Source organism: Kitasatospora sp. NPDC059146 (genome assembly GCF_042786665.1).
Classification (GTDB): Bacteria; Actinomycetota; Actinomycetes; order Streptomycetales; family Streptomycetaceae; genus Kitasatospora.
Genome location: NZ_JBHZCY010000016.1, coordinates 63,863 through 106,943, shown reverse-complemented (window position 1 = coordinate 106,943; position 43,081 = coordinate 63,863). Strand labels below are relative to the sequence as shown.

Here is a 43,081-nt window from a genome sequence, read left to right as displayed (position 1 = left end):
CGCGGCGTCCACCGCTCCGTCCAGGCCCTCGAACGCGACATCCGCGCCTGGGTCGCCGACTGGAACACCGACCCCCGGCCCTACGTCTGGACCAAGACCGCTGACCAGATCCTCGAATCCCTCGCTGGATACATCCGACGGATCAAGGACTCAGGACACTAGCCGGTGACAGGTCCCGCACTCAGCAGGCGGACGCTCACACAACGGGCACCCGGACGACCGTCGACCTGCTCTCCCTCGCTGCCCGACATCGGTCCGTCCCACAGGACATCCCGGAGCCCGACTCGAAGGACGATCGCCCTTACAACCACACCAAGGAGACGTAAGGTACTGCCCGCGTAGCCCCTGGTGGGATCGGCACCGTCTCGAAAGGCGCGTGGTGCCGTCCTGGCTGCGTTCACCCCTTTCCAGCGTTGTCCAGCGCCCAGCCGACGAAGCGCTCCGCCGCAGCCCAGGAGGTCTACGTCCACTCTCTGCGCCCCCAGTTGTTCAGCCCACCGCCAGGCTCAGCCGCCGCAGGGCGAGGCGTCACGTCAGGAGTGTCAGCTGTTCACCCCAATCCAGGCCACGCGGGCGGGAGCCCGATAGGCCTCGAAGGCGCTCGTCCCGGTCGGTGAGGGCCGCCGCTATCCTGGCGGCCAGCCGGTTCCGTAGGCGCACCCAGTCCGCATCCCTGCGCCGAGGGACGGCCGGAACCTCGGCGAGCAGCAGTTGCTCGGCATTCGGCCCACGCGGGGTCCACCACTGGCCGTCCGACCGGCTCTCGATCCGGGAGGACTGCCGCAGCGCGTTGCGGAGCGATGCCACGTTGTACCGGTAACCGAATCCTTTGAGGCAGTAGTCGAGCGCGGCGACGGTCAACGGTCGATCGGCCGCCGCCAGTACGAGCCGGCCGGCATCTTCGAGGGACCGCGGGCCGGGCATCGGTCCGTGCCGGTAGAGGCCGTACACCCCCGCTCCGGCCCAGCAGAACCGCCGGTCACCAGCGACCGCCACCTTCGCGGACGCCTCCGCGATTCGGCGATCGTGGTCGAGCTGGGCCAGGCGCGCCAAGTCCCTCACATGCACGGGTGCGGCAACGGAGCAGGCCACCGCGTACAGGATGTCCGCCTGGCTACGTCCGATCGGGCCGCGGCAACCACAGCGGTTGAGCTCCCACACTCCCAGCGCCGATCCGCAGTCATCGCAGGGGTCCTCGTCATCCGTTCCGAGGCCAGCCACATTCAACGCACTTCTCCTGGGCGGTCACGCCGGTACGTCGGCACCCGCATCATCCGCGGCTCCAGTCGAGCGCCACCGGACCAGCGGGGAATCCCACCCCGGGGTCATCGGAGACAGCGGAGTTGAGAGTGTCGAGAAAGCGGCGCACGTCAGCCACGTCGATGCCGTCGAGGTTCTCGGCGGCCGCCGCGTCGAGCACAACGTGAGCCTTGCGGAGCACATCACGCGGCTTCCGGTTCGACCTGCCGAACAGCTCGGAGACCGCCGCCTTGGTCAACGGATAGAGGTCACCGGGCGTCCTCGCCGAGCCGGGCTTCACAGCTGCATCGAGGTACCTGGTCAGCAGCTTGCCCGCCTCCGCCACATTCCGCAGGCCCGGCAAGATCACTGTGCTGCGCTGATTCGCCGCCGTGGTGTCGAAGCTCGGGAGGTCGGCCAGCTCCCAGGCGGTCCCGATGGTCAGCGCGGCCCTGGGGTGCATGGTGACGACCACACTGAGCATGTCCGCCATCGGCAGGGTCTCCACAATGACGTCGCGGAAGCGTTCTGTCTCCAGATCTCGCTTAGCCCTGGCCATCGTGGTGCTTGCCAGGTCCTCCAACTGGTCGCAGCACAGCAGGACGTGCTTCATCCCCGCGGCTGACGCGAACAGGAGGAAGGTCGCGAGGTAGACCGCACCGTTGCGTGTGCGCGAGGCCGGCTTGATCCGGTCGAGGTACTCGGCCGCGATGTTCGGATCCTCGTCACAGAGCGCCACGATCAGCTTGTCGTCGGGCGGTCCCAGCGTTCGTCCCCGCAGGGACCGGTGGACGTCGGCCACCACCTTGAGCAGCGCCCGGGGATCGTCACTCTCGGCCCGCGCTATCAGCTCCAGCCGTAGCCGCTGGGCGAGGGTCGGCTCGTCACCTACCCGGAAGTCCGTGGCGTACTCGACCGCTGTGAAGAGCGCCGCGCTGAGCGAACGGATCTGCGCAGTGTCGAAGCTGGTCAGCAGGCCGCAGATCGGAATTTCGGCGGCATCCTCCTCGTCCAGCCCGGTCGAGAGGTAGGCCGTCCTGCCGAAGTCCTTGTTGAGCAGCCCGGTCAGGTGCTGCATCAGCACGGACTTGCCGAAACCGCGGGCGTCCGAGTCTCCCGGGGCAGTGCCTGTCGACCACAGGTAGCCGAACTTGAGCCCGGAGTACGCAGCACCGAGGACGAACTTGTTGATCGATTCCTGGAGTTGTTCGGCGTTGACGTCCGGTTCGTACAACAGCCCGTTCTCCCTGAGGTCCGAGCCGCCCAGCCGGGCGATCCCCGTGATCGGGAACGGGTTGTTGCGCAGGCTCCAGCGCTTCTTCATCCAAACGGGACCGGGCAGCGTTGCAGGTGTGGTCATCAGACACGGACCTCCTCGTACTAGTGCGTCGGATCGACGCGGATGATGTTGAACACGCGGGGCATGCCACCCTGGGCAGACATCACCAGCGGCCTGGTGGAGGGCGGTGTCGCGCCGTGGGTCGCCTGGTCCAGGTGAACCCGGAAACCGAGGTCGGGATAGTCCCCCCGAAGGGCGCCGAGGATGGCAGCATCGAACTCGTCGTCGCTGATCCGCTGGTGCCAGCAGACCGCCGCCCGGAGTCTCCAGACCGGGAGGTACATGTCGCCCGCGGCGTCGCCGCGCTGGCGGAGCCATATCTTCGGCAGCGCCTCCAGCGCGGCCTGACGGGCCTCCCTGCCGACCGACCGACGGATGGCCACGTCCCTGCCATGACCCGATACCTCGGACGTCGCCCAGAAGCGAAGGGCGGGCGGCCCGGGCGCGTAGTAGCTGAAGTTGGTCAGCCCGAGGAACCTGGTCCAGCGGCGCAGCAATTCATGGCTGATGTAGTCGAGGCTGCAGCCGGCAGCGCTGAACGCCAGCCGCACCATCGCCTCCTCGCAGGTCGTGATGAAGGTCTTGCGGCTCATGACCCGCTCCCGGGCGCTCAGGCGTTGTTCGGCTCGACCGACGTACCCGCGCACTCCGTGGTCGATCACCTCACGGGTGGCTCCCCAGCCGAGACTTCCCTGAGCGGCCGCATCCACCGCGTAGTCGACGAAGTCGCCGAGGAAGTCCTGGTGGGAGTGGTGCGTACGGCTGTCGAACTTGAGCAATGGGATCGTGAAGTGGGTGGCGAGGCGGTCCGGCCGTGCCCCGACCAGCCGCAGAAAACCTTCGAACTGCGGATGCGCGTTCAGCAGCACGCCAATCAGAGCGTTGTAGGCGGCCAGACGGTCACGACCGACCAGGTCGGTCCACTCGACGCCGTTCTCGGTCAGCCTGAACGTCACATCCGAGTGGGCGTAGGCGGAGTTGGGCGTCGAGGGAAGGATGTGTCGTTCAACCCACCCGAGCCGCATCAGCTCCTTGAGCACGTCGACCGTGTTGTGCACATGGCGCTTCCCATCGGCCCGCACTCGGTCCCACTTGCGCTCGTCGAACGAACCGTCAGTGTCACTCTCTCGAGCAACCTTTGCTGCCTGACCGACCAGTGCGCAACGGATCTCTTCGAAGGTGCACCCCTCGGCGACCGCCTGGGCCGCCACCTCGATGTAGGCCAGATCCTGGAGTCGGGGAATGCCGGCGCCGCCAGCGCTCACTTGCCGACCCCGATCCGGCGGCACGCAGCACACCTATCTTGCAGCCGAGCAGAACACCCGAACGTGCACACATAAGCCTCCCTGAGCGAGATCCACGAGGTGTCGCCACCAACTGACCACAGCACCATGAAGGTTGGCAACGGCTAAAAGAATGTTGCGGCTCTCATGGGGCATGAGAGCCGCAACACTCATATAAAAGGCCAAGATCCGAGATTCTTGCCGCCCAAACACAAGTGGCCGACCTAGAGTTCGGGTCAGCGCACAGGACCTCCGGACTCCGGCATCGATCTGGTGCGCACGCCCAGCATCCGAGCCGATCCGAGAGGCACCCGATGACCGACCCGCGCGAGCCCGAGTACGTCGACCAGGTAGACCTCACCCGCGGGCGGCCCGTACGGCTCCAACAGGTCTCCGAACAGCGTTACTTGGCCATCATGCCGTGGGGTCAGCTGCACAGCATCGTGCCCGATCCGCGCCAGGCCGAGATGCCCAGGATGAGGCAGTACCTCTCCGCCGCACAGCGGGAGCAGGCCGAGCTGCGCAACGAGATCCAGCGGACGATCCAGGGGACGAAGAAGAAGGCGAACGCCAAGGACTACGCCCGGTACATCGCCGAGGGCCTGCGCGGCTCCCGCGGCGAGCGCTGGGCCACGCCCCCGTTCGCACTCTGGCTACCGGGCGACATGGACATCGTCCGCTTCAGGACTCCGTTCGGTGACGACCTGCTGGCGTACATGCCGTTCGATGCCACCGGAGTCCTGGTGGATGCCGAGACCCAGCACCTTGCACACATCCTGCTCCAGGAGGAGCCGGCGACCTACGGGCTGACCAAGGGCCAGGTGTCACAACGGCTGGTCAGTGTGGAGATCTACCACCAGATCAGCCTGCGCGGGGCACGCCAGATCTTCCACGACCGCAACCTGCTCGGAGTCATCCCCAACAAGAACGTGGCGCTCGCCTCGGACTCCAGCAACCTCGCCACCGACATCACCTTCGCGCTGCTGGAGAGTGTCATCCTTCCGGCTTCGGCCGGAGGCCAGGACACCTCACTCGGCCTGGTGGTCTCGGCACGTCCCCGTCAGCTGAAGTCCACGGACCCCGAGTGGATGACGCTGTCCTCGTTCCGCGCATTCGTGGTGACGGCGCTCTTCGGCCGGTCGGGATTCGAGAAGACCAGCGGCCCCATTTCCGATCTGCCCGCGGGGTGCACCCCCGAGCTCGCCAAGCAGTACATCGGAGCCGTCACCGAGTTGATCTTCAGCTCCTTCGCCAAGCACTTCGAGCGCCGGACGGACACGGTCATCGCTGCCCCCGCCATGCTCGCTGCACTCGGTGCCGTCGCCTACCGGTCGATGCTGTGGAGCCCGGAGCCCCGACGCAGCCCCGAGGCTCTGATCGAGCTGCTGTCGGAGGTCGAGTGGGCCCGCGACCCCAAGATCTGGGACGGCACCGTAGGCAAGGCAACGACTGACGCACGGACCGGCCGACCGACGCTCTCGCTTGCCGGTGGTGTCAAGGACAGCGGTTCGAGGACTGCCGCCGCGCTCGAGGATCCGGCTTCGCCTCGGTACGGGCAGATTCGCGGCTACGTCCAACCGACGCTCGTCACCCCGGCCACAACCTAGCCGGACCCGCTCCTCCGAAAAGCCTGCCACCAGCATCACGGTCAACTCCGGACCAGTACCGATCGACAACCGGGCCGAGGGCACAAATCAGCTCTCAGGTCCGTTCTCGTTCGCTCCCGGGCAGCGGGGTGCGACTGGCCTCCGACATCCCGGTCCACCACGGGTCTAGACGGGTGTGATCCCCGGCGGACGGCGTTCGGGGGAACTAGACCCTCCGGCTTGCGAAGGCCCGGACCGTTTCGACGGTCCGGGGCTTCGTTGTTTTGGCGGGGTCATGGGGCAGGGGTGTGATGAGGAGGGTGGTGGCAGATTCGGGGGTGCGGAGGAAGAGGCCAGCGAGGCCGTGGCCGCGGAGGCCCGGCAGTGATACAGAGGCGGGCCAGGTGCCCGTCAGTGCCGGTTGCGCAGGGCTCGGACCGTGCCGAGCAGGCGGGTCCCGGAAGCCGGTGGCGTGCCAGGTGGTGAGCCAGTCGCGGACGGTCTCCGGGCTGAACCGGCCGGGGCTCGTGGGGTGGCGGGTGGCGGATGATGGGGAGGGCAGGGGGTCCAGACGTGAGGGGCGACGCAGTGGCTGACAGCGGATCCGGCGGGTCGGGAGCAGGGGTCGGGGCGGAGGGCGGGGCGGTCGCGGCTGCCGCACGGCCTGCGGGTGGGGCGGAGGCGGCGGGGCCGGGGCGGCGGCGGTCGGTGGTTCGGCGGGTGGCCGTTCTGGTGTTCGTCCTGCTGGTGCTGTGCCTGCCGCCCTGGTGGACGCTCCTCGGGTCCGGGGCCGGCTGGCCGCTGCCGGTGGTCGTGGCGGGCACGGCGGTGTTCGCCGTCTGGCTGGTGTCGTTCCCGTTCCTGATGGTCGCGGGCCACGGATCGCGGCGGAACGACCGGGCGGCGCGCCTCGGGGACACCAGCCTCGGGGTGATGTGGGTCCTGTTCACCTGGTCGGTGCTGGGCGGCCTGGTGAACCTCGTGCTGGGCGGGCTCGACGTCGGCGGCGCCGACCGGGCCAGGGCGGTGGCCGTGGCGGTGGCCGCGGTCTCGGCCGGGCTGCTGGCCTGGGGGCACCACGAGGCGATGCGGGTGCCCCGGGTGAAGCGGCTGGACGTCCACCTGCCGCGGCTCGGCGGCGGGCTGGACGGGACCAGGGTCGTGGTGCTGGCCGACACCCACTACGGGCCGATCGACCGGGCGGACTGGTCGGCGCGGGTGACCGAGGCGGTCAACGCGCTCGACCCGGACGTGGTCGTCCACGCCGGGGACATCGCCGACGGCACCCCCGCCCAGCGCCGCGAGCAGTCCGCGCCGCTCGGCACCGTCCGGGCCCGGCTGGCCAAGGTCTACGTCACGGGCAACCACGAGTACGGCGGGGAGGCCCAGGGCTGGCTGGACCGCATGGCGGACCTCGGCTGGGAACCCCTGCACAACCGCCACGTGCTGGTGGAGCGCGGCGGGGACACCCTGGTGCTGGCTGGCGTGGACGACGTCACCGCGGAGTCCTCCGGCCTGGCCGGGCACCGTACCGACCTGGCCGGCGCCCTCGCGGGGGCGGACCCGGACCTGCCCGTCCTGCTCGTCGCCCACCAGCCCAAGTACGTCCCGCAGGCCGCGGCCGCCGGCATCGACCTGCAGGTCTCCGGACACACCCACGGCGGCCAGATCTGGCCGTTCAACTTCCTCGTCCGGATCGACCAGCCCGTGGTGCACGGCCTGAGCCTGCACGGGCAGCGGACCAGGCTCTACACCAGCCGCGGCACCGGTTTCTGGGGCCCGCCCTTCCGGATCTTCGCCCCGAGCGAGATCACCGTCCTCACCCTCCGCACGGGCGACGCCCCCGCCGACCGGTAGCGCGCGTCGGACGACGGTAGACCGGTACGGGATCGCACGTGTGCGCGGGCCCGGAGTCGGTCGTCCCCGCCCGGGCCCGGGGCCGTCACATGACCATCACAAGTCGACAACGGTCCGTCACGACGCGGATCCGCTCTGGAAGGCTGGCGCCCTCGACGAACCATCGAAGGGCGCCATCCGCATGGGTTTCTCCTCCCGCAAGAGCTTCAAGGCGGGCCCGTTCCGCGTCACGGCCTCCAAGTCGGGCCTGAGCTACTCCGCCGGGACGAAGGGCGCCCGGGTGACCAGGCGGACCGACGGCCGGGTCCAGACCACGCTCTCCGTCCCCGGGACCGGTTTCCGCCACACCGCCACCAGCAGCAGCACCCCGCAGCCGACCGGGGAGGCGCCCGCCCCGACGGGCTGGCAACGGCGGCCCGGCTTCTGGTACTTCCTCGTCGTCCTGCTGTCGGCCGGGATGTTCAGCGCCGTCCCGTTCGCCCACGCGGCGGCCCGGCTGCAGCGCAAGGACCTGCTGGTCCGCGCCGGGTGCTACGCCGGCGCCGCGGTCGTCTTCGGGGTGCTCTCCTCACTGACGCCGAAGGACCCGAAGGGGAACGCGGTCGGCGCGGTCGGCAACGTGCTGAGCGGCATCACCGTGCTCTTCGCGATCGCCGTGATCGTGACCGCCTGCTACCAGTTGGTCCCGCTCCGCCGGGAGGTCTTCGGCCCGGCCGCCGGAGCGGACCGGCCGCCCCACCCCGCAGCGGCCGATCCCGTGGTCGCCGCCCGGCTCGCCGCCCGCGCCCGCCGCGACGAGGCGCGGGCCCTCGCCCAGAACGACCCGGTGCTGGCCCGCGACCTGCACATCGGACGCCCCGACCTGTCGCGCGAGTACGACGACGGCGGCCTCATCGACCTCAACCACGCACCGGCCGGTGCGATCGCCGCGGCCTGCTCGATCGAACCCGCCCTGGCCGAGAGCATCGTGGCGGCACGCCGGGAGCTCGGGTCGTTCAGCTCGCTCGACGAGGTGTTCGTCTTCGCCCGGATCGAGGACGGCACCGCCGCACTGATCCGCGAGTACGCGATCCTGCTGGCGAAGTAGCGTCCGACCGCGACCGCCCCCGGTCCGGATCGCTGCTGCGGCGGGCCGGGCCGGGGGCGGGGCGGGGTCAGACGGGGGTGGGGCCAGGCGGGCCGGGTCAGGCCGGCCGGGTGGGGGCGGTGGGGCGGTCGAGGAGGAGTTGGACGCCGTCGAGGATGCGGGCGAGGCCGAACTCCAGGGGGTCGACGGGGTCGGGGGCGAAGGCGCCGGCGGCGATGGCCCGGGTGAGGGTGGGGAAGCGGTCGGCGTGGCGCTCCAGGAGTTCGTTGGTGAGGCGGCTCCACTCCCGGCTGTGCTGCTCGTCGAAGTCGAGGTCCTGCTGGACGAGGGTGCGGACCAGGCCGGCGACCAGGACGAAGACCCGGTGCTGCTCGGCGGCGCTCAGGCCGGAGGGCTCCAGGGCGGCGAGGGCCGCGTCGAGCCAGCCGAGCTGGTGGGGGCCCATCAGCTGGCGGCGCATGGCGGTGGCGGCCAGCAGCCACGGGTGGGCGCGGTGGATCGCGGCGGAGCGGCGGGCCCACTCGGTGATGCGCTCCCGCCAGCCGTCGCCGGCGGCTGACAGGTCGGGGGCCCCGGCGAGCACGGACTCGACCATCAGCTCGACCAGTTCGGCCTTGCCGGGCACGTAGCGGTAGAGCGCCATGGCCGAGACGCCGAACTCGGCACCGACCTTGCTCATCGAGACCGCGTCCAGCCCCTCGGCGTCGGCGATCACCACGGCGGCGGCGGCGATGCGCTGGGGGGTCAGGCTGGGCTTGGGCCCGCGGGTGGGCTGCTCCTGCTCGCCCCACAGCAGTGCGACGCCCGCACGCAGATCGCGTGCCTTCTCCTTGGCCATCCCGGTCTCCTCCTCGAATCCAGTGCGATGTCCGTGCCATGTCGGTGCGGCGCCCGTGCGACGTCCGTGCCATGTCCGTGCGCGGCGCCCGTGCGGCGCCCGTTGACAGCACCCAGAACTGTATATACCTTAAACACATCTGCTGACGCAGTAAACAGTTTGGGGGATACACCATGCTTGCCACCATCGCCACCGTCACCACCGCCGCCCTCGCCACTCCCGTCGCCGGACTGCTGGGCTACCGGCAGCTCAAGCGCGCGGCGTTCGCGAAGGAGCTGCGGATCACCGCGCCGAACGGCATCGAGGAGTCCGGCTTCGTCCGGATCGGCGGCATCGACCAGTGGGTCTCCGTCCGCGGCGAGGACCGCCGCAACCCGGTGATCCTGGAGATCCTCGGCGGCCCCGGCGCCTCCAACCTGGTCTTCCTCCCCCGCACCCACGGCTGGGAGAAGCACTTCACGATCGTCCGCTGGGACATGCGCGGCGCCGGCTTCACCTTCGCCGCCGGCGGCCCGGAGGGGCAGGGCGAGCTCAGCTACCCGCAGCTGTACCGCGACGCCCTGGAGGTCACCGAGCACCTGCGCACCCGGCTCGGGGTCGACCGGCTGCTGCTGGTCGCCAACTCCTTCGGCACCGTCCTCGGCCTGCGGCTGGCCCGCAACCACCCGGAGCTGTACTCCGGTTACGTCGGCACCGACCAGAACATCATCGACGGCGGCCGGGAGCGCACCGCCTACGACGCCCTCGTCGCCCGGCTGCGCGCGGCGGGCCGGAAGAAGGAGAAGGAGCTGGCCACCGCCCTGGCCATGGGAGCGGACCGCACCCGGTGGACCACCAAGGACGTCGCCGAGTACAACAAGCTGGTCCTCACCAGCGACCCGCTCTCCTACGACACCATGAAGACCGTGGTGATGCGCTCGCTCTGGTTCTCACCGCTGCACACCCTGCGCGGGCTGCGGTCCTACCTGAAGGCCATGGAGTTCTCCGAGCAGCTCCAGCTGGAGGCCGCGACCTTCGACGAGCGGGCCGAGGGCACCGACTTCCGCATCCCGTTCTTCGTCTTCCAGGGCGCCGACGACGTCCTCACCCCGCCCGCGCCGGCCCGCCGCTTCTTCGACGACGTGACCGCGCCGGTCAAGGACTTCGCGCTGATCGACGACGCCAGCCACTTCGCGAGCTTCCGCCACCCCGACCGGTTCCTCCAGCTGATGCTGACCAAGGTCCGCCCGGCGATCACCGCCGGCCCCGTCAGCCGCTGAATCCGGCCGACGGGTGTCACAGCGGAGCGACCGACGGGTGTCACAGCGGAGCGACGGACGGGTGTCACCGCAGAGCCGCGGAGAGGCGGGCAGGCGTCACACCGCCACGACGGCTATCTCGTGGACGGCGTTCCGGTCACCGGCGAGCGGCTGCACCCGCCCCGCGGAGTCGGTGGCCCGGCAGCGGATCCGGTGCGCCCCCGGGGCGAGGTCGTGCCGGAGCCGGAACCGCTGCCAACTCGGGTCCGGGCCGCGCCCGTCCAGCTCGGCGGGCTGCCAGTCGGCGTCGTCCACCGCGACCTCGACGGCCGTCACCTCGGTGGAACTCCAGGCGTAGCCCGCCAGTTCACGGACCCCGGCGGGGACGGTGGAGCCGTCCTTGAGGCTGAGCAGCTTGCTGCAGACGTCCTTCTCGCGGACCGGCCGGACCTCGCTCTCCCCCGGCAGGACCCGGGTGTACAGGCGGGTGGTGAAGAGGTGCTCGGCACGTTCGGCGGCCAGCACGATCCTGGTCAGCCACTTGACCGAGTTGGTGCCGAACATCCGCGGCGCCACCGCACGCACCGGGTGCCCGTGGTCGGGGGCCAGCGGTTCGCCGTTCATCCGGTGCGCGAGGACCACCTCGGTGCGGGCCTGCTCCAGCGGGAGGTCCTTGAGGAAGCTCACGTCGCTCTCCCCCGCGAAGTCGCCCCGGTCGGCGCCCTCCAGCCAGACGTGCCGGGCCTGCGGGAGCGGGCCGGCCAGCGCCAGCACCTCGGCGAGCGGGACGCCCTCCCAGTCCAGGTTGGTCACGGCCCTGGTCGGCACGGTCGGGTGCAGCGGATTGCCGAAGCACTCGTGGACGGCGGTGAACCTGGTCTGCGGCAGCCCCCGGAGGGCCCGGAAGTCCAGCCGCAGGGGCCGTTCCACCAGGCCTTCGACGGTGAGCGACCAGCTGTCGGCGTCGAGCTCCGGTCGCCGGCCGAGGTGGTTGCGGATGAAGACCTCCTCGACCGGGGTGCGGTAGGCGTCGGGCGTCTCCGGATCGGTCCTGAACATGCGTCATTCCCCCGTACTGGTGTCACTGTTCCCAAGATCGACAGTGTGATCGACAGTACAAGGAGCGGCCGACGGCGGGCCGATCAGGCCCCCGTCTCCCGTGCCTCGGCCAGGAGTTCCGCCACCGTCGCCGCCTTGTGCGCCGAGTACGCGAGCAGCCGCCCGGTGGCCGCGGCCGCCTCCCGCTTGGCCCGGGCGTAGCGGGCGGCCGCCTCCGGGTGGGCCCGCAGGTGGTCGCGGAGCAGCAGGTTGTCGGTCCACAGCCCGCCGCCCAGCGCCACCACGTGGACGTTGGCCGGCTGCTCCGCCCGCCGCCGCAGGTAGCGCCGACCGGGTACGCCGGACTCGCCGAGGTCCTCGAAGCCGAGGGCGCGGACGTGCGCGACCACCGTGTCGACGTCCCCGGGCGCGCAGCCGACCTGTACGTCGAGCACCGGCTTGGCGGCCAGGCCGGGCACCGAGGTCGAGCCGATGTGCTCGACCCCGACCGCCCCCGGAAGCCCGACCGCCCCCGGAAGCCCGCGCAGCCCGGCCGCGAGCCGCTCAGCCAGGGCCCGGCCGAGACCGGCCCAGGCCGGGTCGTACGGGACGACGTGGATCGGTTCGTCCAGGTCGGAGGTGCTGTTCGACATGACCGGAGGGTAGCGGGCGGGGACGTCCGATTCCTTCAAGACCCCGCTCCCGTGGGCCGCCTACCGTCGGAGCCATGGACAGCACATCCGCACCACGGTTCGCCTTCATCGGCCTGGCCGTCTCCGACATGGCCGCCTCCGTCGCCTTCTACCGGCGGCTGGGACTGGTCTTCCCCGAGGGCTCCGAGCAGGAGCCGCACGTCGAGGCCGAGCTGCCCGGTGGGCTGCTCCTGGTCCTGGACGCCGAATCGACCATCCGCTCCTTCCACCCGGACTGGCAGCCGCCGACCGGCGGCGCCCGGGCCGCCCTGGCCTTCCGCTGCCAGAGCCCGGCGCACGTGGACGCGGTGTACCAGGAGCTGACCGAGGCCGGGTACCAGGGCGAACTCAAGCCCTGGGACGCCTTCTGGGGCCAGCGCTACGCCTCGCTGCGCGACCCGGACGGCAACGGGGTCGACCTGCTCGCGCCGCTCCAGGGCTGACGGCAGGGCCCACTCCGAGGCCCGTCCGGGGTCCGTCCCAGGCCCGCTCCGACGCCCGCTCCGACGCGCCCGTTCGGGGATCCGGGCTACGGCCCGCCCGGCAGCAGGTCCGTCACCCGGACGCCCGCCAACTCCCGTACGTCGCGCGACAGGTGAGCCTGGTCGGCGTAGCCCGTCCGGGCCGCCGTGTCGGCGAGCGGGACGCCGGCGCGGGCCAGCCGCAGGGCGCGCTGCAGCCGCAGGATCCGGGCCAGTGTCTTGGGACCGTAGCCGAAAGCGGCCAGTGAGCGGCGGTGCAGTTGCCGGGCGCCGAGCCCGACCGCCTCGGCGGTCGCCGCGACGCTGCGCCCGGCCGCGAGCGCGCCGGCCACCGCCCGTACCAGCGGGTCCTCGGGCCGGGCCGCGGCGGCCAGGTACAGCGCCAGTTCCTCCAGGGCGGCGGCCGGGTCGGGGGCGGCGGCGATCCGCCCGGTCAGTCGGCGCACCTCGGCGCCGGGCAGCAGGTCCGCCAACCCGACGCGGCGGTCGCGTAGTTCGGAGGCCGGTACGCCGAGCAGCAGGGGCCCGGTGCCGGGCCGGAAGCGGACGCCGGCCCACGGGCCGGGCAGCTCGGGGCCGGGCCGGAACGCCCGGGTGTCCGGTCCGGCGACCAGCAGCCGGCCCTCGGTCCAGAGCAGGTCCATGCAGCCGTCCGGCAGCACCAGGCCACCGCCGTCGGCGCCCACGCTCGGGCCCTTCGTCCACAGCACCGCCCCGGGCAGCCTGGACGCGCGTTCCGCGTAGTCGGTGGGCATGTTCGAAGGCTACGCGCGCCGCACGGGCACCGCGTTCCGGAGCGCCCGAAGGCCCCGACCGGCGAACCGGTCGAGGCCTTCGGGGTGCCTTCGGGGTGCCTGAGGCCCCAGGGCGTACGGTCAGGCCGCCACCTCGGCGGCGGCCACCGCGGCCCCGGCACCTTCCGAAGCCTCAACGCCCTCCGGCCCCTCGGTGCCCTCCGCAGCCGCCGGCCCCGCCCCGCCCGCCGGCCCGCCCCGCATCAGCACCAGGGTGAGCGCCGCCGCGACCAGGGCCGCGATCCCGCCGACCGTGAAGGTGGTGGAGGTGGCGGTGTTGAAGGCCTCCCGGGCGACCCGGGCCAGGGCGCCGTCGCCGCTGCCGGCGGAGAGGGCGAGGGCGTCGGTGATGCCGTGCCGGGCCGCGGCGGGGGCGTCGGCGGGCATGGCGCCGGTGTAGGTGCTGGAGAGCACGGTGCCGAGGACGGCCACGCCCAGGGCGGCTCCGGACTGCTGGATGGTGTCGTTGAGCGCGGAGCCGACGCCGGCGTGCTCACCGGGGATGGCCCCCATCAGCGCGTTGGCGGCGGCCGGCATGCCGAGGCCGGAGCCGACGCCGAGGACCAGCATGGCGAGGGCGACCTTGGGGAAGCCGTCGCCGACCGAGAGGGTGGCCAGCAGGCCGAAGCCGCCCGCGATGACCACCATGCCGATCGAGGTCACCACCCGCGCGGGGACCTTCTTGCCGATCGCGGCGCCGATCACGTTGAAGGCGAGCGAGGCGACGGCCAGCGGGATGAAGGCCAGGCCGGTGTCGGTGGGCGAGAACTCCAGCACGAACTGCAGGTACTGGGTGAGCACCAGCATCAGGCCGCCGGTGGCGAAGGTGAGCAGGACGAGGGAGAAGCTGGCGCCGGTGAAGACCCGGTTGCGGAACAGCTTGAGCGGGACCATCGGCGAATCGGTGCGGACCTGGCGGATGCCGAAGCCGACCAGTGCGGCGATCGCGACGGCCAGCGGGCCGAGGGTGTTGACGTGGGCGAAGCCGTCCTTCGGGAGGACGATGATCGACCAGACCAGCGCGGTCATGCCGACCATCGAGAGCACCATGCCGGGCAGGTCGGTCCTGCGCGAGGGGCCCTTGGACTCGGGCATCAGGACGATCGCCGCGACGACGGCCACCGCCGCCACCGGCACGTTGAGCAGGAACACCGCGCCCCACCAGAAGTGGGCGATCAGCACGCCGCCCAGCACCGGGCCGCCGACCAGGCCGACCATGGCCACCGCGGTCCAGGCGGCGATCGCCTTGGGCCGCTCCGCGTCGTCGAAGACGGTGATCAGGATGGAGAGCGTGCTCGGCATCACGAGGGCCCCGCCGACGCCCATCAGCACCCGGCCGGCGATCAGTTCACCGGGGCTGGAGGCGACGGAGGCGACCAGGGAGGCGGCGCCGAACAGCACCAGTCCGATGATCATCACTTTTCGTCGCCCGAACCGGTCGGACAGGCTGCCCGAGGTCAGCAGCAGGCCGGCGAAGACCAGGATGTACGAATCGATGATCCACTGGATGTCCTGCGCCCCGGCCCCGAGGTCCTCCGCGATCGGCGGGATGGACACCGTGAGCACCATGTTGTCGATCACCAGCACCAGGCTGCTGAGGCAGAGCACGACCAGGATGAGCCAGCGACGCGGGTGACGATCCACCGCGTTCCCCCTTCGGTTCGGCGCGTCGGCCGCAGCCCTGCGCACGTCCTCGCGTCGGCGGCAGCCGCGCGGAAGTCCCCGTGGCGCACACCGTCCGCCGTCCCCGACCGAACGGTGTGCGCTACGCCGAACACTGTACGGAGGCCGAACACTGTGCACAAGGCCGTACGGTGTGCGCCCGCCGCACAGTGTTCGCAGGACCGTACGGTGTTCGGCGCCGGGGCCTATGCTGGACGGACCGCACCCGACCAGGGGGCACGTGGAATGGAGGGCCTGATGACGGCCAAGTCGGAGGACACCGCGCCGGAGCACCGGACCGAAGCGCAGCCCGGCCTCGCCTCGCCGTGGAACCGCCCGCAGAAGCGGCGCACCCAGCCGGCCCTCAGCCGCGAGCAGATCGTCGCCGAGGCCTTCGCCCTGCTGGACTCCGACGGCATCGAGGCGCTGAGCATGCGCAAGCTCGGCGCCCGGCTCAACGCCGGCGCGACCTCCCTCTACACCCACGTCGCCAACAAGGAGGAACTGCTCGCCCTGGTCGTCGACCAGGTCTTCGGCGAACTCCCGCTGCCCCGGGCCACCGGCGCCGAGGACCCGGCGGTCTGGCGCGCCGCCATCGTCGAGTGCACCGAGGGCCTGCGCGCGGCCGTGGTCCGCCACCCGTGGATGGTCTCGATGATCGGCGACGTCGGGATGGTCTACCTCGGCCCCAACTGGATGCGGCTCTCCGAGGCGCTGCTGGGCCTGATGGAGACGGCCGGCTTCGAACTCGGCGAGGCCAACGACGTGATGGGCGTCGTCATGGGCTACACCATCGGCACCGCCACCGTGGAGGCCGCCTGGCTGAGCGCGCTGACCAGGAGCGGACAGGGCGAGCAGGAGTTCATGGACCGGCTGCTGCCCGCCGTCGTCGAGGCCACCCGCTCGCACCCGCGACTGCACCGGCTGTACACCACCCAGGTACCGGACGAGATCGACGCGGGCCGGGACAGCAGCTTCCTGCGCGGCCTCAACATTCTCCTGGACGGCGTCGAGGCGCGGCGGTCCAGGGCCTGAGCCCGGACCGCCGCACCCCGTCGGCAGGTCGTCAACTCCCGCTCAGCGCCTGGACCTCGGCGTAGCCGGGCAGCGGACCGACCGGCCCGCCCGAGGCCACCGCGGCGGCCGTCGCCACCGCCGCCGCCAGCGCCGCGCGGTACAGCAGCCCGCCCGTGCTGACCCGGGCCACCCCGAGCCCGGCCAGCTCGGCGAGGCTCGGACCGGTCGGCGTCCAGAGGACGTTGAGCGGGACGGACAGCCCTCCGACCAGCTCGGCGATCGCCGCCGGCTCGCTCAGCCCGGGCACGAACACGCCGTCCGCGCCCGCCCGTCGGTACGCGTCCAACCGTCGTACGGTCTCCGGCTCCGGCTCGTCGTGCCCGCACCAGTAGGTGTCGGTGCGGGCGTTCACGAACAGCTCCGGCACGGCGGCCTTCACCGCGGCGACCTTGGCCGCGTGGAGCTCGACCGGCGCCAGGGTGCCGTCCGGCCGGCCGTCCTCCAGGTTGATGCCGACCGCCCCGAAGCCCGCCAACTCCACGGCCAGCGCGGCCACTTCGGCCGGGTCGTCACTGAATCCGGACTCCGCGTCGACGCTCAGCAGGTAGTCGTCGCGGCCCAGCCGACGGGCCAGCCGGACGGTCTCCGCGCGGGTGGCGGCCGCGCCGTCGGGCAGTCCGGCGGCGGCCGCCACTCCCAGGCTGGTGGTGCCGATCGCGGGGTGGCCGGCGGCGGCCAGGGCGGCGGCGGAGGCGTGGTCCCAGGCGTTCGGGAGCAGCAGCGGGCGGCCGGGGCGGTGGTGCAGGGCCGCGAAGGCGGTCGGCGGGGCGGGGGTGGTCATCGGGGCAGGGGTGGTCATCGGGTCGGGGGTGGTCATCGGGTCTGCTCCTCGGTCGTGGTGGCGGGTGCGGCCGGAGCGGCTCCGACCGGGACGACGGGGCCGACGGGGCCGACGGGGCCGACGGGGCCCAGCGAGTCCGCGTAGTAGGCGGCGGCCTCGGCGAGGTGACGGACGATCTGCCGGATGCTCCAGCCCGTCCCCGGCGAGTCGTCGAGCTGCCGCTCCGGCAGCGCGGCGACCCGGTGGGCCCAGATCGCGCCGAGCCGGGTGAGCCGGCTGCGGGCCTCGTCCAGGTCGGCGGCGGTGAACGGCGCCAGGTCGGCCGGGGTGGTGACCAGGGAGGCGTGCCAATGGTCGGGCGCGGTCGGTTCGCCGGCCAGCCGGGCCTCCACCTCGGCCAGGTGGTCGAGCAGGTGGTCGGCGACCCGGCGCACCACCTTGTGCGGGGTGTACGTCCGGCCGTCGGCGTTGACCACCGGTCGGCCTTCCCAGGCCGTCCAGGTGTCCGCCAGGGCGAGCACGTGCCGGACCGCCGCCGGGATCAGCTCGGCCGGTTCGGCCGGGCCGGGCTGCTCCCCGGCCGGCGGGCCCGAGCCGTCCGCCGGGTCGGAGGCGCCGAACAGGATGCCCTCGGCGATCACCAGGGCGTGCGCGCGGCCCGGGCAGAGCCGTGGCTCGGCGCCGAAGGCCAGCGGTTCCCGCCCGGGCTCCCGGGCGGCGTCCAGGTCGAGCAGCACCCGCGCGCCGGCCGGCACGGCGACCCCGCCGACCACGGTCGCCCGGGCGGCGAACCGGCGCATCGCCCGGACCGGCGGGTCCTCCCGCAGCACCGCCGCCAGGTCCGGTACCCCGCCGCCGCGCCGGGCGTGCTCGACCAGGACCGCGGTGGCCTCGCAGGCCTGCACCAGCAGGCCGATCCGGTTCGCCGCCGTCTCCGCGTCGGCGTCGCCCATCGCGGGCAGCAGCCGGGCCACCGCCGCGTCCGCCTCCGCCACCGAGCCGGATGGCGCCGAACCGTCCGGCGCCGGGTCGAAGTACGCCCGGGCGACCGCCTTCACGTCCCGCGCGACGGCCTCCGGCCCGGCCAGCCCCAGCGCCGTCGCCAGCACCCGCACCACCCGCAGCCGTACGTCCGGTTCGTAGCCGCCCGCGGCCAGGATCCGCAGCCGGCCCGGGTCCAGCCGGGCCAGGTCGGCGAGGACGAGCGCCCGGCGGCGGGCGTGCGGCTCGCCCGCGCTGAACCGGGCGACGGTGGACCGCAGCCAGGCCACCGTGCCGTACCGGCCGGGCGTCGCGGGCGGCGGGACCAGCGCCGGGTCGGCCAGGGCCGCGGTCACGTCCTCGTAGCGGGCGAAGATCACTTCGTTCATGCCGTCATCGTGGCCCCGAGTCGTTTCGGCCCCGGCCGAACCGTGCCGGGCCGACCATGGAGGCATGCCCGACCACGAACGCACGCCGGTGGACCACCGCGGCTCCCCGCTCGCCGCCCTCGCCGCGCTGCTCGCCGACCCCACCCGCGCCGCCTTCTGCTCCACCCTGCTGGACGGCCGCGCCTGGACGGCGGGCGAGCTGGCCCGGGCGGCCGGGGTCGCGCCGTCCACGGCCAGCGAGCACCTGTCCCGGCTGATCGCGGGCGGCCTGCTGAGCGAGGAACGCCAGGGGCGGCACCGGTACGTCCGGTTGGCCTCGCCCGCCGTCGCGACCCTGATCGAGGACCTCACCGTCTTCGCCGAGACCGGCCCGGAGCCCGCCGGGGGTACGGCCGACGGAAGTCCCGGCGAGCCCGCCCGCCGGGCCGGACCGGCGCCCCGCACCCTGCGCGAGGCCACCCGGCAGAGCGCCGAGGCCCGCGCCCGCACCTGCTACGACCACCTGGCCGGGCGCCTCGGCGTGGCCGTCGCCGAGGCCCTGATCGACCGCGGCCTGGTCAGCGACCGCGCCGGGCTCGCCGTCACCGAGCGCGGCCACGCCTGGCTGGCCGCCCAGCGGATCGACCTGCCGGCCCGGGCCGGCCGCCCGGGCGGGCGCCCGGTGGTGCGCAGCTGCCTGGACTGGACGGAGCGCCGCAGCCACCTGGGCGGCGCGCTCGGCGCGGCGCTCTGCCGCACCGCGCTGGACCGCGCCTGGGTCGAGCGGATCGGCTCCGGCCGGGCCCTGCGGGTCACCCCGGACGGCGGCCGGGCGCTGCGCGAGCTGCTCGGCGTCGAGGTGTGAGCCGAGGTGTGAGCCGAGGTGTGAGCCGAGGTGTGGGGGTCACCCGCTCAGCCCATCGACTTCGCCCCGTCCAGCGCCTCCCGGATGATGTCCGCGTGCCCGGCGTGCTGCGCGGTCTCCGCGATCAGGTGCAGCAGCACCCGTCGGGCCGACCAGCTCGCCCCCGGCTCGAACCAGGGCGCCGACGGCAGCGGGTGGCCGTGGTCGAGGTCGGGCAGGCTCCGGACCAGCTCGTCCGTGCCGCGCGCCACCGCCTCGTACCCGGCGAGCAGCCCGGCCAGGGTCTCGCCCTCGGCCATCCGGAACTGCGCCGCCCACTCGTCGACGCCGCCGGCACCGGAGCCGCCGTGCCCACCGGAGCCGCCGTCCCCGCCGCGCATCGCCTCCGCTCCCCCGGTGATGAACCGCGCCCAGCGCGCCTCCACCGCCGCCACGTGCTTGATCAGGCCGCCCAGGCACAGCTCACTGGCGGTGGTGCGCCGAGCCGCCTCCTCGTCGGTGAGGTCCCGGACGGTGCGTCGCAGCAGGCCGCGGTGCTTGTCCAGGGTCTCGACGAGGTCCTCGCGCTCGCCCATCAGACGTCCACCGTCGGCGGTTGGTCCCCCACCGTGCGGCCCAGGTCGATCAGCCCGAAGGCCGCACCCTGCTGGTCGCCGACCGCCGCGAACCGCCCGAACGGGCTGTCCATCGGGCCGAAGTACACCTTGCCGCCGCGCGCCGTCAGCCGTCCGATCGCAGCGTCGGTGTCGTCCACGGCGAAGTAGACGCTCACGTACGAGGGCGCCTCGGGCGGCAGGAAGTCGCCCTCCGCGCCCATCCGGCCCAGCACCGGCCGGCCGCCGACCAGGAACATCCGGTAGTCGAACTGCTCGGAGTCCATCTTCCGCACGCCGTACGGGAAGACGGCCGGGAAGAAGGCGTCAGCCTTCCCGGGCTCGCGGGTGACGAGCTCGGCCCAGGCGTACGCGCCGGGCGCGTCCTGCATCTCGAAGCCCTCGTGGGTGCCGCCCTGCCAGACCCCGAACACGACCCCGCCCGGGTCCTTGGCGATCACCATGGTGCCGAAGTCGCCGACCTGCATCGGCCCCATCACCACCTCGCCGCCGTTGGTGCGGATCCGCTCGGCGGTGGCGGCGGCGTCCGGCGAGGCGAGGTACAGGCACCAGGCGGACTGCGCCTGTTGGCCGGGCATCGGCGGCACGATCGCGGCCACCGCCTTGCCGTCCGAATAGGCCTGGGTGTAGTTGCCGTACTCCGACGAGCTCTCGCCGAAGGTCCAGCCGAGGACGTCCCCGTAGAAGGCCTTGGCGCCCTCCAGGTCGGTGAACATCGCGTCGGCCCAGCAGGGTGTGCCCTCAGGTAGCACTGCCATCTCTCAGCCCTCGTGTACGACGGTGCGGGCGCGCGCCGGAAGGCGCGCACGGCCCCCGACTCGCCAGCCTAGCCACGACGCGGCGCACCCGCGCGGGCTGGCCGCGCGGGTGCGCCTCCGTCCAGGTGCGCCTCCGTCCAGGAGGGCTCCGTCCGGGAGGGCTCCGTCCGGGAGGGCTCCGTCCGGGAGGGCTCCGTCCAGGAGGGCTCCGTCCGGGAGGGTCAGGTCAGTTCGCCGGGGCCGCCGCGCCGAACGGGGGGCGCAGCGAGGCAGTGCCCAGACCGGTCGGGCCGAGCGGCCCCGCGGCCGCACCCACGCCGGGCCGAGGCGCCGGCGCGGCTGCCGGGGTCGAGGCCGCCGGAGCGCCCGCCGGGTTCGCGCCCGCCGGGGCAGTCCCCGCCCGGTCCCGGACCGCGCCCGCGAGGTCCCGCTCCGCGCCGAAGTGCCGCTCCAGGTCCTCGGTCCGGTACCGGCGGCACTCCCGGTGCCAGTTCAGCACGCCGGCCAGCCAGTTCTCCAGCTCCCGCACGTACCCGTCGAGCAGCCCCCGGGCCTTCGCCGACAGCCCGAAGTCCTCGTACATCACCGGGAGTTCCTTCTGCGCGACGTGCTGGAACTGCTCCAGCCGCGAGTGCATCAGGTCGTCGACGATCCGGACCGCCGAGGGGTAGTCGCAGTCGAAGAAGTTCTGCACCACCAGCACGATGTTGTGCAGCTCGCCCTCGTACTCGATCTCCTTCTGGTACGAGAACAGGTCGTTGACCATGGCGCCGTAGTCCATCGCGGAGTTCTCCAGCGCCCGCATCGAGCCGTGCCGGTAGACCTCCTCCGGCACGGTCCGGCCGTGGCCGAGCCGGGCGAGCAGGGTGGTGAGCTCGGAGCCGAAGGTGGTGCGGCGCATCTCCAGGTAGTCCACCGGGTCCGGGATCCGGTTCTGGATCTGGTTGGCGAGCTCCCAGATCCAGCTCGCCGTCATCACCTCGACGGAATCCCGCAGCCGGCCCCGGGCCTCGACGGTCATCGGGGCGGCGGTGCGCTCCCAGATGTCGGCGAGGGAGCGCTCCAGCACGTTGGCGGGCTCGGGCGCGGGGGTGCCGTCCACCGGCATGAACAGCGGCAGCCGGGCGGTGGCGGCCTTCGCCCCGGCCAGGTCGCGGGTGCGGCCGTAGACCACCGGGTAGTAGTCGTCGGCCCAGGTGCCCCAGGCCAACCAGGCCGAGGCGACGTCGAGTTCGTCGACGGTGGCGTCCGGCTGGAGGCCGGCCGCGCACAGCGCGAGGTCGTAGTCGCGCATCGACGCGGCGTCCCAGATGCCCGAGCCGGGGACGCCGGGGACGGCCGCGTCCAGCAGCCCGACCCGCTCGGCCCACTCGATCACCCGCTCCCGCGCACCGTCCAGGTGCGGGCTCAGGGTGAGGCCGAACGGCAGCTCGAACTCCGGCAGTCGGGACGGCCCGACGGCCCGGTACGGCCGGTGCGCGTGCGACCGCGCCCGCCGCACGGCCGGTGCCGCCGTCGGCCCGGTGCCGGACGGCAACCCACCGCCCGCCGGTGCGCCGCCGACCGCCCCCTTCCGCAGGATGTCCAGGGCCGAGGTCCCGATCCCGCCGATCGCGTACTGGTCCCACCAGTTGCCGGCCCCGGGAAGCCCCGGCAACCCCGGCAGCCCCGGCAGCCCGCCCCCGCTGCCCGGCGGCACCCCGCCGGCCGAACCCACCCCACCGGCCGAAGTCGCCCCGGCACCACCGCCGTTCATGTACCGGCTCGACCGCATGTGCCACTCGTGCCCGCCGGACTGCCAGTCCTGCAGCCCCTTGACGTACGCCAGCACCCGGGCCCGGCCCGCCGGGTCCAGCCCGGCCTCCTCGAACAGCACCGGCAGTTCGGTGAACACGGTGTTCTCGAACTGCTGCAGCCGTGAGGTGAGCAGGTCGTTCACCGCCTCGGCGGCGTCCTGGGTCGAGCACTCCAGGAAGCGCTCCAACACCAGGATCCCGTTGCTCAGTTCACCCTCGTCCTCGACCTCGCGCTGGTAGGAGAAGATGTCGTTGCGCAGGTGCACGGCGTCGGAGAAGGCGTCCATCAGCACCCGCAGCGCCCGCGAGCCCGACACCTCCGCGGGCACCTCGGCCCCGGCCGCGTACTCCACCAGCTGCGCGGACCACGGCGCGCCGCCGACCTTGCGGCGCATCTCGATGTACTCGACGGGATTGGCGATCCGGCCCGCGTCGATGTTGGCGAGCTCCCACAGCGACTCGTTCAGCAGGTTGCGGGTGCTCTCCGCGAACCGGACCCGCCAGTCCTCGCCCATCACCGGCACGGTGCGCCGCCACAGGTCGGCCAGCCCGGCCTCGACCGGGTTCTCCGGCTCGGGCACCGGCGCGGCCGGATCGGCGGGCATGAACAGCGGCAGCCGGTCGAGGTGCGCCTTGCCGGCCCGGCGGTCGTTGGTGCGCTTGTACATGTCGAGGAAGTGGTCGTCGAAGAAGAACACCCACACGTACCAGTCGGTCACCAGCGACAGCGCCTCGGCGGAGGCGTCAGGGTGGGTGTACGCGCAGAGCAACCCGTAGTCGTGGGCGTCCAGGTCCGCCTGGTCCCAGATCCCCGACCCCTCCAGCATCCCCATCTCCCGGGCCCAGACCGAGGAATGGGCCCGTGCCTCTTCCAGATGGGGATTGAGGCGCGCCGGGTGCGGCACGTAGAAGGACGGCAGTTCGAACGGCTGGCTCACGGCGGCGGGCCTTTCTCGACACGTCGTTGGGGATCAAGAATGACCCACCGTCACCTCCCGGCACCGCCACAACCGAAACAGTCATACGAGATGCCCCGCCCCTGGAACAATGCCCCCGTCCCCGGGACCGGCCGCCGGGCGGTGGGCCGGCCCAGGGGGCGGGGGGGTGGGTCAGGCGGCGAGGCCGAGGGCGAGGGAGGCGGCGGCCGGGGCCAGGTAGATCAGCGGGAAGGGGATGTGGGCGTAGGCGCGGGCGCGGGCGACGGTGACCACGGCGCCGAGGAAGTAGAGGACGATGCCGACGGCGGCCGCGTAGCCGACGGCCGGGACGGCGAGGCCGGCCAGCAGGCCGAGGGCGCCGGCGGCCTTGGCCACGCCGAGCCAGGTCCACCAGGCGCGCGGGACGCCGTACTCGGCGAGCGGCCCCACGACGTACTCGGCCCCGGCGAAGACGGAGTACGCCGAGAAGCCGACCATGAGGGCGCCGAGGACGGTGACGACGGTGTGGGCGACGGACATTGGAGTGCTCCCCGTTCGGTGGGTGGTCGATCCGATGTGCTCGGATCCGGTCGGACACAGCACTGACCCGGCCCGCGCGACCGATGTGACAGCCACGGACAAATATTTTTCCGTCGCACCCGCGAGCAGCCCCCGACAACCGCTCCGCCAACGAACAAAGCAGGCCTGACAAGGGTTTGAACACCAAGACTTCCCCAGCTACGGGCGTGTTGACGGTGTCCGCCCACGCCGCGTCATCCAGACTGGGCGCCGACCGACGTCAACTCCGAGGAGGCCCCACCTCATGAACGTCACCGTCCGGCTCGCCCAGCAGCCCGAGGCCGACGAACTGCTCGGACGGAGCGCGCTCGCCGCGCTCGTCGGCATGCTGCTGGACCAACAGGTCCCGATGGAATGGGCGTTCACCGGCCCGCTGACCATCGCCCGACGACTCGGCGGGGACGATCTCGACGCCCACGAGATCGCCACCTACGGCCCCGAGGAGTTCGTCGCCCTGCTGTCGGCCAAACCGGCCGTCCACCGCTACCCGGCCGCGATGGCCAAACGGGTCCAGCAGTTGTGCCAGTTCCTGGTCGCGCAGTACGACGGCGACGCCGCCGCGCTGTGGAAGGACGCCCGCACCGGAAAGGAGCTGCTCAGCCGGCTCAACGCGCTGCCCGGCTTCGGCAAGCAGAAGTCGCAGATCTTCCTGGCCCTGCTCGGCAAGCAGTACGGGGTACGGCCGGAGGGCTGGCGCGAGGCGGCCGGCGCGTACGGCGAGGAGGGCGCGCACCGCTCGGTCGCCGACATCACCGGGCCCGAATCCCTCATCCTGGTGCGGGAGTTCAAGCAGGAGACGAAGCGCGCCGCGAAGGAGGCCAAGGCCGCCGCGAAGCCCCGCACCACCAGCCGGTCCGTCACCGCGGCCGTCACCGGGGCCCGTTGAACCTACCGGCCGGCCGGCACCGCCGCGTAGGCGTAGCGCCCGCGCACCGACCGTACGAAGTACCGCCCGTGGCTCTCCGCCGCGAGCAGCTCCCGGTACACCCGGGGCGGCACGCCCGCGTACCGGTAGACCCGCCCGCCGGTGAACTCCAGCTCCAGCACCCGCGCCCGGGGGTCGTACCCGACCGAGCGCAGCACCGAGGAGTCCACCGCCGTACGGTCCATGACCCTCCCAGTGTGCGGTGAGGGCCCCGGTCGCGCAGTGCGACCGGGGCCCCGGGCCGGAAGGAGCGGGGCTCAGACCAGGACCGGCCGCTCCACCACGGTCTCCTCCGAACCGCCGGCCTCGACCGGCGCCACCGCCCGCTTGCGCGGCAGCGCGAACATCAGCAGGAACACCGCCACCAGCACCCCCGTGACCCACCACATCGCGTGCACGAACGCCCCGCCGAAGGCCGTCCCCAGCGCGTCGGGCGCGACCACGTCGTCCATCGCGCCGAAGAAGGCGACCGACACCAGGCCGAGCCCGAGCGCGTTGCCGACCTGCTGCACGGTGTTGATCAGGCCGGAGGCCGAGCCGGCGTGCCGGCGCGGCACCTCGGACAGCACCGCGTCGGTGATCGGCGCGACGATCAGCCCCATCCCGAGGCCCATCACGACCAGCGGCAGCGCCATCTGCCAGGCCGAGATGGCCGTCCCGTACCGGTCGGCCTCCCAGATGTAGGTGAGCACGCCCGCCGCCATCACCAGCGCGCCCGCCTGCAGCACCTTGCGCCCGAAGCGCGGCACCAGCTTCTGCACCGACAGCCCGGCCGCCGTGGAGACGGCGATCGAGAAGGGGATGCCGGTGGCACCGGCCTTGAGCGGGCTCCAGCCGAGGCCGACCTGCATGTAGAGGGTCCAGACCAGGAAGAAGATGCCCAGCGCGACGCCGAAGGCCAGCTGCACGCAGATCCCGGCCGCGAAGCTCTTCACCCGGAACAGCGACAGCTCGACCAGCGGCGAGCCGTCCCGCCGGGTCTTGACCTTCTCGTACGCCACGAACAGCAGGAACACCGGCAGGCTGCCGGCCATCGACAGGTAGCCCCAGAGCGGCCAGCCGGCCTCCCGGCCGTGGGTCAGCGGGTAGATCAGCATCAGCAGGCCGAGGCTGGCCAGCGCGACGCCGACCAGGTCGAGCTTGAGCGCGTGCTCGGCCTTGGACTCGTCGATGAAGCGGCGGCCGAGGAGCAGCCCGGCGATGCCGACCGGCAGGTTGATCAGGAAGATCGGCCGCCATTCGAGGCCGAGCAGGTTCCACTCGGTGAGCAGCGCACCGATCATGGGACCGGACACCGCGCCCAGGCCGACCACCGCGCCGAACATCCCGAAGACCTTGCCGCGCTCCTCCGCCGGGAAGGTCGCGTGGATGATCGACAGCACCTGCGGCACCATGAGGGCGGCCGTCCCGCCCTGGAGGATCCGCATCGCGACCAGCATCTCCGGGCCGCCGGCCAGACCGCACAGCGCGGAGGCCAGCGTGAAGCCGGTGATCCCGATCAGGAACAGCCGCTTGCGGCCGTGGATGTCGCCGAGCCGTCCGCCGGTGATCAGCCCGATGGCGAAGGCCAGCGCGTAGCCGCCGGTGACCCACTGGATGGCGCTGAACGAGGCACCGGTGTCCTGCTGGATGCTGGGGATGGCGATGTTGACGATGGTCACGTCCACCAGGTCCATGAAGGAGGCGACCATCACGATCGCCAGCGCGATCCACCTCCGCCGGTCGGCTCCCGCCGTACTCATGCCGTTCTCCTCGCTCGTCCGCTTCTCCACATCGAGGACGGTAACGGCCATGTAGGTCAGGAGCTGTCCCACTTCCTCCGGCATGCTGGACGGCATGACCGACACCCCGGCCCGCCTGCTCAACCTGCTCTCCCTGCTGCAGACCCCGCGCGAATGGCCCGGCAGCGAACTCGCCGAGCGGCTCGGCGTCAGCCCCCGCACGATCCGCCGCGACATCGACCGGCTGCGCGAGCTCGGCTACCCGGTGCAGGCCAGCATGGGCGCGGTCGGCGGCTACCGGCTGGTCGCGGGCACCGCGATGCCGCCGCTGCTGCTGGACGACGAGGAGGCGGTGGCCATCGCGGTGGGCCTGCGGGCGGCCGCCGGGCACGCCGTGGTCGGCATCGAGGAGGCCTCGGTACGGGCCCTCGGCAAGCTGCTCCAGGTGCTGCCGGCCCGGCTGCGGCACCGGGTGGGCACCCTCAACTCCGCCACCGTGCCGCTGCTCACCGGGGACGGCCCGACCGTCGACCCGGAGGCGCTGACCCTGCTGGCCGGCGCCGTCACCAACCACGAGCGGCTGCGCTTCGGCTACCGGGCCCGCGACGGCGCCGAGACCCGGCGCAACGTCGAACCCGAACGCCTGGTCTCCACCGGCCGCCGCTGGTACCTGATCGGCTACGACCTGGACCGGGACGACTGGCGGCTCTTCCGGGTCGACCGGATCGCCGACCCCTTCGCCACCGGCGCCCGCTTCACCCCGCGCCCGCTCCCCGCCGAGGACGCCGCCGTCTTCGTGGCCAACCGGCTGCGCCGCTCGCCGACCCGCTCCATGGTGGCCACCGTGCACCGCCCCGCCGCCGAGGTCGACGGCTGGATGCCCTGGACGGGCGACTACGAGATCGAGCCGATCGACGACTACAGCTGCCGGCTGCGCGCCCGCGCGGACTCGCTGAAGTGGATGGCGGCCGGACTGCTCATGCTGGACTGCGACTTCGAGGTGCACGAACCCCCGGAGCTGCGCGAGCACCTGCGCACGGTCGCGGCGCGGGCCGCGAATGCCGCGAACGACGGGCCCAGGCCCGACAGCACCTAAACGGACACCCGGTACCAGCCGTCACCGCGGCGGAACCACAGCACGCCGTCCCGCCCGTACGCCCGCTGCCGGTCGAGTTCGCCGGGCAGGTCCGGCTTGCGCCGCGCAGTCTGCTTCCAGGCCTTCCCGACCAGCAGCTGCCAGGTCAACTCGCCGCCCCCGGTGAGGAAGACGCCCTCGCGCCCCCGGACCGCGAAGCCGACCGGCTGCCGGGCGGGGCAGGGCACCGTGCCCGACGACCCGTCGGCCGGGTCGACCCGGGTGAGGTGGCTGCCCGAGGAGCTCGGGTACCAGGCCAGCCAGGCGCACCGGCCCTCGGTCGCACCGGCCAGGCCCTCCAGCGGGTCGGCCGGCAGGCCGGTCGGACTCCACACCACCCACCCCCGGGCGTCGGCGGCCAGCAGTCCCGCGGTGGCCGCCGGGTGGTCGCCGTAGATGCCCTCGTCGCCGTAGGCCATCCAGATCCGGCCGTCCCGGTCGGTCACCAGCACACCCGTGTCGTCACCGAGGACGAGTTCCGCCCCCGGCGTCCCGTCGGGGCCGTACACGGAGCCGTTCGGCAGCCACTCCTCGCCGTCCCGGTCCGCCCGGGCGGCCGCCAGCAGCACCCGCCCGCCCGGCAGCAGCGCCAGGTGGTCCGGCGGCACCGCGACGCCGGTGAGCGGCACCCGCCGCTCACCGGCCGTCCCGGGTGCCACCAGCACCTCGCCGTCGTAGGGCAGCCGGACGGCCGGCCACGACCCGGCCGGCGCCGCGTACTCCTCCGGCACCAGCAGGACGGCCAGGTCCCCGTCCGGCCCGACCGTCCAGGTCACGGCCCGGCGGCCGGCCCGCCGCTCCTCCTCGGGCAGCCGCCAGACCTCGACCGGACGTCCGGGCACCACGCCGCTCAGACCCCGTACTCGCCGGTCAGCAGCGCCCGGCCCAGGGTGTGGAAGGTGAGGTGGAAGCCCACCTGGGCCGGCGGGGTGTCGGCGCCGACGTCGAGCTTCTCGACGTCCAGCGCGTGCACCGCGAACACGTACCGGTGCGGGGCTCCGGGCGGCGGGGCGGCGCCGTCGTACTGGTGGGAGGGGAAGTCGTTGCGGCCGTGGAAGGAGTCCGCGCCGGGCAGGGCGTCGTCCGAGGAACCGGCGCCGCGCGGCAGTTCGACGGTGTCGGCGGGCAGGTTCAGGGCGAGCCAGTGCCACCAGCCGGAGCCGGTCGGGGCGTCCGGGTCGTAGCAGGTGACGGCGATGCTCCGGGTGCCCTCCGGCAGGTCCGACCAGGCCAGCTGCGGCGAGAGGTTGCCGCCCGCATGGATGAACTCCCGGTCCAGCGTGGCGCCTTCGGTGAAGTCCTCGCTGCTCAGCGGGAAGGACGGCACCTGCGGCAGGAACTCGTACGGCAGCGGCGGGCGAACACTCATTGGGTGCACCTCTCACGGTCGGGATGACATCGGTCACTGTAATGGGGTGCACGACCGATCCGGCGGCCCCTACAGTCGACCTCATGGCCTCGAAACTCGCCCAGTTGCTCTCGGATTCCCGCCGCGCGCTGTTGACCATGCTCGGGATCCAGGCCGTCATCTGGGCGGTCCAGGTGGTGAACTGGCTGGACGACTACGACCTGTCCAGGGAGTACGGGCTGCGCTCGGAGCGGGTGGACGACCTGCCCGAGATGTTCACCATGCCCTTCCTGCACTTCAGCTGGGACCACATCGTCTCCAACTCCTGGCCGCTGTTCGTGCTCGGCTTCCTGGCGGCCTACCGGGGCATGCGGAAGTTCCTGCTGGCGAGCCTGGTGATCACGGTCTCCGGCGGGCTGCTGGTCTGGCTGCTGGAGAGCCCGAACCACGTGACGGCCGGGGCGAGCGGCATGGTCTACGGCTACCTCGGCTACGTGGTGCTGCGCGGCGTCCTGGACCGCAACGTGCTGGACGCGGTCGTCGGCCTCGGCGTCGCCGCGGTCTACTGGACGATCCTGATCGGCGTGCTGCCGGTCTTCCCCGGCGTCAGCTGGCTGGGCCACCTCGGCGGGCTGATCGGCGGACTGGCCGCCGCCGTCCTGCTCCGCGACCGGGCCCGGTCGAAGCCGGTGCCCGCGGCCCCCGCCCCGGCCGCCACCCCCGCCCCGGGCAGCCCCAACGCCGCCCTGCTCAAGGAGCTCGACGACCTGGGCCTCTAGGGTCCAGCCCGTCCGGCCCGTCCAGCCCGTCCGGCCGAGCGGGCGCCCTCGGCCGATCGGCCCCGCCAGGTATAGACCATTGCCACCCCTGCGGCTAGCGTGAACGGCGCACCTGCCCCCAGCTCCGGAGCCGCACCGTGGAGTCGTCCGTCCTCGCCTTCGCCACCGACCTGCTCGACGAGGGCGCCGACACCTTCTTCGGCAACCTCACCGACCGGGCCGGCGTCGGCGGCGTCACCCTGGCCTCCGTCTACCACGAGGCCCGTGACGTCTTCCCGCACAACCCCCGCCGGGTGATCCGCTACCTGGAGCCGGGCGCCGCCTACTTCCGCCCCGACCCGGCCCGCTGGCAGGGCCGCCGGCTGGCGCCCGTGCCGTCCACCGCGATCGGCGACCGCGACCCCTTCGCCGAGGCCGCCGCCGAGGCGGGCCGCCGCGGCCTGAAACTGCACGCCTGGACGGTCTTCTGCCACAACGACCGGCTCGGCTTCGCCCACCCCGACTGCGCCCCGGCCAACGCCTTCGGCGACCGCCACCTCACCGAGCTCTGCCCGGCCCACCCCGAGGTCCGCGAGTACGCGCTGACCCTGGTGGCGGAGCTCGCCCGCTACGGCGTGGACGCGATCCGCGCCGAGTCCCTGCACTTCCACGGCCTGCGCCACGGCTACCACCACGAGCGCTACTTCGAGGAGCTGGGCCCGACCGCCGAGGCCCTGCTCGGCGTCTGCTTCTGCCCGCACTGCCGCGCCGCCGCCACCCGCACAGGCGTCCCGGCCGACCGGGTCGCCGAGGCCGTCCGGGCCGAACTGCGGCGCCGGCTGGCCGACCGGCACGCCGCCGCCGCGCCCGCCGACCTCAGCACCCTCGCCGACGGCGCCTTCGCCGCGTACGTGGACGCCTCCGCCGCCACCGTCACCGCGCTCGCCGCCGACCTCACCGAGCAGGCCCGCCGCCACGGCATGCGGCTGAGCTTCATGGACGGCGGCGGCCCCGGCAAGGGCTGGCTGTCCGGCATCGACCTGCCCGCCCTCGCCCGGGCCACCGACCAGATCGAGACCCTCGGCTACGCCGCGACCGCGCGCGAAGTCCGGGAGAAGGTCGCCGCGTTCGCCCTGCACGGCGTCCGCCCGGAGCGGATGGCGGTGATCCTGCGCCCGATGGCCTCGGACTGCGACGGCCCGGAGAACCTCGCCGCCAAGCTCGCCGAACTGCGCCGACTCGGCGTCCCCGAGGTCGAGTTCTACCACTACGGCCTGATGCGGCTGTCCTCGCTGGACCGGATCGGCGCGGCCCTCGCCGGGTAGCGGCGCCCGGCGCCCGGCGCCCGAACTCAGCGCCGCCGCTTGGACGTCCCGAACAGGCTGCGCGAGATCTCCTGCCCGAGCTGCTTCCCGGCCGAGCGCGCGAAGGACTTCACCGTCGGGTTGTTGAGCAGCGAGCCCAGCAGCCCGCCCGCCCCCTGGGGTTCCTCCCGCCGCGGAGCGGGCGCGGGCGCGGGTTCGGGCTCCGCCGGCCCGACCGGTGCCGCGTCCGGCCGGGGCGCCCGGGCCGCCAGCTTCTCGTACGCGGACTCCCGGTCGATCGCGTCCCGGTAGCGCGCCGTCAACGGCGAGGCGTCCACGGCCGCCTGGAGCGCCCCCGGCTCGATCGGCCCCATCAGCGAGCGGGGCGCCCGCAGCCTGGTCGCCGCGACCGGCGTCGGCGCGCCCTTCTCGGAGAGCACGGTCACCACGGCCTCGCCGGTGCCCAGCGAGGTGAGCACCGTCGCGAGGTCGTAGGTGGACCGGGGGAAGGTGGAGACGGTGGCCTTGAGCGCCTTGGCGTCGTCCGGGGTGAAGGCGCGCAGCGCGTGCTGCACCCGGTTGCCCAGCTGGGCGAGCACCTCGGCGGGGACGTCCCGCGGCGTCTGGGTCACGAAGAAGATGCCCACGCCCTTGGAGCGGATCAGCCGCACGGTCTGGGTGATCGCCTCCAGGAAGGCCTTGGAGGCGCCCTTGAACAGCAGGTGCGCCTCGTCGAAGAAGAACACCAGCTTGGGCCGGTCGAGGTCGCCGACCTCGGGCAGCTCCTGGTAGAGGTCGGCGAGCAGCCACATCAGGAAGGTGGAGAACAGCCGCGGCCGGTCCTGCACGGCGGGCAGTTCCAGCACCGAGACGACGCCCCTGCCGTCCGCGGTGGTGCGCAGCAGCTCGGCGGTGTCGAACTCGGGCTCGCCGAAGAACGCCCCGGCGCCCTCGTTCTCCAGCACGGTCAGCGCCCGCAGGATCACCCCGGCGGTGGCGGCGGAGAGGCCGCCGATGGTGCGCAGCTCCTCCTTGCCCTCGGGCGAGGTGAGGTGGCCGATGACGGCGGTGAGGTCCTTGAGGTCGTAGAGCTCCAGGCCGTTGCGGTCGGCGTAGTGGAACACCAGGCTGAGCGAGGACTCCTGGGTCTCGTTCAGGTCCAGCACCTTGGACAGCAGCAGCGGGCCGAAGCTGGTGACGGTGGCCCGGATCGGGATGCCGGCACCCTGCCCGCCGAGCGAGTGGAAGTCGACCGGGCAGCCCAGCGGCGTCCAGTCCTGTCCGACCTCGGCGGCGCGGGCGGCGGTGCGCTCGCCGGGCGTGCCGGGTGCGGCGATGCCGGAGACGTCCCCCTTGACGTCGGCGAGGAACACCGGCACGCCCTGGGCGGAGAGCTGTTCGGCGATCAGCTGGAGGGTCTTGGTCTTCCCGGTGCCGGTGGCCCCGGCGACCAGTCCGTGCCGGTTGAGGACCGCGAGCGGGACGCGCACCTGCGCGTCGGGGTAGGCGGTGCCGTCCAGCAGCACCGCGCCGAGGTCGAGGGCGGGCCCGGTGAAGGCGTACCCGTCGGCGATCTCCCGGACGGTCGTCGGGGTGGGGGCGGAGTCCATCGGTGCACGCTCCTGGACGGGATCGGCGGTCGGAAGCCGGGCCTGAACCCGGCCGGGACCGGGCGATGTTCGCGACATTTCCCATCAAACAGCCGCAATCGCCCCCGCGCAGCTCGCACCGGTGCGCGTGGCGGAGGCACGGCTGCTGCGCCGTGCGCCGTCCGAACGGTAGGCTTTCCGTGTGATCTTCAAGCGCATCGGCAATGGGCGGCCGTACCCGGATCACGGCCGGACGAGCACCCGACAGTGGGCTGACGTCGCCCCACGCCCGGTGCGGCTCGACCAGCTGGTGACCACCAAGGGCCAGCTCGACCTGGAAACCCTGCTGGCCGAGGACTCGACCTTCTACGGCGACCTCTTCGCCCACGTGGTCAAGTGGCGCGGCGACCTCTACCTGGAGGACGGGCTGCACCGGGCCGTACGGGCCGCGCTGCAGCAGCGCCAGGTGCTGCACGCCCGTGTCCTGGAAATGGACTGACGGCCGCACTCCGCCGACTCCGGACCGCCCCCTCGCCACCCGGCGGAGGCGGTCCGCGCGTACCCGGGTACCCCCTTTCGGGTACCGGGGTACTCCAGATGATGATCGTTTAGTACCTTCACAGCTGTCCGGCACTACGCTGCTGACTACGGCCGCGACCAGGGGATCCGCCCGCTCCCGGAGGACCCCCCGCCCTGGCCCACCCGTCATCCCGACCCCGCCCCGGCACGAGGGGGAGACAGACCCGTGAGCATGTTGACTCCCCAAGGCCTCAAGGGGAAGCAGTACCGCGTCACCGGCAACGCCTACCCGCGGCTGGGCCGGCCCCCGAAGAAGAGTCGCAAGGTGATCGCCGCACTCGCGGCCCTGCTCGCCCTGGCCCTGATCGGCCTCGGCGGCGTCCAGCTGTACGACATCTTCCGCGGCAAGGACAGGAACGCCTCCGCCCAGGCCTGCGCCACCCCGTCCGGGAAGCCGCTGGCCGCCCCGACGGCGGGCGCCACCCCGGGCGCCCCCGCGGCCTCCGGCGCGCCGGTCGACCCGCACGCCGTCCCGCAGCCCTCGGCCGTCACGGTGAACGTCTACAACGCCACCACCAAGGCCGGCCTGGCCGGACGGACCGCCGACGAGCTCAAGAAGCGCGGCTTCACCATCGGCAAGGTCGGCAACGCCCCCGCCGAGCTGGACAAGAAGGTGCCCGGCACCGCCCAGGTGATCGCCGGCCCGACCGGCGTCGCGGCCGGCACCCTGGTGGGCTCCCAGATCGCCGGGGCCAGCGTGACCGCCGACGCCCGTACCGACACCAGCGTGGACTTCGTGATCGGCGACAGCTACAACGCCCTGCTGGACGAGACCCAGGCGGCCGCGGCCCTCGCCCTGGCCGTCAAGCCCTCCCCCACCCCGAGCGCCACCGGCAGCTGCTGAGGCGCGGCACAGGAACCAGGAGAGCCCCCCGGCAGACGCAGTGCCGGGGGGCTCTCGGACGTTCGGAGGGGGGTCGCTCAGCCGGCCGTGCCGTACAGCCGGTCGCCCGCGTCGCCCAGGCCGGGGACGATGTAGCCGTTCTCGTTCAGCCGCTCGTCCACGGCGGCGGTGACGACGGTGACCGGCAGGCCGGCCAGCTCGCGCTCCATCACCTCGACGCCCTCCGGCGCGGCCAGCAGCACCACGGCGGTGACGTCGGTGGCACCGCGCTCGATCAGCATCCTGATCGCGGCGACCAGGGTGCCGCCGGTGGCCAGCATCGGGTCGAGCACGTAGACCTGGCGGCCGGAGAGGTCGTCGGGCATCCGGGTGGCGTACGTGGAGGCCTCCAGGGTCTCCTCGTTGCGCACCATGCCGAGGAAGCCGACCTCGGCGGTCGGCAGCAGGCGGGTCATCCCGTCCAGCATGCCGAGGCCGGCCCGCAGGATCGGGACGACCAGCGGGCGCGGGTAGCTGAGCCGGGTGCCGAGGGTGACCGCCACGGGCGTGGTGATCTCCACCTCGTCGGTGCGGACGTCCCGGGTGGCCTCGTAGGCGAGGAGGGTCACCAGCTCGTCGGTCAGGCGACGGAAGGTCGGCGAGTCGGTGCGCTCGTCGCGCAGGGTGGAGAGCTTGTGGGCGACCAGGGGGTGGTCGACGACGTGGAGACGCATGTACCGAGGTTAGCCCGGTCCTGGACGCCTGTACGACACGCCGTGCCAGGCCGTCGACCGGCGGCGGTCACCTTCCGGTGACACGCCGTGACGTGCCAGGAATGTCCGGACGGAACCGGCTCCTGTGGTATCAACCCGGCCGTTCTGGGAATGTCACGTCTTATGACGAGCAACCCGAGGGCCGGGGACGGCTCGGCCGACGAGCCCGTCGACGGGCCGGCCCTTCGCGCCGGCCCGCCGCAGGAGCCCCCGGAGACCGAGACGGAGCGCCGCAAGCGGCGGGCCGTCTTCCTGCGCGAACTCGCCGAGGCCCGCGAGTTGAGGGAGCGCGTCCAGCCCCGGCGGACCAAGGAACGGCGGATGCGCGAAGCGATGCGGATGCGCACCTTCCGGATCTGACCACCCCCACCGCCGCCCCACCGCGGCCCCACCGGGCGGTCCGGCCGAAATTCGACCGGCTTCGGACGGCCCCGGCCCGGCTCCTCCCCGCACCGCCCGGCCCTTCCGACACGACCTGCAAAGACGCGCTGCCGAACACCCCCCGCGAGGGCGGGCTTTCTGTCACGATTCCGATGGGACGGTCCGAACAAGCGGACCGCCTCTGGCGCGGGGGCGGCCAGAATTCCGCGCCGCCCGAGCGCGCCGACAGCCGAGACCGATGATCTTGGGAGTGTCCCTGGTGGCGTACTTCGCTGCAGTGCTTGCTCGCTCCGAGGACGGGTGGGACGTGAGCGAGACGGAGCTCGACGACGTCGAAACCCTGGCCGATCTGGCCGATCTGGCCCGCGCCTGCGCGCAGGACGACGACAGCGTCCTGATCTTCATCGAACAGGAGGACTCGTGGTTCGCCATCGTCCGGGTGGACGGTGAGGACGACCCGCGGATCTTCGTGTCGGACGGCGCCGCCGCCGCCCGCAGCTCCTACGGCTCCGTCCTCACCGACGAACTGGTCGACCAGGCCGGCGAGAGCGAGTTCGGCGACCTGGACCACCTGCTGGACGAGGACGCGGAGACCGAGGAGCAGGACGACGAGGACGCGGACGCCCACGGCGGCGTCCCGGTCGGCCCGCTCGGCGACGCCCACCTGCTGACCGAGTTCGGCCTGGCCGCCGACGCCCTGCTCTCCCTCAGCGGCGAGGGCGCGGTGCCGGGCGACGCCCTGGAGGAGATCGCCGAGGCCCTGGGCTGCGGCGAGGTCCTGGAAGCGGTCCGGTAGCGGCACCGGTCGCACCGGTGTCCGCCACCGGATGCCCGACACTGGATGCCATGCAGCCCGCATCCACCCCGCTGACCGTCCCGTACGTCCCCCCGCTGCCCGCTCCCGTCCGCCCCGACCCGGTCCGCGACCGCTGGGCGGCGCCGATGCGCCTCGCCATCGCCGAGGCCGCCCTGGCGCCGGCCACCGGGGACGTCCCGGTCGGGGCGCTCGTCCTGGGCCCGGACGGCGAGGTGATCGGGCGCGGCCACAACGAGCGCGAGGCGGTCGGCGACCCGACCGCGCACGCCGAGGTGGTCGCGATCCGGCAGGCCGCCGAACGGGTCGGGGAGTGGCGGCTCAGCGGCTGCACCCTGGTGGTCACCCTGGAGCCGTGCACGATGTGCGCCGGCGCCATCGTGCTGTCCCGGATCGACCGGGTGGTCTACGGCGCCCTCGACGAGAAGGCCGGCGCGGCCGGCTCGCTCTTCGACGTGATGCGCGACCGCCGGCTCAACCACCGGCCCGAGGTGATCTGGGGCGTGCTCGCCGAGGAGTGCGGCGAGCAGCTGCGCGCCTTCTTCGACACCCACCGCTGAGCCGCCCGGCGACGGCCCGCCCGGTAAGGATTTCGTGACCGCGCCACCCGTCCGGTAGAGTTCCCCTCGGTAGCGTGTCCGAGCGGCCAAAGGAGCACGCCTCGAAAGCGTGTGTGGGGGCAACTCCACCGTGGGTTCGAATCCCACCGCTACCGCTCGAAAGCCCGAGGGCCCGTCCGATCACGGACGGGCCCTCGGCGTTTGCGCGCCCCGGCCCGTTCGCGGCCCGCTCGCGCGCTCCGGACGGCGGCGGGGCGCCACCTGACGCGGGAAAGGCTCCCGGACGCGGAGAAGGCTCCGCACTCCGGGCCGATGACCACCATTGCCCGGCTCGTACGGAGCCTTGGAGGGGGAGCGGCTCGGGGGGACTGACCGCTCCCCCGGCGGAGTCCCACAACCGGGGCCGCGAGGGGGGAAGCCGCGACCACCGGTCCCACAGCGGGGGCTCCGGATCCACGTGCCGGGGATTCCTGCCAGATCCTCGGCACGTCATCTATCCTGCCGCCCGGCCCCGGCCCGGGCATCCGGAGAAAGGCCCCACTCGCGGGGACCTTCGTCCCGCCGGGCGAACGCGTCGCACACTTGATAGCCCGTCCGGTGGATAAGCTGCCGTGCAGGGCTGCTCGGGGACCGGATGACGGCGGCCCACCGCAGGGAGGAAGGTCACGATGGCGCAGGCGAAGAAGATCGGCATGGCCCTCCTGCTCATCTTCGTGCTCTACTCGATCATCACCTCACCGGCCCGGTCAGCCGAACTCGTCCAGCTGGGCTTCGAGGGCATCTCGAACGCGGCCAAGGCGGTCGGCACCTTCATGACCGGTCTGATCAAGTAAGGAGCGGCAATCGTGATCCGCCACCTGGTCCTGTTCAAGCTCGACGAAGGCGTCGCCAAGGACGAGCAGCGCGTGCTCGCCGCCGCCAAGGCGTTCGAGGAGCTCGGCGCACTGGTCCCCGAGCTGCGCGAGTGGGAGTGCGGCTGGAACACCACCGAGCGCGACATCGCGTACGACTACGCGATCAACAGCCTGGTCGAGGACCGCACGGCCCTCCAGGCCTACCTGACCCACCCCGCGCACCAGGCCGCGGCCGGCCTGTGGCGCGAGTTCGCGACCTGGGTGATCGCCGACATCGAGGTCTGACCCCCGCCGCCGTCCCCCGGACGGCCCGCGCCCGCCCCGCCCGGCTCCCGGGCGGGGCGTCTCCGTCTGCCCCGGAACAACCCTTGCGGCGCCTCGCCGACCGGGTGGCCACCGGCCGCGCAGCCCACCAACACACCTCCACCGGGTGCTTGCCCGACCTGCGCCCACCTTGTGATGCTATGACCGGTTTTGCCGGACATGGCGAGGTACCGAACCAGCCGCGACACACGATCCGCAGGGCCCACCGTTGTCGATTTGGGAGGGGGGACGTGTCCGTGGACGAGGTGTTGGCCGCGATCATCAGTCCGGCCGGCGAGCTCCGCCCGGACGGGCTCCGCGGCCCCGGCGGTCGCCCCGCCGTGGACGTCCGGACGCTCACCCGGGTGCTGTTCGAGCGGCTCACCGAGCTGCCCCCCGACGCCCCCGAACGGGAACGGGTCCGGGCCGCCCTGATCGAGGTGAACATCCCCCTGGTCCGCTACGCCGCCACCCGCTTCCGCAGCCGCAGCGAGCCGATGGAGGACGTCGTCCAGGTCGGCACCATCGGCCTGATCAACGCGATCGACCGCTTCGACCCGACCCGGGGCGTCCAGTTCCCCACCTACGCGCTGCCGACCATCCTGGGCGAGATCAAGCGCTACTTCCGGGACAACGTCCGCACCATGCACGTCCCGCGCCGGCTCCAGGAGCTCTGGGTCCAGGTCAGCGGCGCCATGGAGGAGCTGACGGTGCTGCACGGGCGGGCCCCCAAGGTGCCGGAGATCGCCGCCAGCCTCCGGATCCCCGAGGAGGACGTCCGGGCCTGCCTGGACGCCGGGCGCGCCTACAACGCCGCCTCGCTGGAGGCCGCCCAGGAGCACGAGGGCGGACTCGCCCTGCTGGACCGGCTCGGCTACGAGGACGCCGCGCTGGCCGAGGTCGAGCACCGCGACATGGTGCGCCACCTGCTGGTCCAACTCCCCGAGCGGGAGCGGCGGATCGTGATGCTGCGGTTCTTCGCCAACCTCACCCAGTCGCAGATCAGCACCGAACTGGGGATGTCCCAGATGCACGTCTCCCGGCTGCTCTCACGGATCCTGACCAGGCTTCGGACCGGCAACTCCTGGGAAGAGTGAGATTGCAGCGCGTTACCCCGGCGTGACATCTTGCGACGTTCGGGTTTGCCGTGCACCGTGTTCCGGTATGCAGGGGGTTGGGCCCCCGCCGGGAACCTCCGTGCGACGGCCCCCGTTCAACTGTCAGTCACGAGGGGGTGGGTGCATGTCCGGAGAGCTGGGCACTGCGGAGATCCACGCTGGTCAGGCCGAGGGTACGGCGGTCGCCGGGGACCGGATCCCGCTCCAGCGGGCCACGTCCCCCGCGAGGCCCGGCCCGGGAGCGCCCGGCGCCGGGGCCGCCGGCGCGGCACCGCCCGGCTCCGGGCTGGACACCCGGACGCTCTCCCGCTCGCTCTTCCTGCGGCTGGCCGCACTGGAGCCCGGCAGCGCGGAGCACACCTACGTCCGCGACACCCTGATCGAGCTCAACCTGCCGCTGGTCCGGTACGCCTCGGCGCGCTTCCGCAGCCGCAACGAGCCGATGGAGGACATCGTCCAGGTCGGCACCATCGGCCTGATCAAGGCGATCGACCGCTTCGACCCGGAACGCGGGGTGGAGTTCCCCACCTTCGCGATGCCCACCGTGGTCGGCGAGATCAAGCGCTTCTTCCGGGACACCAGCTGGTCGGTCCGGGTGCCGCGACGGCTCCAGGAGCTGCGGCTGGCGCTCACCAAGGCCGGCGACGAACTGTCCCAGCGGCTGGACCGCTCCCCCACCGTCGCCGAACTGGCCGCCTGCCTCGGGGTCAGCGAGGAGGACGTGGTCGAGGGCCTCGCGGTGGGCAACGCCTACACCGCCTCCTCCTTGGACTCCAGCCCCGGCGAGGAGGACAGCGAGGGGCCGCTGGCCGAGCGGCTCGGCTACGAGGACCTCGCGCTGGAGGGCGTGGAGTACCGGGAGTCGCTCAAGCCGCTGCTGGCCAAGCTGCCGCCGCGCGAGCGCCGGATCATCATGCTGCGGTTCTTCGGCAACCTCACCCAGTCGCAGATCGGCGAGGAGATCGGGATCTCCCAGATGCACGTCTCCCGCCTGCTCACCCGGACGCTGACCCAGCTCCGCGCGGGGCTCATCAACGAAGGCTGAAACGAGGGCTGACCGCCGACGGCGGCGGGATCAACTCCCGTCGCCGTCCAGCAGGTTGGCACGCAGCCCGGCCAACACCCGGTCGTCCAGCCCGAGCCCCTCGCGCCAGAACGCGGCGAAGTCGCCCCAGCCGGACGCGACCTCGGCGAAGGCCGCGTCCAGGTAGTCGCGCTCGGCCCGGAAGACCGGCAGCAGGAGCTCGGGCTCGCGCATCAGGCCGCGGCCGGCGAAGTCCGCCAGCACCAGCTCGACCACGGCCGCGACCCGCTCGTTGGTGAGCAGGTAGTCGGCGAGCACGGTCTCGCGGTCCACACCCAGCGCGGTCAGCAGCAGCGCCGCGGCCCAGCCGGTGCGGTCCTTGCCCGCCGAGCAGTGGAACAGCAGCGGCACGCCGTCCGGGGCCGCCAGCAGCCGCAGCAGGGCGGCGAAGGTCTCGCGGGCCTCCCGGTCGGTGACGAACCAGCGGTAGAGGCCGGTCATCATGGCGGCCGCCCGGCCGTCGCCGAGCAGGGCGCGCTGCTTGTCCGGGCTGCGCTCCGCCAGGGCGCCGCGCAGTGTCGCGTGGATGTCGAAGTCCGTTGCCAGCAGCGGGAGATGGTGCGCCGTCACACCTCCCGGCAGGATGTCCGGACCGGCCTCGCGGACCTCGTCGGCGCTGCGCAGGTCGACCACCGCACGCAGGCCGAGCGCGCCCAGCGGGTCGAGGTCCTCGGCGGTGACACGGTTCAGGCCATCGCTGCGCAGGACCACACCGGCCCGCAGCACCCCTCCGCCGGCCGTCCGGTACCCGCCCAGATCGCGGGCGTTGACCGCACCGCGCAGCCCGAGACTGCGGCCGACCAGGATGGTTCCGGCGGGCTCCGGGCGCGCATTCCGTGCGTCCCCGATTCGCTCGGACGCGATCTGACGATCGACCACCCGCGACCTCCATTGCATATTCGGACTGTCACATGGCACAGCGGCGCCCGATATTGCATGAACCTGCCCATTGGAGCGGCAGGATGTGCAAGAGTGTCATGCGCAACGACGACAGTGTAGGTGCCGCACGGGGCCGTGCGAGGCGCACAGTCGGTAACCAGCTGTAGCAGTCGGCTTCCGGTTTTTCATTTTCAATTCATTATTTGCGCGAGCGGTCCGGTTACGGTCACAATCAGCGCCTCCATGGCTTCACCATGAACGTTGGTAACAGGTTCGCTGCACTATCGCCCAATTGGTCCCCCGGACTGCCGACCCTCGACCAGGATGGGCGCCGGGCAGCCTGCTGCCCGCGAACAGCTACACGGGCAGGCGAGCGCCGAAGCAGCGCGGCGCCTGACCCAAGGGGAGGATCAGACATGGGTCGAGCGACCCGAAGAGTCGCCGCTTGCGCAGCGGCAGTTCTGCTGGCCAGCGGCCTGCAGACCACCCTGGCCCACGGCGACACCACGCCGCCCAGGATCGACCTCACGATCCTGGTCATCGACGACGGAGGCCCGTCGGTCGCCGCGATCACCGCCGAGCTCAAGAGCCAGGGCACGCCCTACAAGGTCGTCAGCCTCAATGACACCAACCGCCCCGTCATCAACGCCGCTTTCCTGAGCGACACGGTGAACGGGCTCCCCCGGGGCAAGTACCAGGGCATCGTGCTGCCCAACGAAAACCCCTTCCCGAACAGCGCCGCCGAGATGACCGCGATCGCCACCTACGAAGCGGCTTTCAACGTCCGGCAGATCGACGCCTACACCTGGGCCAGCCCGGCCGTCGGCCTGAACTACGCCCAGAATCCGGGATTCGTCGGGACCCTCGACGGATTCCAGGCCGCCACCACCACGGCCGGAACTTCGGGCCCGTTCGGGTACCTCAAGGGCAGCGTCCCGTTCGAGGACAACGACCCGAAGGTCAGCGAGAGCTACGGCTACCTGGCGACCCCACTCGCCAACCTGCCGTCCGGCGCCTCCTTCGTCCCGCTGGTCGACGCGGCGATACCCGACTCGACCAGCCGCGGTTCGCTGGTCGGTGAGTACACCCACGACGGCCGCAAGGAACTGGTCGTCACCTTCGTCTACAACCAGTACCAGCAGCAGTACCGGCTGCTGGCCCGCGGCATGGTCGACTGGATCACCCAGGGCGTCCACCTCGGTTACGACCGCAACTACTTCGCCACCCACGTCGACGACGTGTTCCTGGCCGACGACCGCTGGGACACCGCGCTCAAGTGCACCCCCGGCGACGTCACCTGCCCGCCCGGCACCCCGGACACCGCCAACCCGATCCGGATGACCCCCGCCGACGCGCAGTACCTCAAGCAGTGGCAGACCGCCAACAACTTCACCCTGGACATGGTGTTCAACGGTGGCGGCAGCGAGGACTGGAAGTCCGACCACCAGACCACGGTGGACCCGACCGCCACCCAGATGATCACCGACCAGACCAGCTACCGCTGGGTCAACCACACCTACACCCACCCCTACCTGGGCTGCGTGCAGGACGTCTCGGTGGTCCCGTGGAAGTGCACCAAGGACGCGTCCGGCAACACGGTCTGGACCGACCAGAACACCATCTCCACCCAGATCAAGCAGAACTTCGACTGGGCCGCCACCAACGGCCTCAAGGTCGACCCGCAGGTGCTCGTCACCGGTGAGCACTCCGGTCTGCTCACCGCCCCGCAGGAGACCAGCGACAACCCGAACCTGGCGCCGGCGCTGGTCGCCAACGGCATCAAGTTCACCGGCAGCGACGCCTCCCGCGAGCCCGCCCAGCGGGCCGTCGGCTCGTCCACGCTGACCGTGCCGCGGTACCCGATGAACGTCTTCTACAACGCCGGTTCGGCGAAGGAGGAGGCCGACGAGTACAACTGGATCTACACCAGCAAGGCCAACGGCGGCAGCGGCGTCTGCGAGAACAACGCCAACTCCACCTGCCTGCCCGCGCCGCTGGACACCACCACCGGCTACCAGTCGTACATCGTGCCGCTGGAGGCCCGGATCGACCTCGGCCACGTGCTGAGCAACGACCCGCGCCCGCACTTCGTGCACCAGTCGAACCTCTCCGAGGACCGCATCCTGTACCCGGTGCTGGAGAAGATCCTCGGCACCTACCGCTCGCTGTACGCCGACAACGCCCCGATCGTGAACCTCGGCGAGCGCGAGATCGGCCAGGAGTTCCAGAAGCGCGCGGCCTGGGACAAGGCGGTCGCCGCCG

Annotated in this window: 42 protein-coding genes, 1 tRNA gene and 1 pseudogene (1 of these 44 only partly in view); 23 read left to right on the top strand and 21 right to left on the bottom strand. The window is 72.5% G+C overall.

Annotated elements, in window-relative coordinates; translation table 11 throughout:
• A pseudogene (locus ACFXPX_RS10275) lies at nucleotides 1-162 on the top strand (IS630 family transposase); the annotation flags it as partial.
• Nucleotides 163-528: 366 nt separating this feature from the next.
• On the opposite strand, the gene ACFXPX_RS10270 reads toward ACFXPX_RS10275, so the two are convergent.
• The 3 genes from ACFXPX_RS10270 to ACFXPX_RS10260 are packed head-to-tail and all read right to left on the bottom strand — an operon-like array spanning nucleotide 529 to nucleotide 3,843.
• Nucleotides 529-1,227: a hypothetical protein gene (locus ACFXPX_RS10270; RefSeq protein WP_380523449.1), complete on the bottom strand. Its 699-nt coding sequence runs from the start codon at nucleotides 1,225-1,227 to the stop codon at nucleotides 529-531.
• Between the two features lie 43 nt (nucleotides 1,228-1,270).
• Nucleotides 1,271-2,599, bottom strand: a complete 1,329-nt coding sequence (locus tag ACFXPX_RS10265; RefSeq protein ID WP_380523447.1) for a hypothetical protein — start codon at nucleotides 2,597-2,599, stop codon at nucleotides 1,271-1,273.
• A gap of 20 nt (nucleotides 2,600-2,619) precedes the next feature.
• Nucleotides 2,620-3,843 (bottom strand): hypothetical protein, encoded by a 1,224-nt coding sequence (locus ACFXPX_RS10260; RefSeq protein ID WP_380523445.1) that lies wholly within the window; start codon nucleotides 3,841-3,843, stop codon nucleotides 2,620-2,622.
• A 332-nt stretch (nucleotides 3,844-4,175) separates the two neighbouring features.
• Between ACFXPX_RS10260 and ACFXPX_RS10255 the strand changes: the two genes are divergently transcribed.
• The 3 genes from ACFXPX_RS10255 (at nucleotide 4,176) to ACFXPX_RS10245 (ending at nucleotide 8,391) form a co-directional block, all read left to right on the top strand.
• Nucleotides 4,176-5,468: a DNA sulfur modification protein DndB gene (locus tag ACFXPX_RS10255; RefSeq protein ID WP_380640484.1), complete on the top strand. Its 1,293-nt coding sequence runs from the start codon at nucleotides 4,176-4,178 to the stop codon at nucleotides 5,466-5,468.
• A 699-nt stretch (nucleotides 5,469-6,167) separates the two neighbouring features.
• The gene (locus tag ACFXPX_RS10250) at nucleotides 6,168-7,304 is read left to right on the top strand and encodes a metallophosphoesterase (RefSeq protein ID WP_380591394.1); all 1,137 of its coding nucleotides are present in this window, start codon (nucleotides 6,168-6,170) and stop codon (nucleotides 7,302-7,304) included.
• Nucleotides 7,305-7,485: 181 nt separating this feature from the next.
• Nucleotides 7,486-8,391 (top strand): DUF4236 domain-containing protein, encoded by a 906-nt coding sequence (locus ACFXPX_RS10245; protein WP_380640482.1) that lies wholly within the window; start codon nucleotides 7,486-7,488, stop codon nucleotides 8,389-8,391.
• 97 nt (nucleotides 8,392-8,488) lie between these two features.
• Here ACFXPX_RS10245 and ACFXPX_RS10240 read toward each other — a convergent pair whose 3' ends face one another.
• Entirely contained in the window at nucleotides 8,489-9,229 is a 741-nt protein-coding gene (locus tag ACFXPX_RS10240) for a TetR/AcrR family transcriptional regulator (protein WP_380640481.1), read from the bottom strand.
• A 173-nt stretch (nucleotides 9,230-9,402) separates the two neighbouring features.
• On the opposite strand from ACFXPX_RS10240, the gene ACFXPX_RS10235 reads away from it, so the two are divergent.
• Nucleotides 9,403-10,488, top strand: coding sequence for an alpha/beta fold hydrolase (locus ACFXPX_RS10235; RefSeq protein ID WP_380523437.1), 1,086 nt, complete (start codon nucleotides 9,403-9,405; stop codon nucleotides 10,486-10,488).
• Between the two features lie 96 nt (nucleotides 10,489-10,584).
• Here ACFXPX_RS10235 and ACFXPX_RS10230 read toward each other — a convergent pair whose 3' ends face one another.
• Nucleotides 10,585-11,526, bottom strand: coding sequence for a molybdopterin-dependent oxidoreductase (locus ACFXPX_RS10230; RefSeq protein ID WP_380591383.1), 942 nt, complete (start codon nucleotides 11,524-11,526; stop codon nucleotides 10,585-10,587).
• A gap of 83 nt (nucleotides 11,527-11,609) precedes the next feature.
• Nucleotides 11,610-12,158: a GrpB family protein gene (locus ACFXPX_RS10225; RefSeq protein WP_375882533.1), complete on the bottom strand. Its 549-nt coding sequence runs from the start codon at nucleotides 12,156-12,158 to the stop codon at nucleotides 11,610-11,612.
• 74 nt (nucleotides 12,159-12,232) lie between these two features.
• Here ACFXPX_RS10225 and ACFXPX_RS10220 point away from each other — a divergent pair, with 74 nt between their 5' ends.
• Nucleotides 12,233-12,640 (top strand): VOC family protein, encoded by a 408-nt coding sequence (locus ACFXPX_RS10220; RefSeq protein ID WP_375882535.1) that lies wholly within the window; start codon nucleotides 12,233-12,235, stop codon nucleotides 12,638-12,640.
• 86 nt (nucleotides 12,641-12,726) lie between these two features.
• Here the strand turns inward: ACFXPX_RS10220 and ACFXPX_RS10215 are convergent, their stop codons facing one another.
• Entirely contained in the window at nucleotides 12,727-13,434 is a 708-nt protein-coding gene (locus ACFXPX_RS10215) for a helix-turn-helix domain-containing protein (RefSeq protein WP_380640479.1), read from the bottom strand.
• Nucleotides 13,435-13,554: 120 nt separating this feature from the next.
• Nucleotides 13,555-15,117, bottom strand: coding sequence for an MFS transporter (locus ACFXPX_RS10210; RefSeq protein WP_380640477.1), 1,563 nt, complete (start codon nucleotides 15,115-15,117; stop codon nucleotides 13,555-13,557).
• Between the two features lie 276 nt (nucleotides 15,118-15,393).
• Between ACFXPX_RS10210 and ACFXPX_RS10205 the strand changes: the two genes are divergently transcribed.
• Nucleotides 15,394-16,170 carry a TetR/AcrR family transcriptional regulator gene (locus ACFXPX_RS10205; protein ID WP_375882543.1) on the top strand — a complete coding sequence of 259 codons (777 nt, stop codon included), beginning with the start codon at nucleotides 15,394-15,396 and terminating at the stop codon, nucleotides 16,168-16,170.
• Between the two features lie 31 nt (nucleotides 16,171-16,201).
• On the opposite strand, the gene ACFXPX_RS10200 is transcribed toward ACFXPX_RS10205, so the two are convergent.
• Both ACFXPX_RS10200 and ACFXPX_RS10195 read right to left on the bottom strand, forming a co-directional pair.
• Complete coding sequence (locus ACFXPX_RS10200) at nucleotides 16,202-17,029, bottom strand: isocitrate lyase/phosphoenolpyruvate mutase family protein (protein WP_380640475.1); 828 nt, start codon at nucleotides 17,027-17,029, stop codon at nucleotides 16,202-16,204.
• Complete coding sequence (locus tag ACFXPX_RS10195; protein WP_380640473.1) at nucleotides 17,026-18,363, bottom strand: hypothetical protein; 1,338 nt, start codon at nucleotides 18,361-18,363, stop codon at nucleotides 17,026-17,028. Before ACFXPX_RS10195 ends, ACFXPX_RS10200 begins: the two co-directional genes overlap by 4 nt.
• A gap of 64 nt (nucleotides 18,364-18,427) precedes the next feature.
• On the opposite strand from ACFXPX_RS10195, the gene ACFXPX_RS10190 reads away from it, so the two are divergent.
• Nucleotides 18,428-19,207 (top strand): ArsR/SmtB family transcription factor, encoded by a 780-nt coding sequence (locus tag ACFXPX_RS10190; RefSeq protein ID WP_380523427.1) that lies wholly within the window; start codon nucleotides 18,428-18,430, stop codon nucleotides 19,205-19,207.
• A 47-nt stretch (nucleotides 19,208-19,254) separates the two neighbouring features.
• Here the strand turns inward: ACFXPX_RS10190 and ACFXPX_RS10185 are convergent, their stop codons facing one another.
• The 4 genes from ACFXPX_RS10185 to ACFXPX_RS10170 form a co-directional block, all read right to left on the bottom strand.
• The gene (locus ACFXPX_RS10185) at nucleotides 19,255-19,782 is read right to left on the bottom strand and encodes a DinB family protein (protein ID WP_375882553.1); all 528 of its coding nucleotides are present in this window, start codon (nucleotides 19,780-19,782) and stop codon (nucleotides 19,255-19,257) included.
• The gene (locus ACFXPX_RS10180; RefSeq protein WP_380640471.1) at nucleotides 19,782-20,579 is read right to left on the bottom strand and encodes a VOC family protein; all 798 of its coding nucleotides are present in this window, start codon (nucleotides 20,577-20,579) and stop codon (nucleotides 19,782-19,784) included. The genes ACFXPX_RS10185 and ACFXPX_RS10180 overlap by 1 nt, the downstream gene beginning before the upstream one ends.
• Nucleotides 20,580-20,805: 226 nt before the next feature.
• A complete protein-coding gene (locus ACFXPX_RS10175; RefSeq protein WP_380640469.1) occupies nucleotides 20,806-23,313 on the bottom strand; it encodes a germacradienol/geosmin synthase in 2,508 nt (835 codons plus the stop codon).
• A 171-nt stretch (nucleotides 23,314-23,484) separates the two neighbouring features.
• Nucleotides 23,485-23,832, bottom strand: a complete 348-nt coding sequence (locus ACFXPX_RS10170) for a DoxX family protein (RefSeq protein ID WP_375882567.1) — start codon at nucleotides 23,830-23,832, stop codon at nucleotides 23,485-23,487.
• 283 nt (nucleotides 23,833-24,115) lie between these two features.
• Between ACFXPX_RS10170 and ACFXPX_RS10165 the strand changes: the two genes are divergently transcribed.
• The gene (locus ACFXPX_RS10165) at nucleotides 24,116-24,757 is read left to right on the top strand and encodes an HhH-GPD-type base excision DNA repair protein (RefSeq protein ID WP_375882569.1); all 642 of its coding nucleotides are present in this window, start codon (nucleotides 24,116-24,118) and stop codon (nucleotides 24,755-24,757) included.
• A gap of 2 nt (nucleotides 24,758-24,759) precedes the next feature.
• On the opposite strand, the gene ACFXPX_RS10160 is transcribed toward ACFXPX_RS10165, so the two are convergent.
• Nucleotides 24,760-24,981 carry a KTSC domain-containing protein gene (locus tag ACFXPX_RS10160; RefSeq protein WP_380591362.1) on the bottom strand — a complete coding sequence of 74 codons (222 nt, stop codon included), beginning with the start codon at nucleotides 24,979-24,981 and terminating at the stop codon, nucleotides 24,760-24,762.
• 72 nt (nucleotides 24,982-25,053) lie between these two features.
• Complete coding sequence (locus ACFXPX_RS10155) at nucleotides 25,054-26,538, bottom strand: MFS transporter (RefSeq protein ID WP_380640467.1); 1,485 nt, start codon at nucleotides 26,536-26,538, stop codon at nucleotides 25,054-25,056.
• Nucleotides 26,539-26,632: 94 nt separating this feature from the next.
• On the opposite strand from ACFXPX_RS10155, the gene ACFXPX_RS10150 reads away from it, so the two are divergent.
• Complete coding sequence (locus ACFXPX_RS10150; RefSeq protein ID WP_380640465.1) at nucleotides 26,633-27,613, top strand: helix-turn-helix transcriptional regulator; 981 nt, start codon at nucleotides 26,633-26,635, stop codon at nucleotides 27,611-27,613.
• Here ACFXPX_RS10150 and ACFXPX_RS10145 read toward each other — a convergent pair.
• Nucleotides 27,610-28,494, bottom strand: a complete 885-nt coding sequence (locus tag ACFXPX_RS10145) for a hypothetical protein (RefSeq protein WP_380640463.1) — start codon at nucleotides 28,492-28,494, stop codon at nucleotides 27,610-27,612. The genes ACFXPX_RS10150 and ACFXPX_RS10145 overlap by 4 nt on opposite strands.
• Before the next feature lie 8 nt (nucleotides 28,495-28,502).
• Nucleotides 28,503-29,021: a YbhB/YbcL family Raf kinase inhibitor-like protein gene (locus tag ACFXPX_RS10140; protein ID WP_375882577.1), complete on the bottom strand. Its 519-nt coding sequence runs from the start codon at nucleotides 29,019-29,021 to the stop codon at nucleotides 28,503-28,505.
• A gap of 83 nt (nucleotides 29,022-29,104) precedes the next feature.
• On the opposite strand from ACFXPX_RS10140, the gene ACFXPX_RS10135 reads away from it, so the two are divergent.
• Both ACFXPX_RS10135 and ACFXPX_RS10130 read left to right on the top strand, forming a co-directional pair.
• Nucleotides 29,105-29,779, top strand: a complete 675-nt coding sequence (locus ACFXPX_RS10135) for a rhomboid family intramembrane serine protease (protein ID WP_375882579.1) — start codon at nucleotides 29,105-29,107, stop codon at nucleotides 29,777-29,779.
• A 137-nt stretch (nucleotides 29,780-29,916) separates the two neighbouring features.
• Nucleotides 29,917-31,083 (top strand): hypothetical protein, encoded by a 1,167-nt coding sequence (locus tag ACFXPX_RS10130; protein ID WP_380640460.1) that lies wholly within the window; start codon nucleotides 29,917-29,919, stop codon nucleotides 31,081-31,083.
• 26 nt (nucleotides 31,084-31,109) lie between these two features.
• Here the strand turns inward: ACFXPX_RS10130 and ACFXPX_RS10125 are convergent, their stop codons facing one another.
• On the bottom strand, nucleotides 31,110-32,672 hold the full coding sequence (locus ACFXPX_RS10125; RefSeq protein ID WP_380640458.1) for a helicase HerA-like domain-containing protein: 1,563 nt from the start codon (nucleotides 32,670-32,672) through the stop codon (nucleotides 31,110-31,112).
• Nucleotides 32,673-32,853: 181 nt separating this feature from the next.
• On the opposite strand from ACFXPX_RS10125, the gene ACFXPX_RS10120 reads away from it, so the two are divergent.
• Entirely contained in the window at nucleotides 32,854-33,150 is a 297-nt protein-coding gene (locus ACFXPX_RS10120; RefSeq protein ID WP_014136828.1) for a type II toxin-antitoxin system VapB family antitoxin, read from the top strand.
• A gap of 252 nt (nucleotides 33,151-33,402) precedes the next feature.
• On the top strand, nucleotides 33,403-34,074 hold the full coding sequence (locus ACFXPX_RS10115) for a LytR C-terminal domain-containing protein (RefSeq protein WP_375882919.1): 672 nt from the start codon (nucleotides 33,403-33,405) through the stop codon (nucleotides 34,072-34,074).
• Nucleotides 34,075-34,151: 77 nt separating this feature from the next.
• Here ACFXPX_RS10115 and upp read toward each other — a convergent pair whose 3' ends face one another.
• Nucleotides 34,152-34,787, bottom strand: a complete 636-nt coding sequence (gene upp, locus ACFXPX_RS10110; protein WP_049650159.1) for a uracil phosphoribosyltransferase — start codon at nucleotides 34,785-34,787, stop codon at nucleotides 34,152-34,154.
• A 162-nt stretch (nucleotides 34,788-34,949) separates the two neighbouring features.
• On the opposite strand from upp, the gene ACFXPX_RS10105 reads away from it, so the two are divergent.
• From ACFXPX_RS10105 to ACFXPX_RS10070, 8 genes are all read left to right on the top strand, one after another.
• A complete protein-coding gene (locus ACFXPX_RS10105; RefSeq protein ID WP_375882586.1) occupies nucleotides 34,950-35,186 on the top strand; it encodes a hypothetical protein in 237 nt (78 codons plus the stop codon).
• Nucleotides 35,187-35,445: 259 nt separating this feature from the next.
• A complete protein-coding gene (locus tag ACFXPX_RS10100) occupies nucleotides 35,446-36,003 on the top strand; it encodes a tRNA adenosine deaminase-associated protein (protein ID WP_375882588.1) in 558 nt (185 codons plus the stop codon).
• A 50-nt stretch (nucleotides 36,004-36,053) separates the two neighbouring features.
• Nucleotides 36,054-36,581: a tRNA adenosine(34) deaminase TadA gene (gene tadA, locus ACFXPX_RS10095; protein WP_375882590.1), complete on the top strand. Its 528-nt coding sequence runs from the start codon at nucleotides 36,054-36,056 to the stop codon at nucleotides 36,579-36,581.
• Between the two features lie 68 nt (nucleotides 36,582-36,649).
• Nucleotides 36,650-36,736 (top strand) — tRNA-Ser (locus ACFXPX_RS10090).
• Between the two features lie 513 nt (nucleotides 36,737-37,249).
• On the top strand, nucleotides 37,250-37,414 hold the full coding sequence (locus tag ACFXPX_RS10085; RefSeq protein WP_188304848.1) for a hypothetical protein: 165 nt from the start codon (nucleotides 37,250-37,252) through the stop codon (nucleotides 37,412-37,414).
• Nucleotides 37,415-37,426: 12 nt separating this feature from the next.
• Nucleotides 37,427-37,720 carry a Dabb family protein gene (locus ACFXPX_RS10080; RefSeq protein WP_375882594.1) on the top strand — a complete coding sequence of 98 codons (294 nt, stop codon included), beginning with the start codon at nucleotides 37,427-37,429 and terminating at the stop codon, nucleotides 37,718-37,720.
• A gap of 275 nt (nucleotides 37,721-37,995) precedes the next feature.
• Entirely contained in the window at nucleotides 37,996-38,835 is an 840-nt protein-coding gene (locus ACFXPX_RS10075; RefSeq protein WP_375882921.1) for an RNA polymerase sigma factor SigF, read from the top strand.
• Nucleotides 38,836-38,980: 145 nt separating this feature from the next.
• Entirely contained in the window at nucleotides 38,981-39,901 is a 921-nt protein-coding gene (locus tag ACFXPX_RS10070) for an RNA polymerase sigma factor SigF (RefSeq protein ID WP_380396449.1), read from the top strand.
• 30 nt (nucleotides 39,902-39,931) lie between these two features.
• On the opposite strand, the gene ACFXPX_RS10065 is transcribed toward ACFXPX_RS10070, so the two are convergent.
• Nucleotides 39,932-40,819, bottom strand: a complete 888-nt coding sequence (locus ACFXPX_RS10065) for a tyrosine-protein phosphatase (RefSeq protein ID WP_380640456.1) — start codon at nucleotides 40,817-40,819, stop codon at nucleotides 39,932-39,934.
• A gap of 416 nt (nucleotides 40,820-41,235) precedes the next feature.
• Here ACFXPX_RS10065 and ACFXPX_RS10060 point away from each other — a divergent pair, with 416 nt between their 5' ends.
• Nucleotides 41,236-43,081, top strand: the 5' portion of a protein-coding gene (locus ACFXPX_RS10060) for a hypothetical protein (RefSeq protein ID WP_380640454.1). Its footprint extends 527 nt past the window's final position; the window shows 1,846 of its 2,373 coding nt (coding positions 1-1,846); it begins with the start codon at nucleotides 41,236-41,238; its stop codon lies beyond the right edge, outside the window.

Bases quoted from the DNA above. Each gene is read 5' to 3' on its own strand.
- tadA (WP_375882590.1), top strand. From the start codon at position 36,054: ATGCAGCCCGCATCCACCCCGCTGACCGTCCCGTACGTCCCCCCGCTG.
- ACFXPX_RS10220 (WP_375882535.1), top strand. From the start codon at position 12,233: ATGGACAGCACATCCGCACCACGGTTCGCCTTCATCGGCCTGGCCGTC.
- ACFXPX_RS10125 (WP_380640458.1), bottom strand. From the start codon at position 32,672: ATGGACTCCGCCCCCACCCCGACGACCGTCCGGGAGATCGCCGACGGG.
- ACFXPX_RS10215 (WP_380640479.1), bottom strand. From the start codon at position 13,434: ATGCCCACCGACTACGCGGAACGCGCGTCCAGGCTGCCCGGGGCGGTG.
- ACFXPX_RS10230 (WP_380591383.1), bottom strand. From the start codon at position 11,526: ATGTTCAGGACCGATCCGGAGACGCCCGACGCCTACCGCACCCCGGTC.
- ACFXPX_RS10140 (WP_375882577.1), bottom strand. From the start codon at position 29,021: ATGAGTGTTCGCCCGCCGCTGCCGTACGAGTTCCTGCCGCAGGTGCCG.
- ACFXPX_RS10190 (WP_380523427.1), top strand. From the start codon at position 18,428: ATGCCCGACCACGAACGCACGCCGGTGGACCACCGCGGCTCCCCGCTC.
- ACFXPX_RS10240 (WP_380640481.1), bottom strand. From the start codon at position 9,229: ATGGCCAAGGAGAAGGCACGCGATCTGCGTGCGGGCGTCGCACTGCTG.
- ACFXPX_RS10185 (WP_375882553.1), bottom strand. From the start codon at position 19,782: ATGGGCGAGCGCGAGGACCTCGTCGAGACCCTGGACAAGCACCGCGGC.
- ACFXPX_RS10115 (WP_375882919.1), top strand. From the start codon at position 33,403: ATGTTGACTCCCCAAGGCCTCAAGGGGAAGCAGTACCGCGTCACCGGC.
- ACFXPX_RS10235 (WP_380523437.1), top strand. From the start codon at position 9,403: ATGCTTGCCACCATCGCCACCGTCACCACCGCCGCCCTCGCCACTCCC.
- ACFXPX_RS10170 (WP_375882567.1), bottom strand. From the start codon at position 23,832: ATGTCCGTCGCCCACACCGTCGTCACCGTCCTCGGCGCCCTCATGGTC.
- ACFXPX_RS10085 (WP_188304848.1), top strand. From the start codon at position 37,250: ATGGCGCAGGCGAAGAAGATCGGCATGGCCCTCCTGCTCATCTTCGTG.
- ACFXPX_RS10255 (WP_380640484.1), top strand. From the start codon at position 4,176: ATGACCGACCCGCGCGAGCCCGAGTACGTCGACCAGGTAGACCTCACC.
- ACFXPX_RS10070 (WP_380396449.1), top strand. From the start codon at position 38,981: ATGTCCGGAGAGCTGGGCACTGCGGAGATCCACGCTGGTCAGGCCGAG.
- ACFXPX_RS10245 (WP_380640482.1), top strand. From the start codon at position 7,486: ATGGGTTTCTCCTCCCGCAAGAGCTTCAAGGCGGGCCCGTTCCGCGTC.
- upp (WP_049650159.1), bottom strand. From the start codon at position 34,787: ATGCGTCTCCACGTCGTCGACCACCCCCTGGTCGCCCACAAGCTCTCC.
- ACFXPX_RS10150 (WP_380640465.1), top strand. From the start codon at position 26,633: ATGACCGACACCCCGGCCCGCCTGCTCAACCTGCTCTCCCTGCTGCAG.
- ACFXPX_RS10195 (WP_380640473.1), bottom strand. From the start codon at position 18,363: ATGAACGAAGTGATCTTCGCCCGCTACGAGGACGTGACCGCGGCCCTG.
- ACFXPX_RS10165 (WP_375882569.1), top strand. From the start codon at position 24,116: ATGAACGTCACCGTCCGGCTCGCCCAGCAGCCCGAGGCCGACGAACTG.
- ACFXPX_RS10160 (WP_380591362.1), bottom strand. From the start codon at position 24,981: ATGGACCGTACGGCGGTGGACTCCTCGGTGCTGCGCTCGGTCGGGTAC.
- ACFXPX_RS10105 (WP_375882586.1), top strand. From the start codon at position 34,950: ATGACGAGCAACCCGAGGGCCGGGGACGGCTCGGCCGACGAGCCCGTC.
- ACFXPX_RS10200 (WP_380640475.1), bottom strand. From the start codon at position 17,029: ATGACCACCCCCGACCCGATGACCACCCCTGCCCCGATGACCACCCCC.
- ACFXPX_RS10225 (WP_375882533.1), bottom strand. From the start codon at position 12,158: ATGTCGAACAGCACCTCCGACCTGGACGAACCGATCCACGTCGTCCCG.
- ACFXPX_RS10265 (WP_380523447.1), bottom strand. From the start codon at position 2,599: ATGACCACACCTGCAACGCTGCCCGGTCCCGTTTGGATGAAGAAGCGC.
- ACFXPX_RS10135 (WP_375882579.1), top strand. From the start codon at position 29,105: ATGGCCTCGAAACTCGCCCAGTTGCTCTCGGATTCCCGCCGCGCGCTG.
- ACFXPX_RS10100 (WP_375882588.1), top strand. From the start codon at position 35,446: ATGATCTTGGGAGTGTCCCTGGTGGCGTACTTCGCTGCAGTGCTTGCT.
- ACFXPX_RS10155 (WP_380640467.1), bottom strand. From the start codon at position 26,538: ATGAGTACGGCGGGAGCCGACCGGCGGAGGTGGATCGCGCTGGCGATC.
- ACFXPX_RS10180 (WP_380640471.1), bottom strand. From the start codon at position 20,579: ATGGCAGTGCTACCTGAGGGCACACCCTGCTGGGCCGACGCGATGTTC.
- ACFXPX_RS10205 (WP_375882543.1), top strand. From the start codon at position 15,394: ATGACGGCCAAGTCGGAGGACACCGCGCCGGAGCACCGGACCGAAGCG.